The sequence below is a fragment of the Rothia sp. HMSC062F03 genome, assembly GCF_001836905.1.
Classification (GTDB): domain Bacteria; phylum Actinomycetota; class Actinomycetes; order Actinomycetales; family Micrococcaceae; genus Rothia; species Rothia mucilaginosa_A.
In genome coordinates this window covers 1-57,671 of record NZ_KV830892.1, presented here as the reverse complement: position 1 = coordinate 57,671, position 57,671 = coordinate 1, and the positions used below count along the sequence as shown (strand labels likewise).

Sequence of the window (57,671 nt, the reverse complement as noted above, 5' to 3'; positions counted from 1 at the left end):
GGCGGTACCGCGTCCGACATTCGCACCCAGGCCGAGCTGATCCTGGACATGAAGAAGCGCCTGGCAGAGATTACCGCGGAGCGCACCGGTAAGAGCCTGGAAACCATCCTGAAGGACAACGACCGCGATAACTGGTTCAACGCGGAAGAAGGCCTGGAATACGGCTTCTTCGATCACATTGCCACCACCGCCGGTAAGCTGCCCGAGTCGAAGAACGCATAAGGGAGATGCACATGAACTACCTGCCGAACGATATCACCACCTCGGCGCCGGCTATGCCGAGCAACCGCTACGTGCTCCCCAGCTTCGAGGAGCGCACCCCCTACGGCTACAAGCGTCAGGACCCGTACGCCAAGCTGTTCGAGGACCGCATCATCTTCCTGGGCACCCAGGTGGACGACGCCTCTGCAGACGACATCATGGCTCAGCTGCTCGTGCTGGAGGCGCAGGACCCCGAGCGTGACATCACCCTGTACATCAACTCGCCCGGCGGCTCCTTCACCGCGATGACCGCCATCTACGACACGATGCAGTTCATCCGCCCCGAGATTCAGACCGTGTGCCTGGGCCAGGCGGCTTCGGCTGCAGCCGTGCTGCTGGCTGCCGGCACCCCCGGCAAGCGTCTGGCACTGCCGAACGCTCGCGTGCTGATTCACCAGCCGGCTCTAAGCGGCCAGCAGGGTGGTCAGGCCTCCGACATCGAGATTCACGCGAACGAGGTTATGCGTATGCGCGAGTGGACCGCCCAGACCCTGGCACTGCACTCGGGCAAGACCTACGAGGAAGTTGACCGCTCCATCGAGCGTGACAACATTCTGACCGCCGCCGATGCGCTGGAGTACGGCCTGGTCGACAAGGTCCTGGAGTCTCGTAAGCTGCGCAAGCCCGCGACCAACACCGCTATTTCCCACACCTAAGCCGCCGCCGGGTTCGATGGCTCGCCGAGCGAGTATCGGGCGCGATGAACGGTAACCGCTGTGAGAGAGGGACGGAACGGTTCCCGAAACCCTAGCGCCGTGCAGGCGCGGGGGTTTCGGGAACCGTTCCGTCCCTTAGCTTTATGCGACGCATTATGACGGATGCCGCAACGTAACACGGGGATGCTTTTAAGCCGTTGAGCGGCTCCTCTAGCCCCGCCGAAACCCCCGCGCAACGGGGTCGGTCAAGGAACGCCCCTAAACGTCATATTTGACCCGGTTCGTCATATGGGGACCGACTGTCTTCTTCGGGGGTCGTAATTCTGAGTTCCGGGGTGAACTCCGGTAGCCTAGAGAGGTAGAGATCATCTCTCACCGTGAAGAGCGCCCGGCCCCTCCGCGCGCCGCTCCGAGAGACGACCACACGAATGAAAGGGGATTCTCGTGGCAACAGACATTACTTTGCCCCCCGAGCCGCCCAACGCCAGCATGCGGTGCTCCTTCTGCAAGAAGACGCGTGCACAAGTATTCAAGATTGTGCTCGGGCCGAATGTCTCCATCTGCGATGAATGTGTGGAGCTCTGCGAAGAGATCCTGGCCGACGAGCGTCTGAAGGCAAACGCTCCGGTGGCCCCCGCATCCCCCAAGCAACTAGCCACCCCGCGCGAGATTTACAACCACCTCAACGACTACGTCATCGGTCAGGACGCCGCGAAGCGCACCCTGGCGGTGGCGGTGTACAACCACTACAAGCGTATTCACGACCTGGACAACCCGGTACTGACCTCCCGCACGCTCTCGGCGACGGCGGGGGAGCAGGTGGAGCTGGGCAAGTCCAATATTCTGATGCTCGGCCCGACCGGCTGCGGCAAAACCTACCTGGCGGCAACCCTGGCGAAGAAGCTGGATGTGCCCTTCGCCCTGGTCGACGCAACCACCCTCACCGAGGCCGGTTACGTGGGTGACGATGTGGAGAATATTCTGCTGCGCCTCATCAACGCCGCCGACGGTGACGTGGCGAAGGCTCAGCGCGGCATCATCTACATCGACGAGATTGACAAGATTGCTCGCAAGGGTGGCGAGAACCTCTCCATCACCCGCGACGTGTCCGGTGAGGGCGTGCAACAGGCGCTGCTGAAGATTATTGAGGGCACCGTGGCAACCGTCCCGCCGGAGGGCGGACGCAAGCACCCGGCTCACGCGAATATTGAGATAGATACCTCAAATATTCTCTTCATCGTGGCTGGTGCCTTCGACAATATTGACGACCGCATCGCGGCCCGCGTGGGTGCCGGCGGCATCGGTTTCGGTGCCGACCTGGGCGGTACGGTGAGGGACCCTCTCGAGCAGATTATGCCCGAGGACCTGGCCCACTACGGCATCATCCCCGAGCTGATTGGCCGCCTGCCGGTCATCTCGACCCTGAGCGAGCTCAACGAAGAAGAGCTGGCTCGAGTGCTGACCGAACCGAAGAACGCACTGCTCAAGCAGTACCGTCACCTCTTCGCCCTGGACGGCGTGGAACTGATTATTGACGATGCGGCAATCGCAGCTATTGCCCGCCTTGCCGCCGAGCGCGGCACCGGTGCCCGCGGCCTGCGCTCCATGATGGAGCAGATCCTGCAACCGGTCATGTTCGAGATTCCGGACCGCACCGACGTGGTATCCATCGTCATCGGTGAGGACACCGTACTCAACGGCGCGGAGCCCCGCTACGTACTGCAGGCCCCCGATCCGGGAACCGAGACCACCCGCACCGTGAAGGGGGAGGCGAAGACCGCCTCCCTGAAGGCCGCGGACCGTCAGGCGGCATAACCGAATACTTCCAGCCGAACAGGCTAGGGAATAAAGAAGCCGTCGCCCCGGTTATACGGGGTGACGGCTCACTAGCAGGTGCCGCGCTCAGAAACCGCGGGCTTGGCTGGTGCAGATATTAAAGGTGAACACAGGGTGCCGGGCTGCACGGGCGGTACGCGCATCCGTACAAGAGAGGAATACCCATGGCTGAGAACGCCCCCGCACAGGTTGATTTCTGGTTCGATCCGATTTGCCCCTGGTGCTGGATTACCTCCCGTTGGATTGGCGAGGTGCAGAAAGTCCGTAATATTGAGGTGACCTGGCGTCCCTTCTCCCTGTCCATGCACAATCAGGGCCGCGAGCTGCCCGCCGACTACCAGGCGATGATGGACCAGTCGTGGGCCCCGACCCGACTCATCACCGCCGTGCGTGAGCTGCACGGTAACGAGGTTATCAAGCCCCTCTACGACGCCCTGGGCGAGCAGATTCACCACAACGGCAACAAGGCCGATTCCTACCGCGACGCTATCGTCAAGGCCCTGGCGGAGGTCAACCTGCCCGAAGAGCTGGCGGATGTGGCCTTCACCGACAAGTACGACGAGCAGATGCGCGCTTCCCTGGACCTCGCCCTGAAGACCGTGGGTGGCACCGACATCGGTGTTCCGCTGATTTCCATCAACGGTACCGCCTTCTTCGGCCCGGTGATCTCCCCGAGCCCCGCTGGCGAAGAGGCGGGTAAGCTCTTCGACGGCGCCCTGGCGCTGGCTTCCTACCCCGGCTTCTTCGAGCTGAAGCGCCCCCGCACCGTGGGCCCGATTTTCCACGGCGAGGACGGCGAAGCCTAAGAACCCTGCAATGCGCGCAGGCTCGGTAGAGTCTGCGGCTGCAGAGCAAAAAAGTACCGCCCGGTCATGTTATTGACCGGGCGGTACTTTCTGTCTAACGGTGCCGAATTGCCGGATGCGGGTCAGGCTTGGCGGCTTCAGTTTTCAGAAGCCGTCTTTCGTGCTTTCTGCGCCTTGCGCTTAGCCCTGCGCTCCAGAACCTTCGGGTGCGTTGCGCGCTGCATAATCTTCGTATCGCGCATGTGGAAGGTGCGGGTTGCCGTGTACTGGACCGCCGCGTCCGAGGTGAACGCCAACATTGCGAACACCGCCACGCCCAGCTGGAAGAAAATCGTGGACAGCGGCAGGGATTGGTGCCCCCACAGCACGCCGCCGGTAATCGCCGCGAAGTTCAGCGCAGTCAACAGCAGAGCCAGTCGGCGAGCCTTCGACGAGCCGCGCAGCGTGCTCCACAGCAGGAACAGGTGGACCGCAGAATAGACGGCTACGAAGCCCACCAACACCGCGCTGGTGATGGTCAGCAGCACGTCGCTATCCACCTGATCGAATAGGCTCAGCAAATCAAGATCGTCGCCGGATCCTTCCTCCAGGAGCTTGGCACGCAGAGCCGGGCGGCTGAGCGCCAGAATGACGCTGTTGATAATGTCTGCGAGGGTCACGGCGATGAGCATACCCGAACCGACCAGCAGACTCAGCGGCATGCGGTACGCCAGGTCGTGCGCGCTGGAGAGGTGAATTTCTTCCTGCTCCTGCGGCTCCAGTCCTTCATTGTTCAGCACGATGACCGGGAGCGCGCCGTCCGTGCGGATCGCGTCGCCACCGCCGTTACGGGCGTGGTAGCCGGAGGAGAAATCGTGCAGAATCTCAACGTGAGTTTCCGGGTGAGCGTACTGAATGGACTCCACAATGTAGTCGCGTTCAAAGTCGGTTTCACCGTCAATGCGGTGCGTGACCTGCAGGGTGAAGAAGCTGAAACCCACCCCGGAGTCGTAGGTGCCCGCCGCTAACCAATCCACCTGGTGACCGCCAGGCAGAAGCCAGCCGTCCGGGGTTTTCCAGAAGCGCACGTGGTGGCGTTTCTCGGGGTTGCCGTCCACTTCCTTCTGGTAGGCGAAAGCCTGCGTCTTACCAAAAATTTTCAGCGGGGAGACGGGCGCCTCCGCGTAGGAACGGCGGGTGATGGTGGAGATAATAATCTTCCAGGAGGAGACGAGGGTGACGTTCTCAGCGCGGGTCCAGCCGGCGTCCTGCATGACCTGATGAATCTGCTCCTCGGTACCAATCAGACCGATATTGACCGGGTCACCGAGCCGACCGTCCGGGGTGCGGGTGCGCCCAATAAAGTAGTCGGGCACGTATATGCGGGTCATGATCGCATGAAAACGCGGTAGCGTCAGGTACGCGGTGACTGCCCAGAAAATGAAGGCAATGGGGAAACCCCAGAAAGAATGGCCAACCGTATTCGCCAGAATCATGAAGGTCAGCACGACGGAGGCCACACCGGCAAAGATGAAGAAGAGAGTGTCCCAGAAATCGACCCACAAGCTGCGTGGGACGAGGTTTTGCGCCGTGCCGCGCGCGTCAATATCACCACGGTAGACCGGTGGCGAGGTAACTGGGGGAGCGACATCGCTACGTATAGGCCGCAGGACGCGTTTTTGGTGGGACATTCCCGCCCTTTCTGTGCGCTGAACTGGTGCCAGAAAACTATACCAAAAGCTCGTTGCGCGGGAGCCCCGGTCGCGGAAGGCCCACGGAGGAGAATGGCCCGAGGTCTTTTCTGGGGGGGCTAGTTGAGGGGGAAGCCGTCCTGCACAATTGCCCGGTCTGCGGCAATGGTTGTCTCGTGGTGCAGCATGTCTCGACCCTCACGCATGAGGCGCACCCACTTGCGAGTTAGCTCCTCCAGCTCGGCTGCGTTCAGAGCACCGGAGGAGATACTGGCCTCATCAGCGGCGGCGGAGTAGGTGATGTGTTCGTGCCAGAGCTCATAGACCTCGTTGGTGTAAGAATCGTGGAGCGTCTGAGCGTGTTCGCGTGCCTGGCGGATGTATTCGCCGAGGACGGAGAGGTAGCGCTGGAGCTGGTCCTGGCTCGGGGTGTCGGTTGAGGGGGCGTCAGCCGTTACCGGGGTGGGAGAGCTCTGCCTCGCGGGTGAGGGGGCGGAGTAGTTCGCCTGCCTCGCAGGGGTGTGTTCTGATGCTGAATGGGGAATCATGAGCGGTCGTACGCGCCATCCATGGCGCGCGGGTAGGGTCGGGATGCGACATCGCACCCCGGCGGTGGGTAGTGGTGTGGCTGGTCGGCTTATTGGCTCGTACCGGTGGCGTGCGCTCGCTGAAGTGAAGTGAATTGAGGGGAACCCTCGCAAACCATCATACAAAAAAGTGACCGTCAATCTAATAAGGTTGATTAGCGGTTAGGGGACCCAAAAAATATGCACACAAACGCAATAATCTGCAATGAGAGGGTTTCAACCCCACATAATAGGGAGGGGAGAAGGGTTATCTGGGAGATAAATCCCCAGGTCCAGGGGATTCGGCGGGGGATTCGGGGGTGTTATAGCTGAGGCGCACGGAGCCGGAAGGCCTGCATTGCGAGTGGTCGTTGAGAACGAGATTTTATGCATGAAAAAATAACAAATTTCCTTTCGGCTGAAAGAAAAGAATAGAGCAATAGGGGCTCCGCTGGCATCGGTGCCCACCGGAGTTGCACGGAGTGTAGATAAGCGAGGCGGGGAGGTACCGAAATTACGGTACCTCCCCGCCTCGCGTTATTCACCATCGGTGCTTAGAAGGATCCGCGTCTCCGCGCAGGCTGAGCGTTGCGCAACAAGCGACGACGAATCGCGGATGCATCGCCTACTCGGCGGCTTCCTCCACCACGAGCACCACATCGCGAACCTCCAGCTCGCCCTCAGCTGCCACCAGGGAGAGCTCGCGTGCGTTACCGGCGGCCTTCAGGTCGCCCAGGCCGGCCTCGATGCGGTCCAGCTGCGCCTGCGGAGCCGCGATGGTAGCGGACTCAACCTCGGTGCGCTGCTTGACCTTCGCGTCGCTCTTTGCCTTGCGCAGGCCGCCCAGGGCCTCAGCAACATCCGGCAGGATCTGCTTGAGCGAGTCAATCTGAGCCGGGTTGGCATCAGCCAGGACCCACTGGGCCGAAATGCCGGCGGTCGGGTTCTGTGCAGAGTACTCAGCTAGCAGGGTGCCCTCCAGGATGGGCAGCGCCTGCGGCCACTCGGCGCGGTGCACGCTACCCGCACGCCACCAGGACCAAATCTCTTCGGTCACGAAGGGCAGGAAGGGCGCGAACAGGCGCAGCAGAGCGTCCAGGGTGGTGGCCAGAGCGGCCAGAACCGAAGCCTGCTCCTGCTCGCCGCGAGCACCGTAGGCACGGTCCTTAATCAGCTCGACGAAGTCGTCGGTGAAGGACCAGAAGAAGCTCTCGCAAATCTGCAGGGCACGAGCGTACTCGTACTTCTCGAAGGCGGCGGTTGCCTCTTCAATCAGGTACGCCAGGCGAGCCAGCAGGGAGCGATCCAGGGCGTTGATGAGCACGCGACCCTGAGCCTGCGAGGTGATGACGGACTTCTCGGTTGCACCCAGGTTCAGCACGAACTTGGAGGCGTTGAGCAGCTTGATGGCCAGGCGGCGGCCAATCTTCATCTGACCCTCGTCGTAGGCGGTGTCGGCACCCAGGCGAGCGGAAGCCGCCCAGTAGCGCACAGCATCCGAACCGTACTTCTCCAGAACCTCGTTCGGAACCACGACGTTGCCCTTGGACTTGGACATCTTCTTGCGGTCCGGGTCGAGAATCCAACCGGAAAGCGCGGTGTTGTACCACGGTACGGAGGAGGCCAGAGTCTCGGAACGCACGGCGGTGGAGAACAGCCAGGTGCGGATGATGTCGTGACCCTGCGGGCGCAGATCCATGGGGAAGGTCTTTGCGTGCAGGTCCGGGTTCACGCCCCAACCGGTCGCAATCTGCGGGGTCAGGGAGGAGGTGGCCCAGGTGTCCAGAACATCCGGGTCGGCCACGAAGCCGCCGGCCACGCCGCGCTGATCCTCGGTGTAACCGGGAGCGGTCTGCGAGGCGGGGTCCACCGGGAGCATATCCTCGGTAGGCAGAATCGGGTTCTCGTAGTCGGGCTCGCCCTCGGCGTCCAGCGGGTACCAGACGGGGAAGGGAACACCGAAGAAGCGCTGGCGAGAAATCAGCCAGTCGCCGTTCAGACCCTCAACCCAGTTCTCGTAGCGGCTACGCATGAAGGAGGGGTGCCAGTTGATCTCGCGGCCGCGCTCGATGAGCTTCTCGCGGCGGTCGGCGTCGCGGCCACCGTTGCGGATGTACCACTGGCGCGATGCGACGATCTCGAGGGGCTTGTCGCCCTTTTCGTAGAACTTCACCGGGTGGGTAATCGGCTTGGGGTCGCCGTCCATTTCGCCGGCCTCAACCAGCATCTCCACGACGGTCTTCTGCGCGGTGAAGACGGTGGTGCCTGCCATGCGCTCGTAGCGCTCGCGGCCCTCAGCGGAGGTAATCCACTCGGGAACCTCGCGGGAGAAGCGGCCGTCGCGGCCGATGAGTGCGCGGGTATCCAGCTGCAGCTCGCGCCACCAGGTGACGTCGGTGGTGTCACCGAAGGTACAAATCATGGCGATACCGGCGCCCTTGTCGGGCTGTGCCAGCGGGTGAGCCTTGATTTCGACCTCAACGCCGAACAGCGGGGAGGTGACGGTGGTGCCGAAGAGCGACTGGTAGCGCTCGTCGTCGGGGTGTGCCACGAGGGCCACGCAGGAGGGCAGCAGCTCGGGGCGGGTGGTCTCGATCCAGACCTTCTCGCCGTTGGGGCGGTGGAAGCTGATGCGGTGGTACGCGCCGGGACGTTCCTTGTCTTCCAGCTCGGCCTGGGCGACCGCGGTGCGGAAGGTGACGTCCCACATGGTGGGGGCCTCTGCCATGTAGGCGTTGCCTGCTTCCAGGTCCTTCAGGAAGGCGAGCTGGGAAACCTTGCGGGAGTGTGCGTCGATGGTGCGGTAGGTGCGCGACCAGTCCACGGACAGACCCAGGGTGGTGAAGAGGTTCTCGAAGACCTTCTCGTCCTCAACCGCGAGTTCTTCGCAGAGCTCGATGAAGTTGTTGCGGGAGATGCGCGGCCACTTTGCCTGGCTGCGGTCAGGCTTGGGGGTGCCGTCTGCCTTCCAGGTGATTAGGTCGCGGAAGGAATCGTTGTCGGGCACGGAGGGGTCGCAGAGAACGCCGTAGTAGTTCTGAACGCGGCGTTCGGTGGGCAGACCGTTGTCGTCCCAGCCGAGGGGGTAGAACACGTTCTTGCCGGTCATGCGCTGGTAGCGTGCAATGACGTCGGTCTGGGTGTATGAGAACATGTGACCCACGTGCAGGGAGCCGGATGCGGTCGGCGGCGGGGTGTCGATGGAGTAGACCTGCTCGCGAGTGGTGTTCTCGTCGAATGCGTAGGTCTTCTCATCGGCCCAGCGCTTCGAGAGCTTCTCTTCGAGGCCTTCGAGGGCGGGGCGGTCGGGAACGTTAATCTGTACGGGCGAGTCTGAGCCCAAAATGTTTTCAGCCATAAGGGCTATTTTCTCATATTCACGGCATTCTCTCAGCTTTCAGCGCCGGCCGTGCGCCGAGGATGTGGTGAGTCACGGCCTCGATGGCCGTTCGCGGGGTGCTTCGAGGGGTTGTCAGGGGCGTTCGTAGCGGGTGATGGCTTCTTCGAGGCGGCGCAGAAGCCGGTCGTATCGCGGGGCGAAACGTGCGCGGCGCAGGGCAACGGCGGGTCCGCGGGAGTGGATGAGCTCATCCCAGGAGGCGGGGTCCAGGTAGGTCTGCCCCAGGAGTAGATGTACCTCGATGGGGTAGGGGGTCCCTGTGGAAGCTCGGTACGTGGCGGCTCGCTGCTGTAATTCTCGGCGGCGGGTTCGGAGGTCGGTGATGCGGTGGCGTTGAGATTTCACGGTGGTGCGGTAGATAGGGGGGTGGCGGGGGAGAAGCCTCGGAAGCGCTGCTCGGAAATGCTACAGGAATAGGTCATTAATACCCGAAGGTAAATGTGTTCCGCGGATCATTTCAACACGTGACTCGACCCTATGCAGGCATCATTCGGGGGCGTAGACTGAAATAGTACCAATCCTGAGGAGGCATTGATGAGTACGTTTAGTTTCTTTGGTTTGGGTGCTTTCGAGACCGCCGTTCTACTGATTCAGGTGGTACTGGTGGCGGCATGCATCGGGCACCTTAGCTTGCGAAGCGGCTATGGGGAGGCGCGCATGCGCTTCGTTCTTCCCATTATCGCTTTCGTGCCGGGTGCCGCGATTCTCTATCTTATGTCTGCACGCGAGGGGACGGTTCCCCCGGACACCGTGAAGACCGGTAGTAGCTCGCCCGTGTACTTTGAGCACCGCCTCGGCTACCGCGATGGTGGCCGTAGCCGCTGGGGTCTTCCCCGTCGCCGCAAGTAATCGGGGGGGGCGACGAGGTTCTTTTGAGCCGTGAAAACCTTGAGCTGTGAAAACCTTGAGCCGTAAAAACCGAAAAAACCAAAAAATGTATGCCCGGTGTGTTTCGTTGTGGAGCACGACCGGGCATCGTTTTATTAGGATAAAGATATGACTAAGAACACTTACATTCCTCCATCTCCCTTTCGCTCCTGGGCCGGAGACGGCAAAGTGGCCGTGGTGACCGGCGCGTCCAGCGGAATTGGTCGAGCTACCGTGCATCAGCTGGTTGCCACCGGGTGGACGGTGTACGCTCTGGCTCGCCGCACCGACCGTCTTTACACCCTGCAGCAGGAGACCGGGGCGCATCCGGTCACCTGCGACGTAACCAACGAGACCGCCGTTGCTTTTGCCGCCGAGCAGATCCTGGGTGAGCAGGGAACCGTTGACGCCCTGGTCAATATTGCCGGGGGAGCCATCGGCCTGGATCCCGTCTCGGAGGGTAAGCCCGAAGATTACCTGCAGATGTACCGCATGAACGTGCTGGGAATCCTGAATACGGTCCGCGCCTTCAGCGGGGCACTGCGCCAGAATGGTCACGGCACGATTCTGAATCTGACCTCCACCGCTGCCGAGCATGGGTACGAGGGCGGCGCCGGGTATAACGCCGCAAAGTTTGGCGCTCGCGGCTTGACCGAGGCGCTCCGCCTGGAGGAGGCGGAACATAACGTGCGCGTCATCGAGATTTGCCCCGGCATGGTGCACACCGAAGAGTTTTCCCTGAACCGCCTGGGTTCGCAGGAGGCCGCCGACCGCGTGTATGAGGGCGTACCGAATCCGCTTACCGCCGAGGACGTAGCGCAGACCGTAACCTTTGCGCTCAACGTTCCGCACCACGTTAACCTGGACCGCGTTACCCTGCGCCCGGTGGCTCAGGCCAGCCAATTCAAGGTGATTCGCGCCGAGGGGTAGCGTGCCATCGGCCCTCTCTGCAACCCCTCATTGAGAAGTTCTGCGGATAATACGCGCATAACCCCGTTTGGGGGATGGGTGAAAGCTCACTCCCCGAAGCGGGGTTTTCTCAGGTAGTTATAAGGTTTTTCCTCACGGAATAATGCATAGGTTCGTTAAACGTCAGCAAAAGGGAAGTTTAAGAATCGTCATATCCTGATACGGAGAACTTGAGTAAGCGAATTGGTATGTATGCAACCTCTTTATAGGGGAGTGTTTTATAACGATTTGATAACACTTGAATAGAGGATGCGATAGGGTGCCGGTAAGAACAGGGGCGAATGTTAGCCTTTTAGCATCACACCCATATTGAACACCCGATGGCCTTCGAAGAGGGGGGCGCATATTCCCGGGGTTCACCACCGATGATTCAGAGATCGAGGAACAATGTCGAAGACTACCCGTCGCGTCTACAAGATTGCAGCAGCGGCAGCCTTTACCGCAGGCTCCGTTGCCGCTATTCCGGCAACCTTTGCGGCTGAGGCTCCCGCAGACCAGAGCGGTACGACTGTTGCCGTCACGCAGCACCCCAACGGTGAGGTAAACGTAGAGGTTACTGCCCCGGCCCCGGCTTCTACCGAAGCACCGAAGGCTGAGGCTCCGGCGCCGGCTGCTACCGAGGCTCCGAAGACTGAAGCACCCAAGGCTGAGACCCCGGCCCCGGCTGCTACCGAAGCACCCAAGGCCGAGACCCCGGCCCCCGCTGCTACCGAAGCACCGAAGACCGAGGCACCGAAGGCTGAGGCCCCGGCCCCGGCCGCTACCGAAGCACCCAAGGCTGAGGCACCGGCCCCCGCTGCTACCGAGGCACCGAAGACCGAGGAAACCCCGAAGGCAGATCCCAAGACCGAGCAGGCCAATCCCGCCATCGAGATTGAGGAAACCGACTTCCCCGCAGACGCCACCATCAATACCATTACGGTTCGTGCATCCGGTTTCCAGGGGGCCAAGGTGGGTGCCTCTGTTAACGTGAGCATCTACGCTCTGGACGCTAACCAGCAGATTACCGGTGAACCGATTGCAACCATCACCGTTGACGCTGGCCAGATCAAGGACGGCTCATTCAACGCTTCCCTCAGCGTTCCCGCAGCTCAGCTTCCCGCCGGCGCATCCTACGCTCTGGTTGCTGTCAGTAACCCCCAGGCTCAGCCCGCCGAGAAGCTGGTGGCTCTTTCCTCCTTCAAGGTAACCGAGACTACCACTCCGCGTGATCACACCCCCAAGGCTGATGAGACCCCGGCCCCCGAGACTCCGGCTCCCGAAACCCCCAAGGCTGATGAGACCCCGGCTCCCGAGACTCCGGCTCCGGAGACCCCTAAGGCTGATGAGACTCCCGCCCCCGAGACTCCCGCCCCCGAAACCCCCAAGGCAGAGACTCCCAAGGCTGACGAGACTCCGGCTCCCGAAACCCCGGCAGTACCTGAACCCCAGAACGCGACCCTCACCACTGAGAGCGCAAGCCTGGACCCGAACGACGAGTACAACGTGGTGACTGTCAATGGCGCGGGCTTCACCCACGAATCTGCTTCCCGCGGCGTGCAGGTGGCCATCTACCGCCTGGATGCCGACGGCAACATCACCGGTGAGGCTCTGGCCGTTCAGGATGTGCCCGCATCCGAGATTATGGAGGGCACCTTCACCGCTAAGCTTTCCGTGCGTGCCGATCGTCTGCTGCCCGGCTACGTGTACGCGCTCGTGGCTACCAGCGACCCGAACGGCCTGGTACATCAGGTGGCTGTCACCACCGCCTCCGTGAGCGATGCGGACCACCCGGCCCCCACGGTGCCCGCGGCAAGCAACGACGATAACACCACCGTTCGCGATAACGGCGACGGCACCACCAGCGTCTTCACCGCGGAAATGAGCGAGGACGGTTCCGTGACCGTGACCGAGACTCGCGTTCCCTCCTCGCAGGCTCCCAAGGCCAAGGTTGGTAACACCCCGGTGACCGCTTCTTCCCAGAGTGGCCACACCGTGAGCGCTCGCGATACCGCCGGCCGCACCACTTCGGATAGCTCTTCGAAGCCGCAGCTGGCTCACACCGGCGCTGAAGGTGTCGCAGGTATTGCCGGTGTCGGCGCCGCAGCGCTGATCGCCGGTGCTGCGCTGATGCTTCTGCGTCGCCGCAGCCTCTAGGGTTGATCCTTTCGCGTAACGCCGTATGAAACGTCCTCGTGGTTTCCTCGGGATTAAAATAATCTCGGGATACCGCGAGGACGTTTCTGTGTGTTCAGAATAGTGAGGGCGCACGAGATGCGGCGCTCCACGGAACGTTGCAGCCGCAATGGACGGACAGACCGGTGTCGATTTGTTCATGACAGGGTTCCCGCGCTCGCGGGGGTGGGGGTTTATCGGTTCCGAGCGTCCCGGAAGTGAAAGCCTCGAATTTCGAGGGGCCCGGATAACCCTGTCGAAGAATTTGCCGTTAGGTTGCAGAATACCTCCCGAATCGGGAAGAGGGGAATGAGAAACGATGAGCGTGCAGGCAGTGCAGTACGACCGCTTTGGGCCCGTGGAGAATCTGAAGCTCGTGAGCGTACCGGGGGAGAGCCCCGAAGCGGGGCAGGTAAAGATTGCGGTGCGTGCGGTCGGCCTGAACCCCGTGGACTATAAGATTTTTGAGGGCTCTCCGCAGCTCAAGATGCTCTCGCGCGCCATGAAAATCAGGAACCCCCGCCGCTGGTTTGAATCAAAGAAATCGCAGTTCCCTCGCGGAGTGGGGCGTGATTTCTCCGGCACGGTGCTCGAGGTGGGGCCCGGCGTATCGGGCTATCGCGTGGGCGACGATGTCTTCGGAACCATCGTCAGTGCCCCCGGCCTGGGCACCAAACGGGGATCTCTGGCCACGGAAATTTGTGTGAACATCGGCGACATTGCGCCTAAGCCCGCCTCCATTGATTTTGAGCACGCGGCCGCAATGGGTGTCGCGGCCCTGACCGTGGGAGGCGCCTTCCGCCATATTGGCGTGGGTGAGGGCGATACGGTGGTCATCTCCGCGGCTTCGGGCGGAATTGGGTCCGTCGCCGTGCAGTATGCCGTGGCTCGCGGTGCACGCGTCATTGGCATTGCAGGGGCCGCGAATGCCGAGTTTATCAGGTCGTTGGGGGCCGTGCCGGTTGCTTATGGCGAGGGCGTGGGGGAACGAGTGCTCAAGGCGGCCGAGGGTCGCGTGACAAAGTTCCTGGACTGCTACGGTGGCGACTACGTGACCCTAGCCTTTTCGCTGGGGTTGAAGGGCAAGGACATTGGAACCCTCGTTCCCTCGCCCAAGGTCATGATTAGGGGAGCACAGTTTACGGGCCCCCGCCATTCGGAACACGGGGACTTCGAGACCCTAGCCGAGCTGGTCGCCGATGGGAAGGTGTCAATTCGCTTGGATCGCGTGTACGGGTTCACGATTGAGGATGTCCGTGCGGCCTACCGCGATTTGCAGGCCGGTCACACGCGTGGCAAGAGAGTCATTCGCATCGCCGGTGAATAGGGGATTGGCGCTACTGATTGATGCGAGACCTCAAAAACCTTACACCCGAAAGAAAATAACTATATGTGCATAAATGTGCACATATAGCACTGCAGAGTCTACCTATTTACGTTCGCTTCAAACCCTCACCTTGAAGGGAGAGTTGAGGTATTTTACCTAGTCGATATGTTTTGCGGATGATTAGTGGGGGAGATTTGGGTAAAAAACCCGTTTTGTGGTTCATTGCATAAAAAAATAGTTGGCTCGTAAAGCGTATTGGGCCTCAAGAGGCTTTTTCTATTGATAGTGTGGAACTACCGATAAATAGAGCGATTCCCCTCGCGCGGACTTCCACCTCAGATGGAGATTGAGAGTTTTACCTCTCGGAACCCATCGCCCATGCCGAGGAGACCCCTATCGCAAGGTTACCAACCTCGCGAAGGAACCAACCGTACATCTTCCCGCCGGGAATTGAGGCGTCGTTGTCGCGTAAAGGGTATCGTTCACACTCACAGAAAAGGTGTGTTTCATGCCCGATCCCGCTCACTCAAAGACCCGAGCAACGGCCGCCATTGCGGCCTCCGTTCTGACCGCCGGCACCGGTGCGGCCCAGGCCGCGATTCCAGTGCACAATGCGGGCGGCCTTTCCTCCTCTAACGTTCAGCAGAACCGTGCCCAGCATTCTGACCGCGATGTGCGCCCCTCGGTGCAGGTCGAACAGGGTGCTGCCATCAACCCCGCGCGTTCCCAGAGCATCACCGTTAGCGGTAGTGGTTTTCTGGGCGAGGACGTTGAGAAGCATGGCATCGCCGTGTACGTCAGTGAGTACCGCAAGTACCCCCTGGCTGCCCTGAGCCGTGCCCGTGCGGTGACCATGACCCTCGTCCCCGTCTCCGATGTGCACGAGGGTAGCTTTAGCACCCAGCTCACCCTGCCTGCGGGAATCCTCGACCCCAACCAGCAGTACGTGGTGGCAACCGCCGTCGTCAACCCCGATCTCGGCTATTCCGTCGAAGACACCTCCTACAATTCATGGACGCCCCTGGAGGTGCAGCCTGCGGATACTCAGGATGAGCCACTCAATGCCCAGATACTGTCGGGTCAGTTGGAAATTCCGCAGGAGCAGAACCTGATCGTCTACAAGGCCACCGGCCTGGGCGATGCGCAGGCCTTCGAGATCATGACCTCGATTTACGCCGTTGATGAGCAGGGCAATCGCCACGTACTAGCTGCCTCCCCGGCACGAGCCGATGTTGTCAACGGCACGCTTCTGGACGGCATCGAGGTACCCGGTGCGCGCCTAGCCGTTCTGCAAGATGTGCATCCCGATCTGCGCTACGTGCTGAACGTTGAAATTGCCCCTTCAGCTTCCCGAGGCCTAGCAGCTCAGAGTGTCGAGATTCCCTTCACCAATGGCTGGAGCGTTGCTGAGACTGCAGTCGCGGAGCCTGCCGACGAAGAGGTTGAAGCGCAGGCGGAAGAGACCCCGGCGGCCCCTCGCCCCGCGACCTCCGAGCCGGAAGCTTCTGAGGCTTCCATTGTTCCCGCTGAGGAACAGGACCCCGTGCTCCCGGAAACCGACCCTCGACGCCACTACGACCTGCCGCGTAACACTCAGTTCGACCGGGTGCGCGACGCCTCGGCAGATCGCGCGGAGGAGCAGGAGTCAGCCGAATCGACGAATCATTCATCCGTGGCCGTGGGCGCTCGCCTGCGCGTGGAAGAGACCGCAGTCCCCGAGAATGACTCGGAAAAGACGCTCACTTTCACCGGTGAAGGTCTCGAAGGTTCCGGTCCCGTGGCCCTGCAGGTGTACGCGCTGGATTCTAACGGCCGAACCGCCGGTGAGGCCATTGCCTCCGGGGACGCTCGTGTGGAGGATGGTTCCTTCTCCGCGCAGCTTCAGGTGCCGGGCAACGCCCTGAAGCCGGGTACGACCTACCGTGTAAGCGCAGTCTACGAGGATTCCCGAGGAACCGTGCAGATCGTGACCGGCGGCTTCACAGTGGAGCGTGACGGCGTGGATGCTTCGCGTCCTTCCGACTCGCTGCCTGCCGAGCAGACCGAAGCGCCGGCAACTGAGGAGCCGAGCTACGGTGACTCTGTTGCTGAAAAGCCGACGGAGGAGAAGCCCTCGGTTACTCCCTCCGATAGCGCCCCGGCACCGGCCGAAGAGTCGAAGGAGTCCGCTCCTGTGGCTGTCGCATCCGAGGCTCCTGTATCCTATGAGTCGGCTTCGCCCAAATCTGCTCCGGTTACCGAGGGTGCTACCGGCGGCGCTACCGACCGTGCCGGCCAGAAGCCTCAGAAGGCTACGGCTTCGGCCTCCAAGGGTGAGCGTGAGCAGCTGGCTGTAACGGGCGCCTCCGGGATACTGACGATTAGCGCGGTGGGGTCGCTCTCTCTGGTTGCGGGTGCCTTCCTGACCCGCCGTGGCCGCCGTGATGTGCAACTCACTTCCCGCTCCTAAAATGCTGATAAATACCCTCTCACAAGCCATAACGTGAGATAAGACGAGGGGATGCTTCTTTGTAACAAAAGAGGCGTCCCCTCGTCTTTAACTTTTTCTAAGGTTATACCTATAATTTAGAGTGCATTGACCGGCGGTACTGCCACTCTCTCTATGCTCCGCCCTCGCGGAGCAAAACGCGTTCTGAAACGCACATGGTCACCGATAAGAGAGGCCGCCTCCCCGCTCTCACTTCCGAACTTCTGAGCGTGGGGGATTGCACAACCTATCGCTCACTTACTCACTCACGAAAAAGGTGACCATGTTTACCACGCAGCGAACTGCTCGCGGCGCGGCCCTCGTAGCATCTGCAGCCCTCGGGCTGGGAGGTGCGCTGGCCCCTGCAACCTTGGCCCCCGCTTCCTTCGTATCGTCCGCCCATGCACAGCCGCGTGGTGCGACTCCCTCTGCGAACACCCCTGAACCCCACGCTACGAACGTTGATGTTTTCATCATGGATTTGCTAGGCCAGAGTGAGGATTACATCCTGATTGGTCTGGGCGGGGTGAAGTCTCTTGACCACGTGCAGGTGCGCCTGGTGGCAGTTACTATGGAGGGTCTGGAAGTTGCCTCGATGGTGGTCCCCGCCTCGCAGCTGACCGTGTCAAAGAATGATGACGGCTATCTCGATGTGAGTATTCATCAGCGCCTAAATATTGAACAGGCCTACATGGTGGAGGTTACCGACCTTCAGACCGGCAACTCCTCTTTCGTTGAGCTGAGCCCCGAATACGGCGAGAGCGTTGAGGGTCTTCTCGCCTCACGTCAGAATCTTTTCTTCCCCGATACCCCGGGTGTGCAGCGTGCACCCATCGATGCGGTGAGCCCCGTGCCCCATCCCGAGCCTTCGAAGGATGAGCGAGAGGAGCGTCCGCAGCCCACGGCCGCTCCGGCCCCGGCTCCGGTTACCTCGGAGAGCGCCTCGCCGACCCCCTCCGCTACTGCATCTGAGAAACCCGGTGATGTGGGGGAGCCCCGTAGTTCCGAATCTACCACCGACGTTTCTGATACGCCCAAGCCCGAGGGGGACCGTATCCTGGTGCATAACCGCTCCTCGAATCAGGTCCCCGCGGAAACCCGCGAAGCCATTCTTGAGATTTCCACCGCGGAGCTGCGAGGCTCAAGCGATCTTCAGACGATTCGCACGCGCGTCAAGAACGTGGGGGAGAGCTCCCTGGGCTATGACGTCATGGTCTTCGAGATGCCTGCCGACGGGGGAGCCGTCGGCGCACCCCTGGCCACGACCCACGTGAGCCCCGGGCAGGTCAGGGACGGCGCGTTCTCGGCTGATTTGAAGGTCCCCGGAACCTCACTCGTTGGCGGTAAGCGGTACCGGGTGGTGGCGGTGGGGGGAGAGTCTCCCGATGAGCTGAGGCTCGTGGCAACCTCTGCCTTCAGCGTGAGCATTATTCAGCGCGCCAGCTCGGCGGATTCAACTGCAGACGCCAACAATCAGCCCAGGCGCACTGTGGTTCATTCTTCGAGTGAGCAGCTGCCGGCAGATATCTCCTCACCGAGTGATGCTTCACCCTCTGCGGTTGAATCTTCGTCGGCTCGAGGAATCGCTGGGGAAACCGTTCCCCATATTCCTTCGACAGATGTTGCTCTGAATCATGTCGCTCATGCCCATGCCTCGGCTGCGCGGGCAACCCCGCAGGCTCATGCGGTCACGAGTAACTCCGTTACCGCATCAAACGTCACCCCGGTCATGTCGGGATACGTAGCCTTTATTGGCGGACGCACCATCGTGAATCTGATGGGGTATCAGACCTCAGCGGGAAGCACTGAGAGCGTTGCCCCTGCCACACGGGAAGGTTCTCGCCTGAGCTCCGAGGGGTTCTATACGCGAAGCACGAAAGCTCGCGGTGGTTCCGATTCTCAGAAACTGGAGGCAAGCGCTTCGGAAGATGTACCCCTGCCGGAGGGTACCGTGCCGCTGGGAATTGCGCTGGCCGGTTCGGTTGTCTTCGTGGGTAGCGCCGTGGTGGTGAACCGGTATCGTCGTCGGGCGGAGGCCTCTGCTGAAGCGGTGGCAACTGAGACGATGGATGCGAACGCATAGGCGCGGGAGAGCAGAGAATTTACCTCGAAAGGCGCCCCGTGGTGGTGATGCGTAGCATTACCGACCGCGGGGCCTCTTTGCATTATGTGAGATGTGTGTCGCATTATGCAATGGATTTTTGTCAAATCTTGTACGGCATGTAAATGATTTTGATTGTTTATAGGAGGTGGATTTGCGGGCCCCCGGCGCGAACGTTTATGCGTTATAACACCGTGAGCGGCCTGTGTTCAGGGCTTGGATTGGACACTATATGTCGTGCACCTGGGCTTTTACGGCGATTGAAATAATTGTTTGCGGGGTGTTCGGCCCTCCCTCTAAACATTCGCATTTTTCGATAACGATGTTTTATGGGGTGGCCATACAGTGTTTTACTCTGAGGTGCATATACTGCCTAACAATAAGCACACAAATGCAATGAATTTAAAATCTTAATACTCGTGTTAGGCTGGGATGTAACCGATGTACCGGCACGCATAATTATTGCATTAGAGGGGCTTGTGGTGAGCTACTCCTTATCAGCGCGTTGTGCGTCCGCTTCGATTGAAATGGCACTATTATGATCACTCAACGACCTCGAACTTTCCGCGCCCTGACGCTTTCCGTTTTAGCGACTACGGGTATGTTTGTGTTACCCAATGCTTCCGCGGTGGAGGGAACCGGTTTTTCTGTCGATCAGCAGTGTATTATTACTATTCTCAATTCGGAGAATCCTCAGAATTGTCCCTCGCAAGATTTCAACATTGAACTCGATACGCTTGAGGTTCTAATTCATTCTGTGGAACAGAACCGGGTAACCCTCAATCTGCAACCTCTCTACGAAGAGAAGTACATCAGTGATTCGAGCCACTATCTCGTGGCCGTTCAGTACTACACCGTCTCCGGTAAAGCATCCGGAGAGGTAGTCACCTATACTCCCCAGCAGCTGAGCGCAGTGAAAGCCCAGGACGGCTCTACCCTTCTGACGCTCACGCTACCGAGTACGCCGAAGGAAGGCTACTACACCATCTCCGTCCTCGACATGGACAGCTTCGATGAGGGATACGGGGAGTTCAAAATTACTGCCGGTTCGCTTATTCCCCATATCGTTCCTGCCGGTGATGGGGGCGTCGACAGTGACTCGTCGGGAATCCGTCTTGACGACGAAACGCAGAATATCCTGGCTAAAGCGCGTGAAGAGGCCCGTCATCCGCAGCCCTCGATTTCGCTCACCCCGAAAGCAACAGGCGGTCTGGAGCGCGGCACTCAGATCGTGAGCGAGGTACCCGGAGGCCTGACCACCTCCCGAGACAACGCGAACCTGAACGCTCCAACGCTGAACGTTCGTTACGCCGAGCTGCGTTCTGACGCAGAGACGAAGCCCGTGACCGTTGTTGGAAAGAACCTGCCCGCCCGAGAGAACGGGTACGACCTGATGGTCCTTGAGACCGATATGCAGGGTAATCCCCGAGGCGATGCCGTCTCGTACACCCACGTGGACGCTGCACACATCGCCGGAGGAGAACTCGAGGTGGCTGTTGGCGTTCCGGGGTCGCTTCTCAAGACCGATTCGGTCTATACCGCGTACCTGGTGTACGTCGATGAGCAGAACAACGACACCGCTGTGGCCTCAGTTCGGTTTAAGGTGAGTGCCGGGAAATCGCAGGATACCGCGGAATCCTCCGCCACTCGCCGCGATGAAACGGGCGCTACTTCAACGTCCACTACCGCGAAGAGCGACAACTCTACGAACGCCTCCTCTCATGCTTCTTCTAACGCAACCGACGGTAGCTCGAACGCTTCCCGTTCTAGCGGGGCCGATTCCACCGCAACCCGTGAGAGTCAGGCGCGTGCCGAGCGCCGTCAGCAGGGGCTTCAGGCTCTGGCGCAAGCGCGCACTATGGCGCCCCAGACCAATGCATCCGCCGGGCAGTCACCCCTGACCTCGGCATACGCCGCGGGGTCCGATACCGCAACGCCTAATGGGGAGGGTGGCGCCTCCGTAAAGAGCGGATCGGCATCTGCCGTGCAGCCCGTGACCCCTACCGACGGCGCCAAGGGACTAACCCCCACCCGTCAGACGGAGGGTAATTCCCGTTCCGCTGAGGTTAACGCCCCTATCTCTCAGGTGCACTCCGGGTCGACCGCGGGGCAGCAGGAAGGCGTGAAAGCGGCGTCCTCTTCGGAACACGTTATGGAGGAAGCCTCCGACTATAGGGTGACCTTCTGGACCGTAGGATTGGTGGGATTGGGCCTGGTGGCGGGCGCCGTATGGATGGCCATTCGGAGGAATGCCTTCTCCCTGTCTCGGGTGTTCCACCGGTAAACACCTACGGGACTTGTTGACTCCCCGAGCGTAAAGACAGCGTTTAGGGGAGTCAAAATACCCTTGAGTGAATAAACCTCGGAGTTCATGGTAGGGTTGAGGAAGCCGATATATAGACGTGGACTCCTCCTTACCCTGACCCCACATCTCAGTGGTCATATGGCGTGGATGCCACCGGACAGATACTCTGTCCAGGGCTCGGTCGATTACCCCGTGTGGGATTGGAAGAATAATCGGGGATGGGAGCACCTCGTTAAACACCACGAAAAGACACATTGCATGAGCACATTATCTATAAAACGCCGTGTAGTTGCCGTTGCGACCCTTGCTGCGGGACTGCAGAGTGGGGTGCTTGCCCCATCCATGGCCGCCGATACTGTTGCCGACCCTACGCCCTCTTTACACGATGTCGCTGGAGTAGGCGACTCGGACGACCCCATAACGCAACGTCGCGAGGGGGAATCGAACGTCGACTTCGATGGCCCTAACGAGGGTGATATTAACCTGACCATTCACCGTGAGAACGGTGCTGCCCTGCTCGTTTGGTCGGGTTTTCCTCAGGGAATCTCTGCCGAGAGCGTGCTGGTAGAAGTTACTTCGTGCACCTCGACGGAGGAATGCACCCACCGTTCTGTCTCCCCGACCGAAGGGGGTTCCCCCGGGGAAGTAGCGCTTCTGCTTGATTTGCCCGCTGGGGGAACGTTCTACGTCATCACCCTGACGGATGCGGCCTACGGCATCACGCGCGTAGATTTTCTGACGCGAGATCGCGACACCCTGGTGGAGGTTCCCTCCGATCCTCGGTATTCTACTCAGCCGGGAGTTACCCCGCCCCACGGTGAGGATGCGTCCTCGAAGGGCCCCTCGGCGACCGACTCCACACCGGTAGAGAATAAAGACACCCCGGAGTCTCCCTCACCGCAGCCCAGCCCCACGCATATTCCTTCTACCGTAGCCCCCACTCCTCAGCCGGTGGTGACCCAGTCCCCGAACGTCACAAAGGAACCGGAGCATATTCAGCTGATTAGCTCCGAAAAGATCGAGGCTCAGGCAAGTAGGCAGAATCACCGAGACAGTCCTCGCCTGACAATCCAGAACTCCCAGGTTAACTCGAGCGATTCGGTAAAGCCCGTTACGGTGCGCGGCAAGAACTTTGCAACGAATGACAACGGGTATGACCTGATGCTCATGGAGCTCGACGGTGATGGGCATACGGTGGGTGACGCCCTAGCTATTGTGAGGGTGAACCCTTCGGACCTCTCCTCCGGAAGTTTTGAGGCGGTGCTGGGTGTACCCGGCGCCTCCCTGCAGACCGGCCGCACCTACTTGGTAGTGGCAATAGACGCCACCAGCGGTGGAGATGTCCAGGTCAGCACGGTGCGCTTCACCGTTTCTCGGGGGAGTAGCGCCACCGGAAATTCCCAGGGTGAAAGCGGCGACACCTCCACTGATGATTCCTCGGATTCTTCATCCTCAGCAGTGGCTGGCACCTCTTCTGCGGCCCCCTCAACGGCCTCGAGCGGTGAGGAACAGAATGCCGTGAAAGTGACTGACGGGAATAAGACGAAGACCCGAGGCGTACGTTCTGCAACCGCCTTGGCCGGGGACCGGAAGGACCCCACCATCTCTGTCGAAGAGGGGACGGAGGCCGTTGCTCGCCCCGCTGCCTCTTCTTCATCTGCGCTAGGCTACCGCACACGCGATGCACAGGACGAGCAGGCTACCGCTCGTACGAGTGCGCCCGCAGAAACCGAGCCCGCTACCCAATCGCGACGGTCTTCGACGCTGGATGGTTCCTCCTCGCAGGTGCGTTCCGAGCAGAAGGGCCGTGACGGGGTGAAGGCCTCAGAAGCCGATTTGGCCCATGGCATGATGGCCTCCTCATCTGCACTGGCCGTACTATTGGCCATTGGTGGTGGAATGGTTCTGGGTGCTTTGGGTATGTCACGTATGCACGCTTCGAAGAAGGATTAGTCGCGTAGGGGTTGGGGTGGTGATGGCCCCTGGTGCCTGTTGAGGGGGTATTGCCCTGTCGGTGTGCTGTGAGATGTTTTGTCATACAACGGCTCATTTGGTGTATATCTTGAGAAATATACACACTGTCGATATAGTAAGCCTGTCCTAACAGTGTCGATAGTATGGATACACACCAATGAAGATTTTCACATCTGGCACCCGCCTCTCCAAGGGAGCCTGCGCCCTCGCCGTTGCTGGCGCTGTCGCCCTGCCCCTGGCACCCGTTCTTGCCGAGAACATTAATATCGCCGCACAGAACGTTGCCGCACAGAACGTCGCTGCAGGCGACCAGGCAACTGCAGGCGCGTCCTTCGGTTGGGGCGTGCGCGCCTCCTTCCTGTCCTACAACGGTATGCCCCGCGAAATGACCGACGGCGCAGCCTGGGACGCAACCGCAAAGCAGTTCACCTTCACCCCGACCTCCACCACCGTCTCTGAAGACGGCAAGCAGGTCACCCTGCAGGCTGCCGGTCGCCTCTGGTTCACCGGCCACTGCGCCGAAGGTCAGGACCCCGAAACCGGTTGCGCCCTGAACCTCACATTCTCCAACCCCCGCGTGGAACTGAACCTCGCTGACGGCACCGGCTCCCTCTACATGACCGTGCGCACCAAGAACTACGCCTCCGGCAAGTTCGAGGGCCCCATGGAAGTCAAGATGGCGACCCTGAGCACCGGCACCGCCAAGCAGAGCGAGAAGGACGGCGTGGTCAGCATCAGCGGCATCTCCGCGAACCTGACCGCCGACGGTAACCACGCCTTCTCCGACTTCTACAACGAAGGCGCTAGCCTCGACCCGCTGAGCATCTCCTACAACGGTAGCGCAGCTAACACCCCCAAGAGCGCCTACAGCGTCGCCGAGTCTTACAACACCGGCGCGGGCGTGAACCTGCCCCAGAACACCGCACGTCTGGGCCAGAACCACATCGTGCACGTGGCACCCCCGAGCTTCGGCGGCGACACCACCTACACCGTGCTGACCAGCTCCAACCTGATGATGACCGACACCGGCGTCCTGAAGGCCAACAAGGGCGTTTTCGCGGTGGATGCTGACGGCAACCGCATGCTCGTCATCAACAGTGAGACCAACAAGCCCGAGCTGTACACCGTAACCGCCGAAGGTAAGCTCGTCTCCTCCGGCACCTACTCCGACGCAGACCTCGGCACCACCACCGTCAAGGCAATCGGCTACAACCCCGCCAACAACACCTGGGGCATCGTCAGCATTGACGGCCAGGGCGGCGGCAAGCTGACCATCATTGATGCATCCGGCAAGGCAACCTCGCAGGCTCTGCCGAAGCCCGACTCTATCGACCCGCAGGTTGTGAACGCATACTCGCTCGACGAGTACTACGGCGACTCGTTCTCCAACAACACCGTGACCCTCGCACCGCTGCCCGACGGCAGCTTCGTGTACGCGCCGTCGACTTCCATCTACGATGCGGCCGGCGAAAAGGCGGTTCAGAAGGGTCACCTGCTGCACATGAGCAGCAACGGCGTGTCCCTGGTGCCGAACTCTTCACCCGCAGGCTACGACACCGCCCTGCCCTCGACCCTGGTCAGCCCCAAGGGCTACATTTACCGTTGGAACAACTGGTACGGCGGTAAGGTGCAGATCCTCAAGTACGAGAACGGCACTTTCAGCGTGGTCCGCGAGTCCGCAACTCTTGAGGGCTTCGAGAAGACCGAGGTTGCCACCATGTTCCTGACCCGTGCGGGCAACGTGGTTGTGGTGGACGCATCCGGCTCCCGCCTGGTGTTCATGGACGAGACCCTGAACAAGGTGAACGAGGTGGTTCTCTCCTCGATGCGCAAGACCGACAAGAGCGGCGGCTACAACGCTCTCGAACTGCCCAACGGCGATATTATCTACCCGACCAGCTTCGAGAACCCGAACACCTACGAGGATCAGCTGTGGCTGAACCGCCTGGCAGCGAACTCGGCACCGGAACAGACCCCGGCACCCGAGCCCACTAAGTCTGCTGAGCCGACCGTTGCTCCCACCGTAGCTCCGACCGTGGCACCGACTGCTGAGCCGACTAAGGCACCCGAGCCGACCGTTGCTCCTACTGCAGAGCCGAGCGCTGAGCCCACTAAGCCTGCTGAGCCGACCGTTGCTCCCACCGTGGCACCGACTGCAGAGCCGACCAAGCCTGCAGAGCCGACTGTTGTACCGACCGAGGTTCCCTCTGCAACTGCTGAGCCGACCGTCGAGCCCTCGGCAACCGCAGAGCCTTCCGCAACCGCTGAGCCTTCCGCAACCGCTGAGCCTTCCGCAACCGCCGAGCCCACCGCAGTGCCTTCGGAGGAGCCCACCTCGCCGTCTCTGCCGACCGCATCCGTGGCACCTTCTGTAGCACCTTCTGCAACCCCGAGCGCATCGGTGAGCGTTTCCCCGACCGCGGTTCCGAGCGTTCCCGCCGTGACCCCCTCGGTGAGCGCGTCTGCAACGGCGTCCGCTAGTGCGTCTGCTTCTTCGAGCGCGTCTGCGAGCGCGTCGAGCTCCGCAAGCAGCTCCAGCAGCGCTTCGGCGACCGCATCGGCTAGTGCGTCTGCAAGCGCTTCCGCAAGCGAGTCTGCATCCGCGAGCGCTTCCGCTTCTGAGAGCAGCACTGCCGACCAGAACGCAGCCGGCCACAAGGGTGGCTCCAACGGCGGTTCTGATGCTGGTTCCGGTGCCTCCGACAACTTGGGTGTGAGCGGCTCCAACGGCGGTTCCTCTAACGGTGGTTCTTCCGCGGGTGGTTCCTCGACCTCCGGTAGCTCCTCCTCGAAGCTGGCACAGACCGGCGCATCCGGCGCTATGTTCGCCGCCGCAGCTGGCGCTATCACCCTGGCTGCAGGTACCGCACTGGTCGTGGCTCGTCGTCGCAAGAGCTAAAATTTAGCCTTCGTGCAACACCCCGCTTCGTCACTCGTGTTCATGAGTGGGGGAGCGGGGTGTTCCTTTCATACAATGGGAGCATGACTGTTTTGAATGTTCTCGCGACCTCTCACGGTACCGACTCCGCTGCCGGCCGTGAAGCCATCGCCCTGATTCGCGAACAGGTGCGTTCCCTGCTGGACCAGCGTACTGACGGCGTGGAATACCGCGTGCACGAGGCTTATGTTGATGTCGAATCGCCCAGCGTGGATGATGCTGCGGCGGCTCTGCCCAAGGACGAGCCCTGCGTTATTGTCCCGATTCTGCTCTCCACCGGGTTCCATACTCAGGTGGACCTGCGCCGGGCAGCCCGCGCGAGCGGTATCGAACGTATCGTAATCGCCGAGTCTCTTGGTCCCGATTCCCGTCTGGCTCGCCTGGCTCGGACCCGCCTTGAAGAGGTTGGCTGGACCCCCGAGAACGGTTCTGTCGTGGTGCAGGGCGCCGCCGGTTCCTCCCGCGCCGATGGCCGCGCCGATATGGAGCGTGCCGCCGAGTTGCTCTCCGAGGCCTTGGGAACCCAGGTTCAGCACGGCTTCATTGCCTCCATTGACCCGAAGTTCCACGAGGTGGTGGCCGAGTATAAGCCGGAGTTCGCCGCAACCTACCTGCTGGCGGAGGGTTTCTTTGCCGGTAAGATGCGCCGTGACGCCGCTTCGACGGGCCTGCCGGTGAAGGTTGCCGCGCCGCTGGTGAACGCACAGGACCCTGCGTCCGCCAGGGTTGTGGCAGAGTGCTTTGTCGATCGCATGGATGAGGCGCTTGCCGCCTAAGAACTAATTTGGGCTCGTTCCGCGCGAAAGGCCCCCGCTTCCTCTGAGGAAGCGGGGGCCTTTCGTTAATTTGAATTGTCTATGAGCCGTCCGAATTAGTCGGCCAGCAGGTAGACGTCGCCGTCGCGGACCTCAACGGGGTACACGTTGAGGGAGTAGGAGGAGTCCGAGAGGCACTCACCGTTGGTCAGGTCGTAGACCTCTTTGTAGAGGGGGGAGGTGATGGTGGAGTGGCCGTTCTTCTCGCCGATAATGCCGCGGGCCAGAACGAGCGCCTGGCTGTGCGGGTCGAGGTGATCGCTGGCGTAGATGCCGTGCTTGGTCTTGTAGATGGCGTACTGATGGTTGTCGACCAGAGCGACTTCGCCCCAGTTCTCTTCAAGATCGGATTCGGCGCAGATGCGGACCCAGTTATCGGCCATGGGGTTTTCCTTTCGAAACGGTGTGTGTCGCGCGGGGGCGAGCTCAATTACGGTTTGGGCGTAATTGCGATTCACGTGTTCTTTGTTTGGAGTTTACCCTATGAAACCCACATTGGGAAATGGGGCGCGCGAGAAAGCTAAAGGTTATTTTCACCCTAAAATATAACCCTAAATTTTATAGATTAGCCTTACCTAAATCCGCTGCTGCCGGGGGTATGTATGCCCTCATCTGGGCTGTTATTCCGCGGAAGTTTTTCAGAATTTTTTCTCACAAAATGCTGATTTTGGCTATCCGTACCCTGCGCTACCATGTACGATGAAAGTCGTAGCTCGGAATCGCTTTTGAGCACCTGAAGAAAACAACATAATCCCACATAAAAATGTTTCGTAATTTTCAGGAGTTGCAGAAGATAAGAGGTTTCGCGGGGCCTTGCGCTCCGTCGGTACGACCCCCTTATCTTGGCAAATCCGGGATTTCCGTGTTGCGGCATGTGCGCCGCAAATAAGTTACGGAACGAATCCCAGGGACATAATCGCCGCCCACGGCGAGGATGCAGAGCTATCGCATCGCAAACTAGGAAAGGAAAATCTATGTCGAACACCCCCCGCAACATTCTCGTTGTCGGTGCAGGACCCGCCGCATGGCGTTTTGTTCGCGCATACCACGAGGGTGCAGAGGCAGCCGGTCGTGCCGCAGACACCATCACCGTGCTGAACGATGAGCCCTACACCCCTTACGACCGCGTTGCCATTGAGCAGCTCTTCAAGGACCCCGAGAAGGATCTGACCCTCGGCGATCCGGAGCTGTGGAACGCTGAGAACATCAACCTGGTCAACAACTGCCATGCCGAGAAGCTGGACCGTAACCGCCGCGTCGTCACCGACACCGAGGGTAACGAGTACCCCTACGACGTTCTGATTTTTGCAACCGGTTCCCGCGCGGTTCGCATCCCTATTCTCAACTCGGACGCAGCACACGTCTTCCGCACCGTCGATGATGTGAAGAACATGGTTTCCGAGGTCAACCGCCTGCAGTCCACCCTGGGCCGCGCACCCCGCGGCATCGTTGTCGGTGGTGGTCTGCTCGGTCTCGAGGCTGCTGAGGGCCTGAAGGAACTCGGCGCGGAGCCCACCATTCTGGACGTGGCTCCCTGGCTGCTCTCCGTCGAGGTGGACCAGGGCGGCGGTTACGCCGTGAACGCCCAGATTAAGGCAACCGGCATTGACATTGAGACCGGCGTGTTCATCTCCGGTATCAACAAGGATGCCGACGGTAACGTCGTCTCCGTCTCCATCGCAGACTCTCCCTCCGAGGACGCAAACATCCGCACCCTGCCCGCCGACATGGTGGTCTTCGGTGCCGGTATTCGCCCCAATGACGAGCTGGCTCGCGCCGCCGACATGCACATTGGCGAGCGCGGCGGTATCGTCGTCAACGACGCCTGCCACACCGCCGACGAGCACATCTGGGCTATCGGTGAGGTTGCTTGCGTGCTGGGCCGCACCTGGGGTCTGGTTGCACCGGCTAACGCTATGGCCGACGCAGTGGCAGCCAACCTGCTCAACGACAACGAAGAGGCAAAGGTCGAGGAATTCGACATCGCCACCAAGCTGAAGTTCTCCGGCGTTCAGGTGGCGGGCTTCGGTGACCGCCGCGGTACCACCGAGGGCTGCCTCGAGGTTCTGTTCGCTGACCCCGCTCGCGGCATGTACCAGAAGATCGTGACCAGCGGCGACGCCAAGACCCTGCTGGGTGGCGTGTTCGTCGGTGACACCGCCCCCTTCGACTCCCTGAAGCCCCTGCTGGGTCGCGAGCTGCCCGCCGAGCCGAACGTCTACCTGACCGCAGCTGGCGGCGGCGACGGCATCCCCGACACCGAACTGCCCGACGACGCAATCCTGTGTTCCTGCAACAACATCAGCTTCGGCACCGTGCGTGAGGCCATCGTTGACGGTAACCACGACGTGGCATCCCTGAAGGCCTGCACCACCGCCGGTACCCAGTGTGGTTCCTGCGTGCCCATGCTGCAGAAGACCCTCGAGCAGCAGATGAAGAAGATGGGCCTGACCGTCTCCAAGGCCCTGTGTGAGCACTTCGACTTCTCCCGTGCGGAGCTGGCCGAGGCCGTGCGTCTGACCAACCTGGACGACTTCGACTCCGTGCTTGCTCGCTTCGGTCACGGCGGCGACGGCTGTGCCATCTGTAAGCCGACCGTTGCATCGATCCTCTCCTCCTTCCGCAACTCCTACGTGCTGGACTCCGGCCGCGGTGGTCTGCAGGAGACCAACGACCGCGCACTGGCAAACATGCAGAAGGACGGCACTTACTCCGTCGTCCCGCGTATTCCCGCCGGCGAGATTCCCGCCAAGAAGCTGGCCGTCATCGCCGAGGTTGCCGAGGAGTTCGGCCTGTACACCAAGATCACCGGTGCACAGCGTATCGGTATGTACGGTGCCCGCCTCGAGCAGCTGCCCTACATCTGGGAACGCCTGGTCGACGCTGGCTTCGAATCCGGTCAGGCCTACGGTAAGTCCCTGCGTAACGTGAAGTCCTGCCTGGGCTCGAGCTGGTGCCGCTTCGGCGTTCAGGACTCCGTCGGTATGGCAGTCCACCTGGAGAACCGCTACCGCGGCCTGCGCTCCCCGCACAAGTTCAAGTTCGGTGTCTCCGGTTGTAACCGCGAGTGTGCCGAGGCTCAGGGCAAGGACGTCGGTCTGATTGCAACCAGCAACGGCTGGAACCTGTACCTGGGTGGTAACGGTGGCGCAACCCCCGCCCACGGCCGCCTCTTCGTCAAGGACGCTTCCAGCGAGGACGTCGTGCGCTACATCGACCGCTACCTGATGTACTACATCCGTACCGCGGACAAGCTGCAGCGTACCGCTCGCTGGCTTGAGGACCTGGACGAGGAGCACGGCGACGGTCTGGCACACCTGCAGTCCGTCCTCATCGAGGACTCCCTGGGCGTGTGCGAGGACCTCGAGCGCGACATGCAGCGTCACGTGGATTCCTACGAGGACGAGTGGGCCGCAACCCTGAAGGACGAGCGTCGTCTGCGCCGCTTCCGCGCCTTCATCAACGAGCCCAACGGCAGCGACGAGGCATCGCACCTGTTCGTGCTGGAGCGCGAGCAGATTCGCCCCGCAACCCCCGAGGAGATTGCGGCGGTCAAGGCTGGCGAGTCCAACACCGTTCTGGTGACCGGTACCAAGATTCCCGTGGGCAAGCCCAGTGACCTCAACCCGGTTCCGGCAGCCTAGTATGGGCCCGAAGATTCCGCCGTTCCCGCCCCGCGAGTTCGCCACGATTGACGAGGTGCTCGCGGGCGGGGCGCCCGGTCACAGCCTGGATGACAGCGTGACCGAGCGCGGTATCGCCCTGCCCGGTGAGCGCGCCGAGCACCCCGGCAAGGTCTACATTATCGGTGGCGGCCCCGGCGCCGTCGACCTGCTGACCCTGCGCGCTGTGCGTGCTCTGGGTGAGGCGGACGTGGTCCTGCTGGATCACCTCGCCCCGCAGGAGTACGGCGAGTACGCCCCCAACGCCCTCATCGTCGATGTGGGCAAGGTGCCCGGTAAGCACGCTGTTCCGCAGTCCCGCATCCAGCAGCTCATGATTGACTACGCGCTTTCGGGTAAGACCGTGGTGCGTCTGAAGGGCGGCGACCCGTACGTGTACGGTCGCGGCGCCGAAGAGCTGGATGCGTGCATTGCGGCGGGCCTGGAGGCCGAGGTGATCCCCGGTATCACCAGCGCTATCGCCGTTCCCGGACGTGCGGGTATCCCGGTGACCCTGCGCCGCGTGTCCTCGATCTTCACCGTGGTATCCGGCCATTCGGGTCTTTCCGAGGATGACCTGGCTGCGGTCGAGGCAACTCTGCGTGCCTCCGGCACCGTGGTGTTGCTGATGGGCGTGCGCACCCTGCCCGATACGGTGGCGTCTCTGCTCTCTCGTGGGATTGAGGGCGAGATGCCGTTGGCGACCATCGAAAACGGGTTCTCCGAGAACGAGCGGGTTACCGTGACAACCCTGGAGAATGCGAAGGCCGATTGTGCCCGAGTGAAGCCGCCCGCCATCACCGTGATTGGCGAGGTCGTGTACTACGCCCGCGATGATCAGAACCGTTTCGTGAGCGAGGTTCACGAGCGTCTGCGCGAGCGTGCCGCCTCGTAACGTTCCGCTGTGTTCATGCTCCGTTTGTACTCCCGGTGCGATGCCCGCCGCGGGGGAGGAGCGTGAGGCATCAAGACATAGCCCCGCGTCCCTGGTTTTCCTAGTTGCCAGGGATGCGGGGCTATCGTCATGTTCGGAACGCGCGCGTGGGCCGGCTGCCGGACTGGGGGGGGGCTTAACACGGGCTTCCGTTCGCTCGGCATAATTGGCCGTGCAATTGGTTGCGTCACAATCGTCACCAGCGCAGACGGAAGGCACAGGCTAAAGGTCCAGACGAAGGGCGGGGCGGGTATCAGTTGAATTGATACCCGCCCCGCCCTCATAGCGTGGAAGCAAATCGGCCAGCTCGGTCTAGACTCCGGTACCGGAATATGAGCCACCGGAGGAACTCGAAGAGGAACCACCGGAACCAGCGAAAATCTTCTTGAAGCGTTCGCTGTATTCAGACCTGAAGAATTCCGCGCTGGTCACGTTCCACTTACCCTGGTCAAAGACCAGAATCACGGGAACCTGAATCGTACTTGCCTCCTGAACCTGGCTCGAGCCGTTCTGATAGGTCGTAAAATCGCTCGCCCAGTCTTCGCAGGGGAAGGACACCGCGCTCAGCTCAGTCGAGGCGTAAGCGCGCGTCCTGTACTCCGAGAGAATACTCATCTTGTTCTCGTAGCCCTTGACCCAACCGCCCTTGGAATACAGGGTGTGGACGTTGAGAAGCTCGGCGCTGAGCTTGGTGTCGTCCTTGTTCATGAGGTTGATAGCGTACTCAATCGTGCCGGTACGCATGAGGTAGACGTAAGAACTCTGATAGGCGCACAGGGTCTTGTAGGCGCCCTCGAGGGTGTTGGTGCGCCGCGCCGTCTGATCGATGACCGGGGTGGGGACGTTCTTCGCGGGGGAGGTATCGGTGGCCTCGACGTACTTGTTCGACAGCTCCTTGTACTCGTACTTCAGGGGACCGAGGTACTTGTCACTATCCTTGAGGTATTCATCCTCGGGGATGATTCGGGTGCTGCCCGAGGCGCTGGAAGAAGCCGAAGCGGACGCGCTGTCGGAAGAGCTGGGAGAGGTGCTGGGAGAACCGCTGGGCGAGTCAGTGGGGGAAGCCGACCCGTCGGCAAGCGGACGGACATCCTTGGCGCATCCGGCCAGGGCAAGAGCGGCAAGGCCAATACCGCCCAGAAGGATATTGCGTCGGCTGGGTGCTTGATTGAGGAAAGACATCGTGGCCTCCTGATGTAGGCCCGCGTGGTGCGGCGTTTGTGTGTACGCCGGTATTGCGGGGGTCCTGTCGTATGGTGCGTGGTACGGATATACCCGGATGCTCGGCCCCAAAACCTCGGTGCGAGGAACGCGGGGGAGCATCCGGGTTCGACTATAAGTGACCCGTTTGAAAGGTCCGTCAAAAAACCCTGAACGTTATCTTTAAGTGCACGCTAACCCGAACTCGGGGAGGAACAGATGCTGAACCTACCCGATGAGAATCACCCGGAATCAAGCGGCCCTAGACACCGGCGGGTCCGTGAGAATCGCCGGAGCTGCCGGAAGAATCCGAACCGGTTCCTAGACGCTCGTTCATGTAGGGGACGCTAATCCTCCACCACTTACCCTCGGCGAAGAGCATGACGTGTGGCGTGGAAGTCTGGGCGATGGCCGGGACCTTTCGCTCGGTGCCGTCGGGCTGGTGAACGGCGGTGGCTGAGTACTCGGCATCAACATGAATCAGCACGTACCCGTCGCCGTCCTTCACCGCGCCCACCGGCTCCGTCTTCTGCATCGAAATGCTACAGGTGAACTCCATGTACCAGCCCTTCTGCTCGTAGAGTTCCTTGACCGCGTTAATCTCAGCGATTGCACTTCGATCTTCTGGATGGATCAGCTCCACCGCCTGAGACGCGTAGCGTCCATCCTTAAGCGTGGTGATGAGGGCGCTATAGTACGCACGCAACGTCTCGTAGGCACCCTCGAAAGTCGGTTCGTCACGGTGGGGAACAGTCTTGAGGGGCTTGGGCACGTTCTGCGCCGGGGCGGATGAAGTGGCCGGCTGATACTCGCCGGTGTACTGGCCGGTCAACTTCAAGGTGTTGGAATGGGCGCTCGAAGAGGGTGAGAACATCGGTGAACTCCTTGAATCTATCCCGAGGTGGGCTCGGGGCACCCGGGGTGGGGGCGTGGTCGTATTCGTGATAGTCGTGGTTCGCGCGGGACAAACCCGGCTGCGTAACCGGAAGGCCGGAAGGTGCCTTGGGCGTGCTCTGCCGTTGGGACGGAGCGCACGCATGAATCAACGATGAAACCGCGGGATGTGCGCCGTTACGGTTTGCACTAATCCAGCTCGTGCAGGTCTGGAACCGTCAGCTTTGACGGGTTCCTCATGACAGAAGCCCTAGAATCATCATTGATGCATATATGGATTATTTTATATTAATTGAGTTCAAAATGCATGAAATTGAGCCTTGGTAATCCCTGGGGGAATTTTGAATCCAGATGGCGGTAGTCGATTCCAAGGTGCCGAGATTGCATCACGATGACGGGAGTAGGGGAGGTGACAGGTGGGTGCGAAGCGCATTGGAAAACATGATTTATATCACATTTAAGACCTGGAGCCTCTGGGGGAGTGACTAAATTTCTGGCAATGAGACAGGGTGAGTGGGACGCGCAACTCTCCCTCGGGGGGTCTGGAATCTATCGAATGGGCGAAGAAAACGGGCTAATTAGCCAAGGGAAATCGCTCCGCAATCCCCGAATATGCACTCTATTCACTCGCTATACATCACCCCGCGGGTCGCAAGAATTAGTTCCCACACCGGGGGTGGAGGGGCGAAAAAATTCGCGGGATGAATATCTAGTGGACGAGTCTTCTTCTCAACCCAATATCTTGTGGTCACCCGAAAGGTGCTTTCAAAAATTCGATGCCAAAATTCAAAACCAACTTAAAGCCACAATGCGTCGATGCAAAAACATACATTGGGTGACACACCCGAGTACGCGGCGCGCGGGGGTCTATTAAGGACCCTCGGGGCTCGGAAACTCGCGGAAGAGTGACCCGTCTATTCCCCGGACCCCGTGGGGACAGTAGGGGAGTGAAGGCGTTCAAACCCACACCGATCGGGGTTGCATTCGGAACCAAAAGCCACATAAACTATTAGTGTTTGCAACGACCCGGCCATCACCGGCGAGCAATTCGGAAGAACGGACCGCACCTGCGGGCGCCCGTCAATCGCTGCGGCGAGGGCGTCTTAGCGGAAGAGATGTAGTCCCAGTAGAACCGGACGGTTAAGCCCGATATAGCTGTAATAAGCGACTGATACCCGCCCAACGCGCCGCTCTTCCGGTGGCTAGGCATCGCGGACACGCGACGCCACGCAGCCCCGGAAGGGTTCGGTGCGTTGAGCTGGTTAACTCAGTAAGCAAGGTGGTACCGCGCCGCATCCTAAGCCCCGGCACAGCCCGGCAGTCTAGTGATGCCCAGGCGTCCTTGCACCCGTCATGTCAACCCTCACCGGCTGAGAGGCGACGAGTGCACGCACCCGCGTACCGCGCCCGTTGCCTCAACGATGAGAACAACAAGATAAGGGCGCACCCAATGTCTAACGTATATCCCAAGGCGAGTGCCTTCGAAGCCGCAGGAAGCGGCGTCACCGCATCGCCCAAGTTCCCCGCACTCGAAGAAGCGGTCCTCGACTACTGGAAGAAGGACAATACCTTCGCCGCATCCATCGCGAACCGCCCCGCCGGTAAAAACGGCGAGAACGAGTTCGTCTTCTACGACGGCCCTCCCTTCGCCAACGGCCTGCCCCACTACGGCCACCTGCTCACCGGCTACGCCAAGGACCTCGTCGCACGCTACCAGACCCAGCGCGGCCACAAGGTAGAACGCCGCTTCGGCTGGGACACCCACGGCCTGCCCGCAGAACTCGAGGCAATGAAGCAGCTCGGCATGACCGACAAGCGCGAAATCCTCGAAATGGGCATCGACAACTTCAACGACGCTGCCCGCGCATCCGTGCTCAAGTACACCAACGAGTGGGAAAAGTATGTCACCCGCCAGGCACGCTGGGTCGACTTCGAAAACGACTACAAGACCCTGAACGTCGAGTACATGGAGTCCGTCATCTGGGCGTTCAAGCGCCTCTACGACAAGGGCCTGACCTACCAGGGCTTCCGCGTGCTGCCCTACTGCTGGAAGGACGAGACCCCCCTCTCCAACCACGAGCTGCGCATGGACGACGACGTGTACAAGGACCGCCAGGACCAGACCGTCACCGTCGCATTCCGCCTCACCGCAGACACCGCCCTCGGCGCTGACGAGAAGGTCGCCGCAGAGCTCGAGGGCGTCGAGGCAATCGCCTGGACCACCACCCCCTGGACCCTGCCCACCAACCAGGCGCTCGCCGTCGGACCCGAGATCGAATACTCCGTCGTACCCGGCGCAGGCAAGTTCGAGGGTCGCTCCTTCCTGCTCGCCACCGACCTGCTCGGCTCCTACGCCAAGGACCTCGGCTACGAAGGCGACAACCCCGCCGAGGATGCCGCCGCAGCCGTCACCGCACGTTACACCGGCTCCCAGCTCGAGCACGTGCGCTACACCCCGCTGTGGGACTACTTCGCAGACACCGAAAAGTGGGGCACCGAAACCTCCTGGCAGATCCTGGTCGCTGACTACGTCTCCACCACCGACGGTACCGGTATCGTCCACCAGGCACCCGCCTACGGTGAAGACGACCAGAAGGTCTGTGAAGGCTACGGCATCCCCGTGATCCTCTCCCTCGACGAAGGCGCAAAGTTCCTGCACCTCTTCGCCGAGCCCACCGCATCCGGCTCGACCGCCCTGGCAGAAATCGCGGGCGTGCAGGCGTTCGATGCGAACCGCACCATCATCAACGCCCTCAAGGCAGACGACGTGCTGATTCGCGAGAAGTCCTACGTGCACTCCTACCCGCACTGCTGGCGCTGCCGCACCCCGCTCATCTACCGCGCAATCACCTCCTGGTACGTGAAGGTCACCGACTTCAAGGACCGCATGTACGAGCTGAACAAGCAGATCAACTGGATCCCGGAAAACGTGAAGTACGGCCAGTTCGGCAAGTGGGTTGAGAACGCACGCGACTGGTCCATCTCCCGTAACCGCTTCTGGGGCTCCCCGATCCCCGTGTGGGTTTCGGACGACCCGAACTACCCGCGCATCGACGTGTACGGCTCCCTCGAAGAGCTCAAGGCAGACTTCGGCCGCCTGCCCCTGAACAAGGACGGCGAACCCGACCTGCACCGCCCGTACATCGACGAGCTGACCCGCCCGAACCCGGACGACCCGACCGGCAAGTCCACCATGCGCCGCGTGGAAGACGTGCTCGACGTCTGGTTCGACTCCGGCTCCATGCCCTACGCACAGGTGCACTACCCCTTCGAGAACCAGGAATGGTTCGAGAACCACTACCCGGCAGACTTCATCGTCGAGTACATCGGCCAGACCCGCGGCTGGTTCTACGTGCTGCACGTGCTGGCCACCGCGCTCTTCGACCGCCCCGCGTTCAAGAACGTCATCAGCCACGGCATCGTGCTCGGCTCAGACGGCCAGAAGATGTCCAAGTCGCTGCGCAACTACCCGGACGTCTCCGAGGTCCTCGACCGCGACGGCTCCGACGCGATGCGCTGGTTCCTGATGTCCTCGCCGATTCTGCGCGGCGGCAACCTGATCGTGACCGAGCAGGGCATCCGCGAGGGTGTTCGCCAGGTCATGCTGCCGCTGTGGAACGTCTACCACTTCTTCGCCCTGTACGCTAACGCCGCCAACAACGGCGAAGGCTACAGCGCCAAGCTCAAGTACGACTCGCAGCACGTGATGGACCGCTTCATCCTCGGCAAGACCCGCGAAATGATTGAGCAGGTCACCGCGGCGATGGACTCCTACGACATCTGGAACGCCTGCGAGTACCTGCGCCAGTACGCCGACGCGCTGACCAACTGGTACGTGCGTCGCTCCCGCGAGCGCTTCTTTAACGAGGACACCGACGCGTTCGACACCCTCTACACCGCGCTGGTAACCGTGTCGAAGGTTGCCGCATCCCTGCTGCCGCTCAGCAGCGAGGAAATCTACCGCGGCCTCACCGGTGAACGCTCCGTGCACCTGGCTGACTGGCCCGAGGCATCCGCTTTCGCCGACGAGTCGGACCTGCTGGCTCTCATGCAGACCGTGCGTGAGGTCTGCTCCGCCGGTTCGGCACTGCGCAAGGAAAAGAAGATTCGCGTGCGCCAGCCGCTGCAGAAGATGACCGTGGCGATCGCACCCGAGCAGTTTGCCGCCCTGGGCACCGCTTTCGGTGAGAAGGGTGCGGAGTACTTCGCGACCATCGTCGAGGACGAGCTGAACCTGCGCGAGGTGACCCTGGTCAGCGCCGACACCGTCGACCCGGCTGACTACGGCATCTCCCAGCAGCTGAAGGTGAACGCTCGCGCCGCTGGCCCGCGTCTGGGCAAGCAGGTGCAGGTGGCCATCAAGGCCTCCAAGTCCGGTGACTGGACCGTGACCGAGGACGGTACCGTCCTGGTCGGCGTGAAGGCTCTGGACGGCGGTCTGGCCCTGGAAGAGGGCGAGTACGAGCTGGTGACCGTGGTCGATGCCGACGCCGAGGGCGCCGAGCACACCGCGGCTGCGGTTCTGCCCGGTGGCTTCCTGGTCCTCAACATCGAGCTGACCGACGAGCTGGTTGCCGAGGGTATCGCCCGCGACACCATCCGCGCTATTCAGCAGGCACGTAAGGACGCCGACCTGAACGTGGCGGACCGCATCAACCTGAGCATCGCGGCACCCGAGGAGACCCTGGCAGCCCTGCGCGCCAACGAGGCACTGGTGACCGGCGAAACCCTCGCCGTGTCCCTGCAGCTGACCGAGGGCCCCGAGCTGTCCATCAGCGTGGCTAAGGCCTAATACGCCTGAACCGTACGGCCGTCCCGCCCCTTCACGGGCGGGGCGGCCCGTCGTCTATCCCGCCGCACGGCGGGGACTCGGCCGGTGCCGCAACCGGCTATCCCAGTGAGGAGAACAATGAGCGAGAAGAATTACCCCGCAATTCCCGACCCCGAGGGCGTGGAGCGGGTCTACGGTGAACTGCTGGCGCGAGCACCCGAAAACAAGATGGCGCCGCGCCTGGACGCCGTGGCGCGCGCCGTCGAAATCCTCGGCGACGTGCACCGCGCCGCACCGGTCATCCACATCACCGGCACGAACGGCAAGACCAGCACCGCCCGCATGATTGAGGCGCTGCTGCTCGGCCACGACCTGCGCGTGGGCCGCTTCACCAGCCCGCACCTCGAGAGCGTCACCGAACGTATCTGCATTAACGGTGCGCCCGTGCCGGACGCCACCTTCGTGCGCATCTGGGACGAAATCGCCCCCTACCTGCAGATCGTGGACGCCGAGATGACCTCCCGCGGCGAGCCCGCCCTGACCTTCTTCGAGTCCATTACCGTGATTGCCTTCGCGATTTTCGCGGATGAGCCGGTGGATGTGGTGGTGCTCGAGGTCGGCATCGGCGGAACCTGGGACTCCACGAACGTTGCCGACGGCGTGGTCTCCGTGGTTACCCCGATCGGTCTGGACCACACCGACATGCTCGGTGAAACCCTCGCCGAGATTGCAACCGAGAAGTCCGGCATCATCAAGCCCGGTGGCTTCCTCGTCTCGGCCGTCCAGGAGCCCGAGGCCGCCGACGTGCTGCTCGCCTCCGCCCGCGAGAAGGAGGCGTCCTTCGCCTTCGAGGGCGTGGAGTTCGGCGTGGTCTCCCGCGAGCTCGCGGTCGGCGGTCAGCTGCTGACCCTGCGCGGCCTGGCGGGGGAGTACCCGGATGTGCCGCTGTCGCTGCACGGCGCGCACCAGGCGCAGAACGCCGTGGTGGCTCTCGCCGCCGTGGAGGCGTTCTTCGGCGGCCAGCGTCAGCTGCCCGAGGACGTCGTGCGCGCTGCCTTCGAGTCGGTGCGCTCGCCGGGCCGTCTGGAGGTGGTGCGTACCGAGCCGCTGACCATCCTGGACGCTGGCCACAACCCGCACGGCGTGCGCGCCTCCGCGGCCGCGCTGACCGAGGCGTTTAAGCTTTCGCACCTGCACGCCGTGGTCGGCATTCTGGGGGAGAAAGACGCCCTGGGCATGTTCGAGACCATGCGCGAGGAGTACGTGGACGCCTCGGACGGCACGTTCCGCCTGTACCTGTCGGCCTCGGATTCGCCGCGCGCGATTGCCCCGGAGCGCCTGCACGAGCTCGCCCTGGACGCGGGTATTGACGAGGACTCGATCGAGGTGTTTGAGCACCTGGACGAGGCGATTGCCACCGCCATGGAGAACGCCCTCTTCGAGCAGGAGTCGGCGGGCGTGCTGATTACCGGCTCGATTACTGTGATCGGCGAGGCGCGCACCCTGCTGGCTAAGCATGCGGAGGCGAAGACCCCCGGTGCCGAGGCTGAGGAGCTGCCGGACGAGCTGCCCGCCGAGGCGGGCCTGTACGCCGGTTCTGCCGGTGCCGCCTCCGCGGCGACCCTGGCGGCTGCGGCTGCGGCGGCTTCTGAAGCCGAGCCGGACGAGCTGCTGAATGACATCATGGCCGAGCTGGGCGGCGAGCCCGGGCAGGGTTCTTCGCTTGAGGACTCGCTGGGCCTGCCGCTGGGCGATTCGTACACCGAGGATTTCTTTGGCGACGAGGAGTCTGAGGGCGACTCGGAGTAATACCTACTGAGGTTGTTGATAAGAGGCGGGGTGCCGCTCTCTGACTGGTTTTACTGGGCTAGTATTACCGGCTGGGGGAGCGGGGCCCCGCTTTTTCGTACCCAACCTTTTTGTGCCTCTGCTTTTTCGTACCTTCTCGCGTGCGGCCCCTTGGTTTCTCACTCGAACCCACGCTCCCTCACGTGTTCCCAGGGGCTCTCACACAATCCCAAGCGTCCGTGATTAGCCGACATCGCCTGCCATCACCCACCCAAAAAACGAAAAGAACGAAAATATGCGGGCGTCGGGGTGTAAAACCGGGCACGCCCCCGCGGCACGGTGCTATATTCACTGAGGCGCCGGCCCCAACGTTCGAGGCCGCACCAACACACCCGCACACATACGCATACCAGCGACGGTATGCCACATAGCGAAAGGCACTTATCATGCCCGCACCCTTCACCGATTTGATTGGCACCGATTCGTTCACGGAGACGCTGCGTCAGGAGAACCTTGACACATGGCTTTCTGCCACGAATCACCGCTTTGTTGCTGAGCTTTTTGACGGCTCGATTGCCCCGCAGGTTATGGCGGGCTACCTGGTGCAGGACTACCGCTTCCTGGACACGTTCCTCGCCCTGATTGGCGGCGCCATCACCAACGCTGACACTCTTGCGGGCCGCCTGCGTCTGGCACAGTTCGCCGGTGAAATTGCCGGTGATGAGAACACCTATTTCCTGCGCTGCTTTGAGACTCTGGGCGTGACCGAGCGTCAGCGTGAATCCATGCCCGATACGGAGGCGACCACCGGCTTCAAGCGCCTCTTCCTGGATGCGGCGGCAAGCGGCAGCTACGCGGCGATTCTGTCGGTGCTGGTGGTTTGCGAGGGCCTGTACCTGGATTGGGCGTCGAAGGCTCCGGCGAAGCGCCCGGATTCGTTTGTGCACAACGAGTGGATTAGCCTGCACGACTACCCGGAGTTCCGTGAGCTGGTTGATTTCCTGCGCCGCGAGCTGGACCGCGTGGGCCCGGCGGATGCGCAGGCCGCCCGAGAGTTCTTTAGCCGCGCGGTGAAGTTGGAGCAGCTATTCTTTGACGAGTCGTACCGTCACCCGCTGCCCTAAGTAATGCCCCGGATAAAGCCCTAGAAATGTCCCGTTGAGACCCCCGGAAGGTTCCGCCCATCGCTAAATTGCGGGCGCCTCCCGGGGGTTTTCGCGTGCTCAAGACGCCTGAAAATCATCCCGAACATGCTCTGAAAGCACTCCGAAAGCATCCCGAAGGCGCCCTGAAAACGCGTCTATCTGCATAAATAGCACATCATAAACGGAACATACAGGCTAATGGTATGCCATTTGGCAGTGTGAGAGGCTAGGATAAATGGGGTACCGCTTCCGGGGTGCTGGCTGTGCCGCGCCGGTATGTACCCGCTACTGCACGAGGTGAAACACACTATCTAAAGGAGTCGCATGAGTACCGCCGCATCGAGTACCACCGAACCGCCCCAGGCCGAGAACGAACACACCGGTCGGCTGGAGGGCGCGGAGGGAACGACGACCTCCATGGATCGCCGACTGGGGTGCTGGCTAATTTGTGCCGGCCTCATCGCCCTGATCTCCGCCGCAATCCTGGTGTACGAGCGCCTGCAGATTTACGTTGACGCCGGCCACACCACGGTCTGCGACATCAACGGCCTGCTGAGCTGCGGCACGGTCATGCGCACCCCGCAGGCCGAGGCCTTCGGCTTCCCGAACCCCTTTATCGGCTTGGTCGGCTTCTCCATCGTGGTGACGATTGGCGCGGCGATTCTGGCCGGGGCACAGTTCAAGCGGTGGTTCTGGATTTGCCTGAACATCGGCCTGGGTGCCGCGGCGGCCTTCATCATGTGGCTGTGGTTTGAGACGACCTTCCACATTAACGCTCTCTGCCTATTCTGCATGATCGTGTGGGTCATGACCATCACCCTCTTCGTGAAGACCACGGTGCGCAACATCTCGGCTGGCGTCATTCCCGCCTCGCCGTCGGTTCGCGAAAGCGCCCGCGCCTGGTCGTGGTTTGCGATCGGCCTGTGGCTGATTCTGATTTTTGGCATCATCGTGATTCGTTTCTTCGACGTCATCATGGGCATGATGCAGTAACCTTTCGGTTTCGGAACCGAAACGAACGCCCCGGTAGCCCGGCTGCCGGGGCTTTTCTGTACCTCGTTTCTGCATCCTGTTACCGCGCCCGCGGCACCGAATAGGGCGGAGCGGATGCGCGCCCGCCTCAGCCTCTGCGAGGGGAGGGGCCCCGCACGTGCGGTTCCTCGTGCGTATAATGGACGGGTACGTTCCTTTGCCCACTGAGGAGAACCGTGAAGACTGCCGGAATGGCCACGATGGGTGGCGCCGCCGTAATTTTCCTGATTGCCCTTCTGCTGCTGACCGCCGGTCACTTTTCGCTGCTGTGGGTTATCCTGCTGGTCCTCTCGCCCTTCGTCTTTATCCTGGGGGTTCCCTTTGCGACCGGTTCGGGCCCGGAGTATCTTCCGACCGACCCGAAGCTGGCGCAGCAGGCACGCGAGGCTCGCGACGCCGAGCTGGGCCTGGACTAGCCTCTCTCTTTGGTGATTCCCGCAGGGTTACCGGGGGAGTTCCGCCCTATGCGCACCCCGCTTCGCGCGGGTGTCTCCAAAATTTTTGAATGAAGCCGGATGGTGCACGCGCGCCGTCCGGCTTTCTTGCGTCTCGCCGGGTTTTCCGCCCGTCTCTTACGCCTGCATCCCGGGTAGCCTCGAGGGGGCCGCGTACGGGTATAATGAAAGGCGGTGTCTTGTGCGCCCCGCACGCGCAGAAGATCCCCACCACCGCATCGAGGGAGAGTACCCGTAAGCACCGGCCGTAAGCCGCGGAGCATGACTGTCGCACCGCGCGGACCGGACCGCATCGGCGAAGAATCCCGAAGACCGGCAGGACGCCCAGGGAGGGCGTGGCCGTGCTCGATTGCGGGGTGGCTGTGACCGTTGCGGTGCGCGTTGCGTTCCGCCCGCTCGCCCCCACGAATGACGGCGCTGAAAGAGATAGCGCCCGGGCCGCGCCCCACGTATGCGCGCTCGCAGGGAGAGGCTTGAGCCACGGTGACGGCAACTAGGCTTTGCGCTGTATGCGCGCTGTCAAAAATCCTCGCGATGCGGAGCGGGGTATGACGAAAGAAGATTAATGTCTGACGAGAAGAACGTCGAACTTGGGGTTTTTGAGGCGCTGAACGCCCTCGCGGAGGAGAAGAACGCCTCCGCAGAAACCCGCGAAACTCTGCGTAAGAATGTTCGCCAGAGCTCCGAATCTCAGGCCGCTCCCGCCGAGCGTCGCCGCCCGGGCCGTCCGAAGAAGGAGAAGGCTCCCGAGCTTCCCCTGGACGAAGCCATCGCCACGGGCCTGACCAATCTGCGTAACGCCAAGGCTAAGCACGCCCCCGCGCCGAAGGCCGCCGCTCCCGCGGTGTCCGAGGCCGAGGTTGCTTCGACCCTGAACAGCCTGTTCGCGGCAGCTGAAGAGCAGCCCGCCGAGGCTGAGGCGGCGGAGGCTCCCGCCGCCCAGGAGCGCGTGGCGAAGGTTGAAGAGGTCGCCAAGGTTGAGAAGGTGGCCAAGGTCGAGACCGTCGAGAAGACCGCCAAGGTCGAGAAGGTGACCACGGCGGAAAAGGCCGAAGAAGCTGCAGAAGAGACCGCCGAAGCCGAATTTGTTGAGGGCGAAGCCGCCGCGGAAGCCGAGGTTGAGGCCGAGGCAGAGGAGGCTGCCGAGAAGCAGGCTGAGAACGCCGAGGCCGGCTCCGCAGACGCGGAGCCCTCCGCAACCGATGGCGTGGCCGAGGTGCTCGAGGCCGAGGTTGCCGCCGTCGAAGAAGCCGCCGAGGAGAAGGCACCCGAGGAGCCCGCCGAACCCGTTAAGACCCTGAGCGACCTGCAGCGCGAAAAGCTGCAGGAGCTGCGCTCGCGCACCCCCATGGGCGCGATGCCGCTGTTCGTGGCCCCCGAGCCCGAGGAGCTGAGCGAGCTCGCCGTGGCCGCCAAGCTCGAGCGTGAGGCCCGCCGCGCCGCCGCCGAAGAGCAGAAGCGCAAGGACCGCATGGAGCGCCGCCGCGAGGAGGCCGCCGCGGAGGCAGAGGTCACCAGCCACCGTCGCCGTCGCCGCCGCCGCGGTACCGAGGACATCGAGATTGAGGGCGGTGCTGAGGATGACGTTGAGACCGTCACCAAGGTGCGTGCACCGCGCCTGGCCGATTCCCACGCATCCAACACCGTGACCGGTGTGCGCGGCTCCACCCGCCTGGAGGCCAAGCGCGTGCGTCGCCGCGAGTCCCGTTCCCTGGGCCGCCGCCGCCACATCGTGACCGAGGCCGAGTTCCTGGCTCGCCGCGAGTCCGTGGACCGTCAGATGCTGGTTCGCCAGAAGGATGGCCGCATCCAGATTGGCGTGCTCGAGGACGGCGTGCTGGCCGAGCACTTCGTGTCGAAGACCCAGCAGGACTCCCTGATTGGCAACGTGTACCTGGGCAAGGTGCAAAACGTACTGCCCTCCATGGAGGCCGCCTTCGTCGACATTGGACGAGGCCGTAACGCCGTGCTCTACGCGGGCGAGGTCAACTGGGACGTCACCGGCCTGGACGGCGTGCCCCGCAAGATTGAGAATGCCCTGAAGCCGGGCGATTCGGTGCTGGTGCAGGTCACCAAGGACCCGATTGGTCACAAGGGTGCCCGCCTGACCAGCCAGGTCTCCCTGCCGGGCCGCTTCCTGGTGTACGTGCCGGGCGGTTCCATGACCGGTATTTCCCGCAAGCTGCCCGACACCGAGCGTGCGCGCCTGAAGAAGATTCTGAAGGACAAGCTGCCCGAGGGTGCCGGCGTGATTGTGCGCACCGCGGCCGAGGGCGCCTCCGAAGAGGAGCTGACCCACGACATTAACCGCCTGCGCGCGCAGTGGGAAGAGATTCAGGAGAAGGCCAACTCCCGCAAGGTGCTGGCCCCCGAGATGCTCTACCAGGAGCCCGACCTGATGATTAAGACCGTGCGTGACGTCTTCAACGAGGACTTCACCGCGATGATTGTTCAGGGTCAGGACGCCTGGGACTCCATCGAAGCCTACGTGACCTACGTGGCACCCGACCTGATTTCGCGCCTGCAGAAGTGGGACGGTGAGGACGACCTCTTCGACCACTACCGCATCAACGAGCAGCTGGCTAAGGCGCTGGATCGCAAGGTCTACCTGCCCTCGGGCGGCTCGCTCGTGATTGACCGCACCGAGGCCATGACCGTGGTGGACGTGAACACCGGTAAGTTCACCGGTAGCGGCGGCAACCTCGAAGAGACCGTCACCAAGAACAACCTGGAGGCGGCCGAGGAGATCGTGCGTCAGCTGCGTCTGCGCGATATCGGCGGCATCATCGTGATTGACTTCATCGACATGGTGCTCGAGTCGAACCGCGACCTGGTGTTGCGTCGACTGATTGAGTGCCTGGGCCGTGACCGCACCAAGCACCAGGTGACCGAGGTGACCTCGCTGGGTCTGGTCCAGATGACCCGCAAGCGCCTGGGTACCGGCCTGCTCGAGGTCTTCTCGGAGCCCTGCGAGCACTGCGCCGGCCGCGGTCTGATCGTTCACGATCAGCCGCTGAGCGGCCGCAGCGGTGGCGCCTCCGACTTCATTCACCGCCACGACCGTAACGAGCGCAAGCGTGCCCGTTCGGCCTCCCGCGAGGATTCACGCGACCAGCAGAAGCAGGACGCCCTGGAGTCGAAGAAGGCCGAGCGCCGTAACGCGATGGCTGCCGTGGCCGCCGCTTCCGTCCAGAACGAGAGCGGTTCGGAGGAGACCACCTCGACCCGCAAGAAGCGTAAGCGCCGCAAGCGTTCGCGTCGCGCCGAGACCGCTGAGCTCTCGCTGGAGCAGGAGATTCAGGGTATCGCCGAGGCGAGCGAGCAGGCCCACGCCGAGGTCGCCGAACGCGAGCAGAAGGTCGCCGATGTGACCGACGGCCAGTGGGTTGGCGAGCAGGGCGGCTTCTCCCTGGAGCAGCTGGCCAGCGCCTTCGACCGCGTGGAAGAGGAAGCGGCCGCCAAGGAGAAGGACGAGGAACAACCTCAGCGCGAGGAGAAGAAGTCCCGCTCGGGCCGCTCCCGTAAGAACCGCTCCGAGAAGCGTCGTGAGCTGGACGATACCGCAATTGCAGCGGTGGAGGGTTCGGATGCCGGCGTGCTGGATCACCACGTTGATCCCGAGCTGGATCCGCGATTCAGCCGCTCCTCGGATCGTTTTGAGGCGATTCGCGCGGGTGAGGCGAAGGCCCGTGCCTCGCAGAAGGCCGGCCGCATCGCTCGCCCCGAGGGTGAATCTTCCCGCCCGGATCGCGAGGAGCGTTCCTCCAAGCGTCGTTCCGAGCGTGCGGAGCGCGCCGAGCGTTCCGAGTCGAAGAAGGCTGAGTCGAAGCGCGCTGAGCGTGAGGACCTGCGCATCGAGGACGTCCGCGAGACTCCCCGCGCATCGCGTCGCCGCGCACGCCGCGCCGCCGAGTCGGCCGAGCAGAACGGTCAGCGCGAGCAGGGCACCCGCCCGGTTGTGACCGGCGTGATTGGCGCCCCCTCGGCTGAGCCCGCCGCGCCGCAGCAGGAGAAGGCAGAGCAGAAGCCGGCCCAGCCCGCAACGGTTGTGTCGTCCGCTCCGGCCCCGCGCAAGCGCCGCACCCGCCGCGCTGCTTCGAGCGCCGGCGTGGGTTCGAAGGTCGTGACCGTCGATACCGCCGAGAGCGCTCACGGTTCCGTGGTGGCTTCCGCATCCGTGGCGGATGTGGCCCCGGCCATCGAGGAGGCTTCGGCTCCGACGATGCTCGGCATCGGTGTTGCCGCCGCCGACATTAAGCGCCTGGGCAAGGACGACTAGCCCCGCGGCTCACGCGTAGCCGCAGCTGACGAAGGCCCCGACGGGTGGAGAAATCCATGCCGCCGGGGCCTTCGTCGTTTCAGCTTTGTTATTTCGCGCCCGCCGTTCGCCCGCCGGGGAGCGCGTGAGGGGAGCCTACCGAGAACGTGCCGGGGGAGTGCGCCGGGAGGCGGGGTTGAGGAGCATCACGCCGCATCCGCACATTTCGGTGAGGTGACTCTATTGCGCGGCCCGTCCCTCATGCCGTATTCTTAAGGACTGGTGTTTATCTCAGTGAAGCCCTATCGACGCAGGGCCAGCGGGAGACACCGCTCCCACCCGCATCGTCTTCGGCTCGGTCGAGTACTCGGCCGAGGTTGGAACGTGCGGGAGAGAGACACCACCGGTGAGCCTCGCGTGTTGGCTCCGGCGGGCAATCCCGTCGGAACGCACGGGCCGTTCCTACTTCTCGCGGTTATTCGATCGGCGGGGGAGGGCGCACAGCAATGAAAGCGCAGGCTGCTCATTCGAGTGAGATTCAAGAAGCAAGTTGTCGAGAAAAGTGAGTCCCATAGTGGCATACGCGATTGTACGCGCTGGCGGCCGCCAGGAGAAGGTTTCCGTCGGCGACCTCGTTACCCTTGACCGTGTTGCAGGCGAGCCCGGCAGCACCATCGAGCTGCCCGTGCTGCTGCTCGTCGACGGTGACAAGGTCACCGCTGACGCAAAGTCCCTGGCTTCCGCCAAGGTTGTTGCTGAGAAGGTCGAGGACCTGCGCGGTCCGAAGATCGTTATTCAGAAGTACAAGAACAAGACCGGTTACAAGAAGCGTCAGGGCTTCCGCGCTGAGCTGACCACCGTCAAGATTACCGCTATCAACGCGTAATCGAAGCGAACCGGAATTCAACCCTAAGGTAGGAATACAGAATGGCACACAAGAAGGGCGCAAGCTCCACCCGTAACGGTCGTGACTCGAACCCCCAGTACCTCGGTGTTAAGCGCTACGGCGGCCAGTCCGTCAACGCAGGCGAGATCATCGTTCGTCAGCGCGGCACCCACTTCCACCCCGGCCTGAACGTAGGCCGCGGTGGCGACGACACCCTGTTCGCTCTGGCAGCAGGCACCGTCGAGTTCGGTACCCGCAAGGGCCGCAAGGTCGTTAACATCCTGGCTGCAGCTGAGTAATACTCACCGCTAGGGCAGAGGGGGTAGGCGCGAGTCTACCCCCTCTCGCTATAACTCCCATTCCGCGAGCAGCCCGCACGCTGTGCGGTCCTCGCGAGGAGGCGCGCCCCAACCCGGCTGCGCCTGCCGATGCATCCGCCCACCGGGCGTTGAGGCGTCGGCGAAGAGAAGACTTTCCAAGATAGGAGAACCCGTGGCGGAATTCGTGGACCGCGTGGTCTTGCATGTTTCCGGCGGTCGCGGAGGCAACGGCTGCGTCTCCGTGCGACGCGAAAAGTTTAAGCCGCTGGGCGGCCCGAACGGTGGTAACGGTGGTAATGGTGGCGCGGTGATTCTGCGCGTCGACAACCAGACCACGACCCTGCTGGAGTACCACCACAGCCCGCACCAGCACGCCCCGAACGGTGATATCGGCCGCGGCGATATGCACCACGGCTTTAATGGCGAGGACCTGATTCTGACCGTGCCGCAGGGCACCGTGGTGAAGGACCGCGAGGGCAATGTCCTGGCTGACCTGTTGCACGTTGGCGACGAGTACATCGCCGCGCGCGGCGGTATGGGCGGCCTGGGTAACGCCGCGTTGGCCTCGACGAAGCGTAAGGCCCCCGGTTTTGCTCTGCTGGGCACTCCCGGTGAAGAGGCCGACATTGTTCTGGAGCTCAAGTCCATTGCGGATGTGGCCCTGGTGGGTTACCCCTCGGCGGGTAAGTCCTCGCTGATTGCCGCTATCTCCGCGGCACGCCCGAAGATTGCGGATTACCCGTTCACGACCCTGATTCCGAACCTGGGCGTGGTGCAGGCCGGCGATGTGCGCTACACCGTGGCCGACGTGCCGGGCCTGATTGAGGGTGCCTCGGAGGGCCGTGGCCTGGGCCACCGCTTCCTGCGTCACGTGGAGCGCTCCTCGGCGCTCGTGCACGTGATTGACTGCGCGACCCTGGAACCCGGCCGCGACCCGATCAGCGACTTCGAGGTGATTCGCGGCGAGCTGCAGAACTACGAGGTCGATCCGACCGCGGGCGTGACCGTGCCGCTGCACGAGCGTCCGCAGATTGTGGTGCTGAACAAGATTGACGTGCCCGAGGCCCGCGAGCTGGCCGAGTTCGTGCGCCCCGAGTTCGAGGAGATGGGCTTCAAGGTCTTCGAGATTTCGACCGCCTCGCACGAGGGTCTGAAGCCCCTCATCTTCGCGATGGCGAAGCTCGTTGAGGAGGACCGCGCCGCCCGTGCCGCCGCCGAGAAGGAGGCCGAGCGCGTCACCGTCGAAACCCCCGTGATTCGTCCGAAGGGCTTCCGCAACAAGAAGAAGCAAGAGTTCACTATTCGTCGCGAGGAACGCAACCTGGAGCCGCTGTTCCGCGTGATTGGCGAGAAACCCGAGCGCTGGATTCAGCAGACCGACTTCAACAACGATGAAGCGGTCGGCTACCTGGCGGACCGCCTGGCCCGCCTGGGCGTTGAGGACGAGCTGTTCAAGGCTGGCGCCCGTGCCGGCGACGCCGTGGTGATTGGTGAGAGCGACAACTCGGTGATTTTCGACTGGGAGCCGACCATGATCGGTGGCGCCGAGCTACTCTCCTCCCCGCGCGGTACCGACGCCCGCCTGGAGGAGATTATCCGCCCGACCCGCGCCCAGAAGCGCGTGGAGTACAAGGAGCGCATGGATGCGAAGGCTGCGGCTCGTGCCGAGCTGGAATCCGAGCGCGTGGCCGGTGTCTGGACCGAGTCCGTGGAGTACCGCAAGAAGCTCAAGGAGGGCAAGGTCGACGAGAATATCGACATGCCCGGCACCGAGGACTAGGTAGAGTCCACATCGTGGCGACGGGGGCGAGCCGGGTCGCGGGTATTCCACCCGCGGCTTAGCTCACCCCCGTCATTTCGTTGTTTTTAGCGCCGAGACGGTAGCATAGATGGGTGTACGCACGTGCATCCGGCGTCCCGCGTGGGCCCGCCGAGTGGCGCGCGTGCATCCGTGTATTTGCCCGTATCCTCACCGGTGGGCGCGTTGTTTTCCGGTGCGGTCTCGGTCCCCAGCAAGGACGGCTTCTGTGAGTGATCAGCCTATTCAGCTTGATTTCGGTGCCCCGAGCTCCGAGTCGATTCCCCCTCGTATCCCTGGACGGGTGCGTTTGGGCGTGATGGGTGGAACGTTTGACCCGATTCATCACGGGCACCTGGTGGCGGCCAGCGAGGTCGCCGCGGTGTTCGACCTGGACGAGGTCGTGTTCGTTCCGACCGGTCAGCCCTGGCAGAAGGTGGGGGAGCGGCACGTGAGCGATGCCGAGCACCGCTACCTGATGACGGTGATCGCGACCGCGTCGAACCCGCGTTTTACGGTGAGCCGTATTGATATTGACCGTGGCGGCGCCACGTACACCTTTGATACGCTTAACGAGCTGCGCAGCCTGCGCCCCGATGCTGACCTGTTCTTCATTACCGGGGCAGACGCGATCAGCCAGATTATGACCTGGCGCAATGCCCATAAGCTGTGGGACCTCGCGACGTTCGTGGGCGTGACCCGCCCCGATCACACGCTGGATCCTCCCCTTGCGGAGGGGCGTCATATTACGACGCTGAAGATCCCCGCGATGGCGATTTCTTCGACCGATATTCGCCGCCGCGCGGCTGAGGGTGCCCCCATCTGGTACCTGGTACCCGATGGCGTGGTGCAGTACATTGCGAAGTACGGGCTGTATAAGAAGGACGCTTTGACGGCCTACCGTGACGGCCTGCCTCGAGTTAAGGATGAGGCGGAGCAGTCACCCGAATCGACGAATAATGAGGGAACACATGAGTGAAGCTGCGGGTTCGAAGCCCTATAGCGAGGACGAAGCGTACCTCTACGAGACGTACGTGACCGAAGACGGCATTGAGGTGCCGCCGCCGACTAAGGTGATGGGTCCGCGCCGTCTCGCCCGCTACCGTGAGGAAGTCGCCGAGTACCTGCGCGCACACCGCCGCGGGGAGAACCCGAAGCCCGTTGAGAATATGGGTTCCGTGGTGAACACCGGCGCGATTGATCCGCAGGTTCTGGCGGTTCAGCGTCGTTTCGCGGCGCTGGCGGCCCAGGGCAAGATTGAGACCGAGGCGAACGACGAGGAGAAGCTGCACGAGCCGGCCCCTCTGACCAGTAGCCTGCGCGTTCTGCGTCCCGACGAGATCGCGAAGAACCGTGTGGATGCCACCAGCCCCTCGGCGGTGGATAGCCCGCTGACCTCTTCCATTCCGGTGATTACCGTGGTCAAGGAGGAGGAGCCCGAGCCGAAGATGCACGAGTACCTCGTGCGCGATGAGCCGAAGGTTGACGAGAGCGTCGTCGGCTACGCCTCCGCGCCGGCTGAGGACGAGGAATCCCCCGAGCCCAAGGACGCCCAGAAGCCCGAAGCTCCCGAAGCTCCCGAGGCGCAGAAGGAGGACGCATCCTCCAACCTGCCCACCCGCGTGAGCGCCGTGAACGCTCAGGGCCTGGACCTGAGCGTTCTGGACGGCTCGGTTTCTGGCGACACCGTGGATTCGGTGGACGGCGACCCGACCGTGGCCCTGAGCCCGGACGAGGTGGAGGAACTGCTGCAGCGCATGGTGGACCGCCAGGATCCCGAGGATTCCGTGGCGATGGCCGAGCTCGCCGCAGAGGAGTCTGCCGAGTCGAAGAGCGCACCGGTGGCATCGGTGGAGCGCGTGGACAGTGGATCTCAGAACAGCGGCGCTCAGAAGAAGGACTCCGATAAGTCCTTCGCCGAGAAGGTTACCGAGAACCAGTCGGAGCACGAGGTGCTGAAGCCGGCCCAGAAGACCTCCCTGGCCTGGCTGTGGATGGTTCTGTTGCTGGCCCTGGTTGTTGTCGGCTTGATTATGATTTTTGGCCCGAAGTAGGCCGTGAGAACGCACCCCGCGGGGTGCTGCCGGTGGGAATGACCGGCAAGAAAGGAAGATATGACTGCTGCACAGTCCTCGGTTGAGGCTCTGCGCATTGCCGCCCGCGCGGCGGAGGAAAAGCAGGGAACGAGCCTGTTCGCTGTGGATGCCTCCGACGCCATGGGCCTGATTGACGGTTTCCTGGTGGTTTCCGCTCACAACGAGCGCCTGGTGAACGCCGTGGCTGACGAGGTGGAGGATGCCCTGCGCGAGCAGGCCGGCCTGAAGCCGGTGCGCCGCGAGGGTCGCTCCTCGGGTCGTTGGATTCTGCTAGACTTCGGCGATATCGTGGTTCACGTTCAGCACGAGGAGGACCGCGAGTTCTACGCCCTGGATCGCCTGTGGGCTCAGGCCCCGCGCATCGAGCTGGGTGTTGAGAACGAGGCTCCCTTCGATATCGAGGCTGAGTCCGAGGAAGAGGCCACGCGCATCATCCCGGCGCAGGACGAGGCTTAGGCCTTCGGGCTGTCGCTCGGCGCGCAACGTTTTCGCGGTGCGCGTTCTGTAGCGTTTGCGTGAGGGGCGGGTTCGGCGCCCTGCATGTGATGCACATGCGGGACGCGCGTGCCCGCCTCTTCGCCGTATTCGCGGTGCTTTGCGGGCCTCGGGCGGGGTAGCTTGGAGCCCCTAAAGTTTTTGGAAAATTTTTTGAATTTGAGCCGTCCTCGATTTGCGTAGCCCTCTGAGGTGTGTGTAATATATTCATGTTGCCTCGTTGAGGAACGTAACAGAATATGGGGATATGGCGCAGCTGGTAGCGCACCTGCATGGCATGCAGGGGGTCAGGGGTTCGAGTCCCCTTATCTCCACGGAAACCTCGTTTGAGGTGCTAATCGTCCGGTTCGTAAGAGTCGGGCGATTTTGCTATCTCTAGACTCTGTATCGCGGTTTCACCCTGGAGTCGACGAACCCTCACTCGGTTGCGTCGCCCGCCGGCCCGTGCCGGTCTTCTCGCCCCGGCGATTCTGCGTCGGCCACAACCCCCAAGGAGAAGGTTAATGGGAGAGCACGCACACTCTCACCACGGCGGTCACCACGACCACTCTCATATGCACAGCCCGGAGGAGGCCGCCTCGATGCGTCCGCGCCTGCTGGTGGCTTTTACCCTGGCGCTCGTCATCGTGCTGGCGCAGGCGGTTGGCTCTCTGGTCACCGGGAGTCTCGCCCTGCTGACCGATACGGCGCACGCTATTACGGATGCCTCCGGCCTGCTGGTGGCGCTCACCGCGGCTTCGCTCATGACGCGTCCGGCAACCTCGCGCCACACGTGGGGTTTCCGACGCATTGAGGTACTGGCGGCCCTGGGCCAGTCGGTGCTGCTACTGGCCGTGGGTATCTACGCGGCGGTGGAGGGCGTGCATCGCCTGTTTGCCCCGCCGGAGGTGCCCGGCGCCGAGCTGCTGGTCTTCGGCGTGGTCGGCCTGGTGGCGAACGTTATCGGCATTGCGGTGCTGGCCTCTGGCCGAAACGCGAACTTCAATATGCGTGCCGCGTTCCTGGAGGTGCTCAACGACGCCCTGGGTTCGCTGGGCGTGATCGTGGCGGCGGTGGTGATTTGGCTGACCGGCTTCTACCGGGCGGATGCCCTTGCGGGTCTGTTCATTGCGGCACTGATTGTGCCGCGCGCGGTGCGCCTGATGAGGCAGACCACGGCGGTGCTCATGGAGTTCACCCCGGACGGCCTGGACCTGGATGCGATGCGTGAGCATATCTTGAGTGTTGATGGTGTGGTGGAGGTGCACGATGTGCACGCCTCGATGGTGGCGACGGGCCTGCCGGTCGTGACCGCGCACGTGGTGGTTGCGGATTCTTGCTTCCGCGACGGGTCTGCGGTGGCGATTCTGGACCGTATCCGTTCGTGCGTGGCGAGCCATTTTGAGGTGTCGGTGGAGCACTCGACCTTCCAGCTGGAGACCGCCGAGCTGGGTGGCCAGGAGCCGCAGTCGGTCCGCCACCCCTAGCCGGCTTTACGTCCCCGGCACCCAGAACCCGGTCGTGCGCGCGGGCGCCGCGCGTTAGCCCACGCTGTCCACTCCGTCGTCATTCTCGGCAGTAGTTGGTAGCTTTTGGCGGCAAAAGATACACTCGTAGATGGGGTATGCTCGGGTTCTCCGGCGCATCCGGGAACGTACCCCGAACACCGAATCAGCATCACGGAGGAGACCATGCATTCACCCATCGCCACGTACCTCACTGAGTCCCTGACGACGGTCGTCTCCGATACCTCCGGGGAGCTGGCGAACTACATTCCCGAGCTGGCCGCCGTGGACCCGGATAAGTTGGCCGCGTCCATCGTGATGGTTGATGGTGAGCAGTACGCCGCCGGTGACTCCGATGTGGAGTTCACGATTCAGTCGATTTCTAAGCCGTTCGTGTACGCCCTCGCGCTCGCGGACCGCGGCTATGATGATGTGCTCGCGAAGGTGGGAGTGGAGCCTTCCGGTGAGCCTTTCAACGAGATGTCCCTGGAGGACGGTTCCGGTAAGCCGCTGAACCCGATGATTAACGCCGGCGCGATTACCACCCATTCGCTGGTGGGCCCTCCCGGTGCGACTCAGGGCGAGCGCATGGAACGCGTCATTTCTGGTCTGTCTGCGTTTGCGGGCCGCCGCCTGTCGGTGAATGAGCGCGTGTACGAGTCGGAGCTGGAGCACGCGCACCGCAACTACGCGATTGCGCACATGCTGCGCGGCCACGGCATCCTGACGGGCGACCCGGAGGTGTCGGTGCAGGGGTACACGCGCCAGTGCTCGCTCATGGTCACTGTCAAAGACCTGGCGCTGATGGCCGCGACCCTCGCGAACTATGGTGTGCATCCGGTGACGGGGGAGCAGGTTGTGCCGAAGGGCGTGGTGCGTCAGGTGCTGAGCGTCATGTTTACGTGCGGTATGTATAACGCGGCGGGCGACTGGGCGACCCAGGTGGGTGTTCCGGCGAAGAGCGGCGTGGGCGGCGGCATCATCGGTGCGGTTCCGGGTCAGCTGGGTGTGGCGACGTTCTCTCCGCGCCTGGATAAGCACGGCAATAGCGTGCGCGGCGTGGAGCTCTTCGAGAAGTTCTCCGAAGACATGGGCATGCATGTGATGAACGTGCCGACGGTGGCGCGCTCGGCCTTGCGCGCGGACTACCAGATTGGTTCCGGACCCGAGGCCATGCGCCTGATTCAGCTGCAGGGCCGTATTCGCTTCGCGGGTGTGGAGCGCGTGATCCGCGAGATTGTGGATGCCCCGATGGAGGGTTCGAAGGTCGCCCTGGACGTGACGCGCGTGTACGCGGTGGATGAGGTGGCGCAGAATATGCTCCTGGAGCTGATGCGTCGCCTGACCGCAGACGGCTACCGGGTGTACCTGATTGATAACGATGACACGATTACCGATACGGATGCGCTGCGCCGCATGAACGTGACGATCCTGTCGGGCCCCGAGGGTTCCTCTCCCTCGCAGCTGGTGGGGGAGGACTCCGTGGTTGAGCTGTCGGGTAGCGCCGCGGCTTCTGCGCCCGTGGAGGGTGCGTCGGTTAAGCCTTCGGGTGAGCTGGAGGGCGAGTCCGGGGCCTAGTCGGTGCTTCGGCGTGGCCGTGCCGTGCGGCTGGATATACTGGTGGTATGAAGAAGCTTTCTCAGAATCCCGTTGTTCGGCAGGCTCACCGTTTTCGCGAGGCTCTCCTGTACCCGGCGTATTTCGTGTTTTCGCTGCTGTCGCTGAGGTGGGTGCGTCGCCGTCACCCGCGCGCGGCGGGTGTGCTGTCTGCGGCGCTGTGGATTGAGCTGGTGATGCGTGGGATTAAGCAGCTGGTGCGTCTTATGGTGCCGGTTCTTCGGGATGCCGAGGCGCGCCGCGCGCGTGCGGAGCGCGGCCGCACCTACCAGCCCCGCTAGCTGTCGCATGGCCTGTGTGCTGTGCCGCGGTCACCTGAGTTGTGTTGTGAAGCCCCCTTGCGCTGAGGCGTATAGGGGGCTTTGTGGTGGAGTGGGGGCTTCAGGAAAAAGTTGATGTATGAGATATGGGTGGTTTCTTCACTGAAGTGTTTTGACGTAATCTTTTGACTTGTTAGATGCTCGGAAGGGTTGCTATTTTACACTGAGAGTATGAACACCGCTCAAAACCTGATGTCGTTCGAGGCGCATCGGGATCATAGAAACACCATGATTTATCATTCCGTGGCCTCCCGCCGCGGCGTACTCCTCAGCTTGGGCGCTCTGGGCTTGGGCTCTCTGGGTCTTGCTCTCACCTCCTGCTCTTCGACGACCGGCATCAACGCAGGCGCGACGGATAGCCCTACCGCTTCCGGTAGCCCCAATGCTTCTGCTTCTGTCGCGCCGAGTGGTTCCGCGAGCGCTACTCCTTCCGCCGCGCCGAGTTCTGGTAGCACGCAGGCTCCCGGTAACCCTGTGCCGACGCCTCGCCCCTGGGATGGGCCGCAGACGGGACTTGTTGGTGAGAGCAAGTACGTCGCCTGGACGGTTGATGACGGCGCCAACCCTGATGTGGTGCGCGCGTACGCCGAGTTTGCTCGCCGCACCGGCACGCGCCTCACCTTCTTTATCAACGGTCAGTACCCCTCTTTTGAGCAGCATCGTGACCTGTTGCTTCCGCTAGTGAAGAGCGGTCAGCTGCAGATTGCGAACCACACGTATAGTCACGCCGCGCTGACCAAACTCAGCGATGAGCAGATCGTTCGGGAGCTGACGCGCAATGATGAGGAGATTCAGCGGCTTTTTGGGGTGTCGTCGAAGCCGTATTTCCGCCCCCCGTACGGGTATTATGATGCGCGCGTGCTGGCGGCTGCAGCCTCGTGCGGTTTCACGCGCCCGGTGCTGTGGTATGGCTCCTTGGCTGATTCTTCGAATATTCCCTCGCAGGAGGTGCTTCGTTTTGCGAAGGAGTACGTGGATGCGCAGCGCATCATTATTGGTCACCTGAATTACCCCGGGGTGATTTCGGTGATGGATGAGATTAGGGGCCTGATGGACCGTATGGGGCTCACGACTGTTACGATTCGCGACTACTACGGTTAGGTTGCCGTAGCGCCGACCGGCTAAGCTTACTTGCCCCAGTCCCGGTTGAGTTCACGCCAACTGACGTGGGCCTTCCGGGCACGGCGAAGCCCCCTCGTACTAGAAATGAACTGCCTCCCGTTTCTTGGACATCGAAAATGAAGTCCAGGAAACGGGAGGCTTTTCATGTCCGAGCATCTGGGATTGAGACATGATCGTTTGCTTCGGAAACAGGCAGCACAGATGTTTGAGAAGGGACGTGGCTATCGTGTAACCGCCAAAAGGCTTGGTATATCTGCCGCGACTGTGAGAGAGTGGCAGAAA

General features: G+C 62.1%; 40 protein-coding genes and 1 tRNA gene (1 of these 41 running past the window's edge). 34 read left to right on the top strand and 7 right to left on the bottom strand.

Going from position 1 to position 57,671, the window contains the following annotated elements; translation table 11 throughout:
* From HMPREF2674_RS06770 to HMPREF2674_RS06755, 4 genes are all read left to right on the top strand, one after another.
* Positions 1–222: the final stretch of an ATP-dependent Clp protease proteolytic subunit gene (locus tag HMPREF2674_RS06770; RefSeq protein WP_049331339.1), read on the top strand. 432 nt of this gene lie to the left of the window's left edge; 222 of the gene's 654 nt are visible here — the last part of the coding sequence; its start codon lies off the left edge, out of view; its stop codon occupies positions 220–222.
* 5 nt (positions 223–227) lie between these two features.
* A complete protein-coding gene (locus HMPREF2674_RS06765) occupies positions 228–917 on the top strand; it encodes an ATP-dependent Clp protease proteolytic subunit (protein WP_080974895.1) in 690 nt (229 codons plus the stop codon).
* Between the two features lie 489 nt (positions 918–1,406).
* Positions 1,407–2,732 (top strand): ATP-dependent Clp protease ATP-binding subunit ClpX, encoded by a 1,326-nt coding sequence (gene clpX, locus HMPREF2674_RS06760; RefSeq protein WP_210400130.1) that lies wholly within the window; start codon positions 1,407–1,409, stop codon positions 2,730–2,732.
* A gap of 185 nt (positions 2,733–2,917) precedes the next feature.
* Entirely contained in the window at positions 2,918–3,559 is a 642-nt protein-coding gene (locus HMPREF2674_RS06755) for a DsbA family oxidoreductase (RefSeq protein ID WP_070825231.1), read from the top strand.
* A 137-nt stretch (positions 3,560–3,696) separates the two neighbouring features.
* Here HMPREF2674_RS06755 and HMPREF2674_RS06750 read toward each other — a convergent pair whose 3' ends face one another.
* The 4 genes from HMPREF2674_RS06750 to HMPREF2674_RS09310 all read right to left on the bottom strand — a co-directional run bounded on the left by HMPREF2674_RS06750 (position 3,697) and on the right by HMPREF2674_RS09310 (position 9,540).
* On the bottom strand, positions 3,697–5,103 hold the full coding sequence (locus HMPREF2674_RS06750; RefSeq protein ID WP_371441258.1) for an LssY C-terminal domain-containing protein: 1,407 nt from the start codon (positions 5,101–5,103) through the stop codon (positions 3,697–3,699).
* 245 nt (positions 5,104–5,348) lie between these two features.
* On the bottom strand, positions 5,349–5,777 hold the full coding sequence (locus tag HMPREF2674_RS06745; protein WP_049346474.1) for a hypothetical protein: 429 nt from the start codon (positions 5,775–5,777) through the stop codon (positions 5,349–5,351).
* Positions 5,778–6,420: 643 nt separating this feature from the next.
* A complete protein-coding gene (gene valS, locus HMPREF2674_RS06740) occupies positions 6,421–9,153 on the bottom strand; it encodes a valine--tRNA ligase (protein WP_070825228.1) in 2,733 nt (910 codons plus the stop codon).
* Between the two features lie 114 nt (positions 9,154–9,267).
* Positions 9,268–9,540, bottom strand: coding sequence for a hypothetical protein (locus HMPREF2674_RS09310; protein ID WP_141761815.1), 273 nt, complete (start codon positions 9,538–9,540; stop codon positions 9,268–9,270).
* 189 nt (positions 9,541–9,729) lie between these two features.
* Between HMPREF2674_RS09310 and HMPREF2674_RS06735 the strand changes: the two genes are divergently transcribed.
* From HMPREF2674_RS06735 to HMPREF2674_RS06690, 10 genes are all read left to right on the top strand, one after another.
* The gene (locus tag HMPREF2674_RS06735) at positions 9,730–10,044 is read left to right on the top strand and encodes a hypothetical protein (protein ID WP_049331327.1); all 315 of its coding nucleotides are present in this window, start codon (positions 9,730–9,732) and stop codon (positions 10,042–10,044) included.
* A gap of 147 nt (positions 10,045–10,191) precedes the next feature.
* A complete protein-coding gene (locus HMPREF2674_RS06730) occupies positions 10,192–10,992 on the top strand; it encodes an SDR family oxidoreductase (RefSeq protein ID WP_070825226.1) in 801 nt (266 codons plus the stop codon).
* A gap of 426 nt (positions 10,993–11,418) precedes the next feature.
* Positions 11,419–13,167, top strand: coding sequence for an LPXTG cell wall anchor domain-containing protein (locus HMPREF2674_RS09625; protein WP_070825224.1), 1,749 nt, complete (start codon positions 11,419–11,421; stop codon positions 13,165–13,167).
* 337 nt (positions 13,168–13,504) lie between these two features.
* The gene (locus HMPREF2674_RS06720; RefSeq protein ID WP_070825222.1) at positions 13,505–14,512 is read left to right on the top strand and encodes an NADP-dependent oxidoreductase; all 1,008 of its coding nucleotides are present in this window, start codon (positions 13,505–13,507) and stop codon (positions 14,510–14,512) included.
* A 508-nt stretch (positions 14,513–15,020) separates the two neighbouring features.
* Positions 15,021–16,961: a prolipoprotein diacylglyceryl transferase gene (locus HMPREF2674_RS06715; RefSeq protein ID WP_049344196.1), complete on the top strand. Its 1,941-nt coding sequence runs from the start codon at positions 15,021–15,023 to the stop codon at positions 16,959–16,961.
* Positions 16,962–17,262: 301 nt separating this feature from the next.
* Positions 17,263–19,062: a hypothetical protein gene (locus HMPREF2674_RS06710; protein ID WP_070825220.1), complete on the top strand. Its 1,800-nt coding sequence runs from the start codon at positions 17,263–17,265 to the stop codon at positions 19,060–19,062.
* A gap of 775 nt (positions 19,063–19,837) precedes the next feature.
* On the top strand, positions 19,838–21,364 hold the full coding sequence (locus HMPREF2674_RS06705; RefSeq protein ID WP_084824445.1) for a hypothetical protein: 1,527 nt from the start codon (positions 19,838–19,840) through the stop codon (positions 21,362–21,364).
* Between the two features lie 363 nt (positions 21,365–21,727).
* Positions 21,728–23,338: an enoyl-CoA hydratase gene (locus HMPREF2674_RS06700; protein WP_141761814.1), complete on the top strand. Its 1,611-nt coding sequence runs from the start codon at positions 21,728–21,730 to the stop codon at positions 23,336–23,338.
* 178 nt (positions 23,339–23,516) lie between these two features.
* The gene (locus HMPREF2674_RS06695; protein WP_070825216.1) at positions 23,517–26,258 is read left to right on the top strand and encodes an HtaA domain-containing protein; all 2,742 of its coding nucleotides are present in this window, start codon (positions 23,517–23,519) and stop codon (positions 26,256–26,258) included.
* Positions 26,259–26,341: 83 nt separating this feature from the next.
* Positions 26,342–27,073 (top strand): sirohydrochlorin chelatase, encoded by a 732-nt coding sequence (locus tag HMPREF2674_RS06690; RefSeq protein WP_210400126.1) that lies wholly within the window; start codon positions 26,342–26,344, stop codon positions 27,071–27,073.
* A gap of 95 nt (positions 27,074–27,168) precedes the next feature.
* Here HMPREF2674_RS06690 and nirD read toward each other — a convergent pair whose 3' ends face one another.
* Positions 27,169–27,495, bottom strand: a complete 327-nt coding sequence (gene nirD, locus HMPREF2674_RS06685) for a nitrite reductase small subunit NirD (RefSeq protein WP_049344185.1) — start codon at positions 27,493–27,495, stop codon at positions 27,169–27,171.
* Positions 27,496–28,086: 591 nt separating this feature from the next.
* Here nirD and nirB point away from each other — a divergent pair.
* Positions 28,087–30,756 (top strand): nitrite reductase large subunit NirB, encoded by a 2,670-nt coding sequence (nirB, locus tag HMPREF2674_RS06680; RefSeq protein WP_070825213.1) that lies wholly within the window; start codon positions 28,087–28,089, stop codon positions 30,754–30,756.
* A 1-nt stretch (position 30,757) separates the two neighbouring features.
* Positions 30,758–31,669 carry a uroporphyrinogen-III C-methyltransferase gene (gene cobA, locus HMPREF2674_RS06675; RefSeq protein ID WP_070825211.1) on the top strand — a complete coding sequence of 304 codons (912 nt, stop codon included), beginning with the start codon at positions 30,758–30,760 and terminating at the stop codon, positions 31,667–31,669.
* A gap of 351 nt (positions 31,670–32,020) precedes the next feature.
* Here cobA and HMPREF2674_RS06670 read toward each other — a convergent pair whose 3' ends face one another.
* Complete coding sequence (locus HMPREF2674_RS06670; protein ID WP_070825209.1) at positions 32,021–32,890, bottom strand: DUF6318 family protein; 870 nt, start codon at positions 32,888–32,890, stop codon at positions 32,021–32,023.
* A 280-nt stretch (positions 32,891–33,170) separates the two neighbouring features.
* Positions 33,171–33,782: a DUF6318 family protein gene (locus HMPREF2674_RS06665; protein WP_246826192.1), complete on the bottom strand. Its 612-nt coding sequence runs from the start codon at positions 33,780–33,782 to the stop codon at positions 33,171–33,173.
* A gap of 1,470 nt (positions 33,783–35,252) precedes the next feature.
* On the opposite strand from HMPREF2674_RS06665, the gene ileS reads away from it, so the two are divergent.
* The 18 genes from ileS to HMPREF2674_RS09605 all read left to right on the top strand — a co-directional run.
* Positions 35,253–38,594: an isoleucine--tRNA ligase gene (gene ileS, locus HMPREF2674_RS06660; RefSeq protein ID WP_070825207.1), complete on the top strand. Its 3,342-nt coding sequence runs from the start codon at positions 35,253–35,255 to the stop codon at positions 38,592–38,594.
* 117 nt (positions 38,595–38,711) lie between these two features.
* Entirely contained in the window at positions 38,712–40,382 is a 1,671-nt protein-coding gene (locus tag HMPREF2674_RS06655; RefSeq protein ID WP_070825206.1) for a bifunctional folylpolyglutamate synthase/dihydrofolate synthase, read from the top strand.
* A 425-nt stretch (positions 40,383–40,807) separates the two neighbouring features.
* Positions 40,808–41,485, top strand: a complete 678-nt coding sequence (locus tag HMPREF2674_RS06650) for a TenA family protein (protein ID WP_070825204.1) — start codon at positions 40,808–40,810, stop codon at positions 41,483–41,485.
* Positions 41,486–41,830: 345 nt separating this feature from the next.
* Positions 41,831–42,499, top strand: coding sequence for a vitamin K epoxide reductase family protein (locus HMPREF2674_RS06645; protein WP_070825202.1), 669 nt, complete (start codon positions 41,831–41,833; stop codon positions 42,497–42,499).
* A 215-nt stretch (positions 42,500–42,714) separates the two neighbouring features.
* A complete protein-coding gene (locus HMPREF2674_RS06640; RefSeq protein WP_049332532.1) occupies positions 42,715–42,954 on the top strand; it encodes a hypothetical protein in 240 nt (79 codons plus the stop codon).
* Positions 42,955–43,558: 604 nt separating this feature from the next.
* Positions 43,559–47,272, top strand: coding sequence for an Rne/Rng family ribonuclease (locus HMPREF2674_RS06635; RefSeq protein WP_070825200.1), 3,714 nt, complete (start codon positions 43,559–43,561; stop codon positions 47,270–47,272).
* A 553-nt stretch (positions 47,273–47,825) separates the two neighbouring features.
* Positions 47,826–48,137 (top strand): 50S ribosomal protein L21, encoded by a 312-nt coding sequence (gene rplU / locus HMPREF2674_RS06630; RefSeq protein WP_005505764.1) that lies wholly within the window; start codon positions 47,826–47,828, stop codon positions 48,135–48,137.
* 41 nt (positions 48,138–48,178) lie between these two features.
* Positions 48,179–48,436: a 50S ribosomal protein L27 gene (rpmA, locus tag HMPREF2674_RS06625; RefSeq protein WP_049332527.1), complete on the top strand. Its 258-nt coding sequence runs from the start codon at positions 48,179–48,181 to the stop codon at positions 48,434–48,436.
* A gap of 193 nt (positions 48,437–48,629) precedes the next feature.
* Positions 48,630–50,237 (top strand): GTPase ObgE, encoded by a 1,608-nt coding sequence (gene obgE, locus HMPREF2674_RS06620; RefSeq protein ID WP_049347433.1) that lies wholly within the window; start codon positions 48,630–48,632, stop codon positions 50,235–50,237.
* A gap of 247 nt (positions 50,238–50,484) precedes the next feature.
* Positions 50,485–51,234, top strand: coding sequence for a nicotinate-nucleotide adenylyltransferase (nadD, locus tag HMPREF2674_RS06615; RefSeq protein WP_049347435.1), 750 nt, complete (start codon positions 50,485–50,487; stop codon positions 51,232–51,234).
* Positions 51,227–52,309: a sulfite reductase subunit alpha gene (locus HMPREF2674_RS06610; RefSeq protein ID WP_070825199.1), complete on the top strand. Its 1,083-nt coding sequence runs from the start codon at positions 51,227–51,229 to the stop codon at positions 52,307–52,309. The genes nadD and HMPREF2674_RS06610 overlap by 8 nt, the downstream gene beginning before the upstream one ends.
* Before the next feature lie 60 nt (positions 52,310–52,369).
* Complete coding sequence (gene rsfS / locus HMPREF2674_RS06605) at positions 52,370–52,807, top strand: ribosome silencing factor (protein ID WP_070825197.1); 438 nt, start codon at positions 52,370–52,372, stop codon at positions 52,805–52,807.
* Positions 52,808–53,087: 280 nt separating this feature from the next.
* Positions 53,088–53,160: transfer RNA gene (locus HMPREF2674_RS06600), tRNA-Ala, on the top strand.
* 189 nt (positions 53,161–53,349) lie between these two features.
* On the top strand, positions 53,350–54,312 hold the full coding sequence (locus HMPREF2674_RS06595; protein WP_084824444.1) for a cation diffusion facilitator family transporter: 963 nt from the start codon (positions 53,350–53,352) through the stop codon (positions 54,310–54,312).
* A gap of 204 nt (positions 54,313–54,516) precedes the next feature.
* A complete protein-coding gene (locus HMPREF2674_RS06590; RefSeq protein ID WP_246826191.1) occupies positions 54,517–55,908 on the top strand; it encodes a glutaminase in 1,392 nt (463 codons plus the stop codon).
* A 47-nt stretch (positions 55,909–55,955) separates the two neighbouring features.
* Positions 55,956–56,228, top strand: a complete 273-nt coding sequence (locus tag HMPREF2674_RS06585) for a hypothetical protein (RefSeq protein WP_049347438.1) — start codon at positions 55,956–55,958, stop codon at positions 56,226–56,228.
* A 267-nt stretch (positions 56,229–56,495) separates the two neighbouring features.
* Entirely contained in the window at positions 56,496–57,368 is an 873-nt protein-coding gene (locus HMPREF2674_RS06580) for a polysaccharide deacetylase family protein (RefSeq protein WP_070825195.1), read from the top strand.
* Between the two features lie 165 nt (positions 57,369–57,533).
* The coding region (locus HMPREF2674_RS09605; protein ID WP_210400129.1) for a helix-turn-helix domain-containing protein at positions 57,534–57,671 on the top strand (138 nt) is incomplete at its 3' end.

Bases quoted from the DNA above. Each gene is read 5' to 3' on its own strand.
- HMPREF2674_RS06765 (WP_080974895.1), top strand. From the start codon at position 228: ATGCACATGAACTACCTGCCGAACGATATCACCACCTCGGCGCCGGCT.
- clpX (WP_210400130.1), top strand. From the start codon at position 1,407: ATGCGGTGCTCCTTCTGCAAGAAGACGCGTGCACAAGTATTCAAGATT.
- HMPREF2674_RS06755 (WP_070825231.1), top strand. From the start codon at position 2,918: ATGGCTGAGAACGCCCCCGCACAGGTTGATTTCTGGTTCGATCCGATT.
- HMPREF2674_RS06745 (WP_049346474.1), bottom strand. From the start codon at position 5,777: ATGATTCCCCATTCAGCATCAGAACACACCCCTGCGAGGCAGGCGAAC.
- valS (WP_070825228.1), bottom strand. From the start codon at position 9,153: ATGGCTGAAAACATTTTGGGCTCAGACTCGCCCGTACAGATTAACGTT.
- HMPREF2674_RS06735 (WP_049331327.1), top strand. From the start codon at position 9,730: ATGAGTACGTTTAGTTTCTTTGGTTTGGGTGCTTTCGAGACCGCCGTT.
- HMPREF2674_RS06730 (WP_070825226.1), top strand. From the start codon at position 10,192: ATGACTAAGAACACTTACATTCCTCCATCTCCCTTTCGCTCCTGGGCC.
- HMPREF2674_RS09625 (WP_070825224.1), top strand. From the start codon at position 11,419: ATGTCGAAGACTACCCGTCGCGTCTACAAGATTGCAGCAGCGGCAGCC.
- HMPREF2674_RS06720 (WP_070825222.1), top strand. From the start codon at position 13,505: ATGAGCGTGCAGGCAGTGCAGTACGACCGCTTTGGGCCCGTGGAGAAT.
- HMPREF2674_RS06715 (WP_049344196.1), top strand. From the start codon at position 15,021: ATGCCCGATCCCGCTCACTCAAAGACCCGAGCAACGGCCGCCATTGCG.
- HMPREF2674_RS06710 (WP_070825220.1), top strand. From the start codon at position 17,263: ATGTTTACCACGCAGCGAACTGCTCGCGGCGCGGCCCTCGTAGCATCT.
- HMPREF2674_RS06700 (WP_141761814.1), top strand. From the start codon at position 21,728: ATGGCCGCCGATACTGTTGCCGACCCTACGCCCTCTTTACACGATGTC.
- HMPREF2674_RS06695 (WP_070825216.1), top strand. From the start codon at position 23,517: ATGAAGATTTTCACATCTGGCACCCGCCTCTCCAAGGGAGCCTGCGCC.
- HMPREF2674_RS06690 (WP_210400126.1), top strand. From the start codon at position 26,342: ATGACTGTTTTGAATGTTCTCGCGACCTCTCACGGTACCGACTCCGCT.
- nirD (WP_049344185.1), bottom strand. From the start codon at position 27,495: ATGGCCGATAACTGGGTCCGCATCTGCGCCGAATCCGATCTTGAAGAG.
- nirB (WP_070825213.1), top strand. From the start codon at position 28,087: ATGTCGAACACCCCCCGCAACATTCTCGTTGTCGGTGCAGGACCCGCC.
- cobA (WP_070825211.1), top strand. From the start codon at position 30,758: ATGGGCCCGAAGATTCCGCCGTTCCCGCCCCGCGAGTTCGCCACGATT.
- HMPREF2674_RS06670 (WP_070825209.1), bottom strand. From the start codon at position 32,890: ATGTCTTTCCTCAATCAAGCACCCAGCCGACGCAATATCCTTCTGGGC.
- HMPREF2674_RS06665 (WP_246826192.1), bottom strand. From the start codon at position 33,782: ATGTTCTCACCCTCTTCGAGCGCCCATTCCAACACCTTGAAGTTGACC.
- ileS (WP_070825207.1), top strand. From the start codon at position 35,253: ATGTCTAACGTATATCCCAAGGCGAGTGCCTTCGAAGCCGCAGGAAGC.
- HMPREF2674_RS06655 (WP_070825206.1), top strand. From the start codon at position 38,712: ATGAGCGAGAAGAATTACCCCGCAATTCCCGACCCCGAGGGCGTGGAG.
- HMPREF2674_RS06650 (WP_070825204.1), top strand. From the start codon at position 40,808: ATGCCCGCACCCTTCACCGATTTGATTGGCACCGATTCGTTCACGGAG.
- HMPREF2674_RS06645 (WP_070825202.1), top strand. From the start codon at position 41,831: ATGAGTACCGCCGCATCGAGTACCACCGAACCGCCCCAGGCCGAGAAC.
- HMPREF2674_RS06635 (WP_070825200.1), top strand. From the start codon at position 43,559: ATGTCTGACGAGAAGAACGTCGAACTTGGGGTTTTTGAGGCGCTGAAC.
- rpmA (WP_049332527.1), top strand. From the start codon at position 48,179: ATGGCACACAAGAAGGGCGCAAGCTCCACCCGTAACGGTCGTGACTCG.
- HMPREF2674_RS06610 (WP_070825199.1), top strand. From the start codon at position 51,227: ATGAGTGAAGCTGCGGGTTCGAAGCCCTATAGCGAGGACGAAGCGTAC.
- rsfS (WP_070825197.1), top strand. From the start codon at position 52,370: ATGACTGCTGCACAGTCCTCGGTTGAGGCTCTGCGCATTGCCGCCCGC.
- HMPREF2674_RS06595 (WP_084824444.1), top strand. From the start codon at position 53,350: ATGGGAGAGCACGCACACTCTCACCACGGCGGTCACCACGACCACTCT.
- HMPREF2674_RS06590 (WP_246826191.1), top strand. From the start codon at position 54,517: ATGCATTCACCCATCGCCACGTACCTCACTGAGTCCCTGACGACGGTC.
- HMPREF2674_RS06585 (WP_049347438.1), top strand. From the start codon at position 55,956: ATGAAGAAGCTTTCTCAGAATCCCGTTGTTCGGCAGGCTCACCGTTTT.
- HMPREF2674_RS06580 (WP_070825195.1), top strand. From the start codon at position 56,496: ATGATTTATCATTCCGTGGCCTCCCGCCGCGGCGTACTCCTCAGCTTG.